Raw genomic sequence first — 56804 nt, forward strand, 5'->3', positions numbered from 1 at the left:
CTGCGGGTCTATCGCGACCAGTTGAAGGAAGTTGACCGCGACCTGGCGCGTGGCGTGATCGGGGCCGAGGATGCCGACCGCACCCGGGCCGAGATTTCGCGCCGCATCCTGGCTGCCGACGCGCAGCTGCAAAAGGGCGGCGAAACCGGCGGCCAGCCGCAGGGGCTGGGCCGGGTTCTGGGTGTGGCGGCGGTTCTGGGGCTCGTCGGCGGGTCGCTGTTGATCTATCTCGATCTGGGTGCGCCGGGCTATGGCGATCTGGGTCTGAAGACCCGCATCAAGATGGCCGAGAAGGCCCGCGAAACCCGCCCCAGCCAGGCGGAAGTGGAAAAGACCATCCCGCCGCGGGCGCCGATGAACGAACCGACGCCGCAATTCCTCGACCTGATGGAAAAGCTGCGCGCGGCGGTGAAAACCCGGCCCGACGACCTGCAGGGGCACAAGCTGCTGGCCCGCAACGAAGCCCTGCTGGGCAATTTCCGCGCCGCTTACGAGGCGCAGCAAGCCTATATCGATATCCTGGGCGACAAGGCCCAGGCTTCGGATTATGCCGACCTGGCCGACCTGATGGTGCTGGGCGCCGGCGGCTACGTGTCGCCCGAGGCCGAAATGGCATTGCGCCAGGTGCTTGAACGCGATCCGCGCAACGGCGTGGCGCTGTATTACATCGGGCTGATGTATGCCCAGGTGGGCCGCCCCGATGCCGGGTTCCAGATCTGGAACCGGCTGCTGCGCGAAGGCCCGGATGACGCGCCCTGGATCCCGCCGATCCGCGGCCAGATCACCGATCTGGCGATGCTGGCGGGCGTCGATTTCACCCTGCCCGCCGCCCCGGGCGCGGCGCCGCTGAAAGGCCCCACCGCCGAAGACATGCAGGCGGCCGGCGAAATGACCGCGGAAGACCGCCAGGACATGATCCGCAACATGGTCGCGGGCCTGGCCGAGCGTCTGGGCAGCGAAGGCGGATCGCCGGAAGAATGGGCGCGACTGCTTGGTGCCTATGGTGTGCTGGGCGAGACCGACAAGGCCAAGGAAATCTGGGCCGAGGCGCAACAGGTCTTTGCCGACAACCCGCAGGCGCTGGCGACGGTGCGCGCGGGCGCCCAACGCGCAGGCATCGAGCAATGATCTGCGACGAGGTCGAAGACCTGGCCGGAGCCCTGCCCGCCCATGCGCCGCTGATCGGGCTCGACCTGGGCGACAAGACGATCGGGGTTGCGATCTCGGACGTGATGCAGAGCGTGGCGAGTCCGGTGGAAACCATCCGGCGCAAGAAATTCGGCGTCGATGCCGAGCGTCTGCTGCAGATCGTGGCGGATCGTCAGGCGGGCGGCATCATCCTGGGCCTGCCACGCAACATGGACGGGTCCGAGGGCCCGCGCTGCCAGAAGACCCGCGCCTTTGCCCGCAACCTGTCGCGGCTGACCGAGCTGCCGATCGGGTTCTGGGACGAACGGCTGTCCACCGTCGCCGCCGAACGGGCGCTGATCGAGGCCGATACCTCGCGCGCCAAGCGGGCCGAGAAGATCGACAACGTGGCGGCCTCCTTCATTCTGCAGGGGTTTCTCGACCGGCTGCGCAATTTGCGGGCCGGGGCATGAGCAAAGAGGTGTGGAAACGCGACGAGGTGCAAAGCCCCTGCGTCAATATCTGCGTCATCCACCCCGACGCGCGGCTTTGCACCGGCTGCTATCGCAGTATCGAGGAAATCACCGCCTGGTCGAAAATGACGCCGCAGGAACGGCGCGACGTCATGGACGCCCTGCCCGACCGCGCCTCGCAGCTGAAGAAACGCCGCGGCGGCCGCGCCGCGAAGATCGGGCGCGGCAGCTGAGGATCAGGCCGGGGCGTCGACCTCGATGACCGACACATCCGCCAGCGACACCACACCGGCGCCGTTGGTCACCCGCGCCACCGCCGATCCGTCGAACAGCACGGTCACGTCGTCGCCATCGGTTTCCAGCTCCACCTCGCCCGCGCCGGTATAATTGTCGAACTGGGTCACCACGATCTGATCGCCGGCTTCGAAATCTGCGATTTCCACCGCGTGATCGGGATCGACCCAGGTGCCGGTGACAAACCCGTCGGTGCCGTCGCCGCCTTCCAGCGTGTCGCCGCTGCCACCCATCAGGATGTCGATGCCATCGCCGCCGCGCACCAGATCAGGGTCGTAGCTGTCCTGCAGGTCGTAACCGCCGCTGGCCGCCGAGGGCGACCAATAGGAAAACAGCACGTCGTCACCGGCGCCGCCATCCATCGTGTCGGCGCCCGATCCGCCTTCCATGTAATCGGAATCCGCACCGCCATCCATCAGGTCGTCGCCCGCGCCGCCGAACATGATGTCGATCCCGTCGCCGCCGCGCAGATCGTCATCGCCTGCCCCCGCGTCCATCACATCGTCGCCATCGCCGCCCTTCAGCAGGTCATCGCCGCCATAGCCCAGCAGGCTGTCGGCGCCGCCCCGGCCCAGCAGCACGTCTTCGCCAGCGCCGCCGATCAGGCTGTCGGCGCCTGCGCTGCCCTCGATTTCGTCATCGGCGCCCTTGTCTTCGCCAGAGTCGGCCGAAACGACCTCATCCTCGTCCAGATCAATCGCCGAAACCAATCCCACAAGTCCCAAAAGGGCGAGTAATGCAATCATGAGTAACCTCTGAATTCATCCTGCAAATTATGAATTTTACAATTGATATCAGGAATATGGATTATTTTAGACAATTCTACGTAATGTTATGGGCGGCGCAATGCAATACAATTCATGATTGGGTTTCTGCCCTCCCCCTGGACAGGGACGGATCACAGCGCGACAAGGCCGATATCGGCCTCCTGCAGCACGCCATGGGCGTTCTGCACCACCGCGACGGCCTGGCCGTCCAGTTCGATCACCGCGTCATCGGGATTGTCCTGCGATTGCGCGACATCGACCGTCGGCGTGCTGTCGCTGGCATAGCCCAGCACGATCACGTCCTCGCCGGGGCTGAAATCGGTGATCACCGCCGTATCCCCGGCCCCAGACCAATGCAGATCGAACTGGTCCGCGCCGTCGCCGCCGCTGGCGGTATCGCCCGCCGCGATGGTGAGCACGTCATCGCCCGCCCCACCATCCAGCGTGTCCGCTCCGTCACCGCCCTCCAGCCGGTCATCGCCCGCCGCGCCGCGCAGGTCGTCGGCACCATCGCCGCCAGACAGATCGTCATCCCCCGCGCCGCCCTGCAACAGGTCGTCACCGCCCCGGCCCAGCACCACGTCGTCGCCCGCGCCTGCATCGACGCTGTCGTTGCCCGCCAGTGCCTCGGCAAAGTCGTCTCCACCCAGAAGCGCCAGATCGTCGTCGCCCTCGCTGCCGGTCACATGATCGTCGCCCGCCGTGCCTGCAGGCGCGTCGTCGGGCATCGGATCGGTCCCGGTCAGCCCAAAGGCCGACCCGACCGCCGCCAGTCCGAATATGACCAGAAGCTCCAGCATCCCGTTCCCCCATTGCGATCGGACAGGGATAGCAGCGCCGGGATTGATCCGGCAAATTTTCGATGAATTCGCGGGTCATTCACCGCGGCAGCGGCGACAATCACGGCCAAGCACGGCGATTACCGGGTAAACGGAAAACAATGCCCGTCACAGCCCCAGCGATTTGCGCAGCATGTTCAGCGCCACCAGCGTCAGGAACACCGCGAAGACCCGCTTCAGCGGCTTGGGGTCCATCGCATGGGCCAGCTTCACGCCCAGGGGCGCGGTCAGCAGCGTCATCGCGATCACCACGCCGAAGGCCGGCAGGTTCACCGCGCCGATGGTCAGCGGCGGGCGATGGGCCGGGTCGATCGGCAGGAACAGGAACCCGATCACGGAAGGCACCGCGATGATCACGCCGAAGCCCGCAGCGGTGGCGACCGCGCGGTGGATGGGGGTGTTGAACAGGCTCATCAAGGGCACGCCGAAGCTGCCGCCGCCGATCCCCATCAGCACCGACAGGAAGCCCACGAAGGGCGAGGTGATGATGCGGCCCAGACCTTTCGGCATCGCCTGGCCCAGCCGCCATTCCGACCGGCCAAAGCCCATATAGGCGCCGATCACCAGCGCCAGCACGCCGAAGATGCCCTGCAAGGTGGCCGAGCGCAGCGACGACACCGTCAGCATACCGATCACCGCCCCGATGGCGATGCCGGGCGCCCAGCCCTTCAGGATATCCCAGTCGACCGCTCCCTTGCGATTATGGCTCAGCACCGAGCGGACCGAAGTGACGATGATCGTCGCCAGCGAGGTCGCAAGGCACATCTGCATCAGCTGCGGCCCGTCATAGCCCAGCGTCTGGAACGCATAGAAGAACGCCGGCACCAGAACGATGCCGCCCCCGACCCCAAGCAAACCGGCCAGCACACCGGCCAGGGCGCCGATCACCATCAGCAGCGCGAGCATCATCAACAACAGCGACATGTCAGGCATGGTTTACCTCTCCCCTTGCGTCGCGGCCCTTAGACACCTCTTTCGCCGCCGCCTCAACGGAAAATATGGCGGGTCAGGCCGCCTGACGGATATGCGACAGCGCTTCCAGCACCAGATCGGGGCCCGCCCCGTCCTTATGCCCGCCTTCCGACAGGATGCGCCGCCATTGCCGCGCACCGGGACGGCCCGCGAACAGGCCCAGCATGTGCCGCGTCACCTGCGCCAGCTTGCCGCCCGCTTCCAGATGCGCCTCGATATAGGGCAACATCTGATGCACAGCCTGCACCGGATCGCTGACCTGGCCGGTGCCGTAGATCTCGGGATCGGCGGCGCAGAGGATGTCGGCGGGCTGGTGATAGGCCGCGCGCCCGATCATCACCCCGTCCAGTCCCGCCTGCAGAAACTCCTTCGCCTGCGCCAGCGAGGTGACACCGCCATTGACCGACAGGTGCAGTTGCGGGAAGGCCTGTTTCATCCGCAGCACCAGATCGTAATCGAGCGGCGGCACATCGCGGTTTTCCTTCGGGCTCAGCCCCTGCAGCCAGGCCTTGCGGGCATGGATGGTGAAGCGTTCGCAGCCCGCTGCGGATACTTTTTCAAGGAAATCCGGCAGCACGGTTTCGGGGTCCTGATCGTCCACCCCGATGCGGCATTTGACCGTGACCTCGACCGATACCGCGTCCTGCATCGCCTTCACGCAGTCAGCGACCAGACCCGGGGATTTCATCAACACCGCGCCGAAAGTGCCCGATTGCACCCGGTCCGAGGGGCAGCCGACATTCAGATTGATCTCGTCATAGCCCGCGTCCTGCCCCAGCTTGGCCGCCTGCGCCAGCTCCGCCGGGTCCGACCCGCCCAGTTGCAGCGCCACCGGGTGTTCGGCGGGGCTGAAATCCAGCAGGTGCAAAGCGCCGCCGCGCACCAGCGCGGGCGAGGTCACCATTTCGGTATAAAGCAGCGTCTCGCCACTCAGCAGCCGGTGCAGGTAACGGCAATGCCGGTCGGTCCAGTCCATCATCGGGGCGACGGACAGGCGGGCGGCTTGGCGGATCTGGTCTCGGGTCGGCTGGGTCATCGGATCACTACGGGTTGCAGGCCCGGGCTTATGCCCGTTTCACCGCCCGATGGCAACGGGTCAGAGTGCTCTGCCCCGGTTTGCAGACCTACCAATGTATGCAACCACCCTCGATCGAAGGGGCTTCCCCTATCGGTGAGTACAGCCTTCCCAAACCTTATTGACCAACGCCACATCGGCTTTTTTGATATTATCGTTAGACACAGGTTTTTCCCGCAAAGGCCGCCCCTGTAACCGATCCCGTTATCCAGTCCCACGCAAATCTGCGAAGGAACCCGTTATGTACATGTTCGGAGGTTTGAACCGAACCCAAAATCAGGCGGAGCAATACACACGGGATATCTTGAGCACGGAACAGGTGATCGCCGATCTGACGAACCCGCGAAAGATTGCCGATTTCCAGGTCACCGATAATGTCTTTGCCGATTACAACGAGGTCGTGCGCGTTCTCAGCGCGATGAACTGGGAAGAGCTGCCGCTGTCGGGAAAGCGCTTCCTGCTGCACCGGCTGGTGCTGAAAACCAAGGGGTTGGCCGATCTGAACGAAGGCACCCAGCACACCGTTGCTTCGCACAAGATCACCATCCGTCGCAGCCAACAGGACGACGATTACAAGGAAATCCGCCGGCGTATGCGGTTCAGCATCTACAGCCGGTTCTGGAATCCCAGCACCAATATCTGCGTGACCTTCTGGATCGACGACCTGAAACTGTCCTGACCGGCGCGCACCGCCCCGGCGCGGGGGCGGCGGTTACTCCGCCGCCGCCTTTTTGAAATCCGCCGGGTTGTAGTTCAGCACCGGGCCAAGCCAGCGTTCGGCCTCGGCCAGCTCCATCCCCTTGCGGGTGGCGTAATCCTCGACCTGGTCGCGTTCGACCTTGGCGACACCGAAATAATAGGCCTCCGGGTGCGCGATATAGAGCCCCGAAACGGACGCGCCGGGCCACATCGCGAAACTGCCGGTCAGCTCGACCCCAGTGGCAGCTTCGGCATCCAACAGGTTGAACAGCGTGGATTTTTCCGTGTGATCGGGCTGTGCCGGGTAACCGGGCGCGGGGCGGATACCGTCATAGCCTTCGCGGATCAGCTCGGCATTCGACAGCGCCTCGTCCGGAGCATAGGCCCAGAGTTCCTTGCGCACATATTCGTGCAGACGCTCGGCGAAGGCTTCGGCGAAACGGTCGGCCAGCGCCTTGACCATGATGGCGCTGTAATCGTCGTTCTTGTCCTCGAAGGCCTTGGCGATCTTGTCCTCTTCGGCGCCGGTGGTCACCACGAAGCCGCCGACGTGATCGGCCACGCCTTCGGGGCCGACGAAATCGGACAGCGCCACGTTCGGCCGCCCGGCCCGCTTCGCCGATTGCTGGCGCAGCGTGTGCAAGGTCGCCAGCTCCGCGCCCCGACCCTCGTCGGTGAACAGGCGGATATCGTCGCCCACCGCGTTGGCGGGCCAGAAGCCCACCACGGCGCGCGGGTGGAACCAGTTTTCCTCGATGATCCGCTGCAACATGTCCTGCGCGTCGGCAAACAGCTGCCGCGCCGCTTCGCCCTGTTTCTCATCGTCGAGGATTTTCGGGTAAATCCCCTTCATTTCCCAGCTCTGGAAGAACGGGGTCCAGTCGATGTATTTCGCCAGATCGGCAAGGTCCCAGCCGTCGAACACCTTGGTGCCCAGGAACGTGGGCGCGACGGGCTGATAAGCGTCCCAATCCAGCTGCAGCGCGTTGGCGCGCGCCTCGGCCACCGAAATGCGCTTCTTGGCCAGCTCCGCGCGGGCGTGCTTTTCCGCCACTTTCGCGTATTCCTCGCGGATGTCGGCGATGTATCCGGGTTTCTGTTCTTCCGACAGCAGCGACGACACCACGCCCACCGCGCGCGACGCGTCGGTGACATAGATCGCCTGCCCGTGGTGGTAATTGGGGTGGATTTTCACCGCCGTGTGCACCTTGGACGTGGTCGCGCCGCCGATCAGCAGCGGCAGGTTCATGTCCAGCCGTTCCATTTCGCTGGCGACATGGACCATTTCGTCCAAAGACGGCGTGATCAGGCCGGACAGGCCGATCACGTCGACGCCTTGTTCCTTGGCGGTGGCGAGGATTTTCTCAGCCGGAACCATCACGCCCAGGTCGATGATTTCGTAATTGTTGCAGGCCAGAACGACGCCGACGATATTCTTGCCGATATCGTGAACATCGCCCTTCACCGTCGCCATCAGCACCTTACCCGCGCTGCGCGCAGCGCCGTCCTTTTCGGCCTCAAGATAGGGCAGCAGAACCGCAACCGCCTGTTTCATGACGCGCGCCGATTTCACCACCTGCGGCAGGAACATCTTGCCCGCGCCGAACAGGTCGCCCACCACGTTCATCCCCGCCATCAGCGGGCCCTCGATCACGTGCAGCGGTTTGTCGGCCGACAGGCGCGCTTCCTCGGTGTCTTCTTCGATGAATTCGGTGATGCCGTTGACCAGCGCGTGTTCCAGCCGCTTTTCGACCGGCCATTCACGCCAGCTCATGTCCTTTTCGACACCCTTCACCCCGCCCTGGCCGCGGTATTTCTCGGCGATTTCCAGCATCCGCTCGGTCGCGTCGGGGCGGCGGTTCAGCACCACGTCTTCGCAGGCCTCGCGCAGCTCCGGGTCGATCTGATCGTAAACCGCCAGCTGACCGGCATTGACGATGCCCATATCCATCCCGACCTGGATGGCGTGATACAGGAACACCGCGTGCATCGCTTCGCGCACCGGTTCGTTGCCGCGGAACGAGAACGACAGGTTCGACACGCCACCCGACACATGCACATGCGGCAGGTCGGTGGTGATGCGGCGGGTGGCCTCGATGAAATCGACGCCGTAATTGTCGTGTTCCTCGATCCCGGTGGCGACGGCAAAGACGTTGGGGTCGAAGATGATATCCTCGGGCGGGAACCCCACCTCTTCGGTCAGCAGCTTGTAGGCGCGGGTGCAAATCTCGACCTTGCGGTCCTCGGTATCGGCCTGGCCGACCTCGTCGAAGGCCATGACGACCACCGCCGCGCCATAGGCCCGGCACAGACGCGCCTGTTTCAGGAAGCTTTCCTCGCCTTCCTTCATCGAGATCGAGTTGACCACCGATTTGCCCTGCACGCATTGCAGGCCGGCCTCGATCACCTCCCATTTGGAGCTGTCGATCATCAGCGGCACCCGCGCGATATCGGGTTCCGAGGCGATCAGGTTCAGGAACTCGATCATCGCCTGTTTGGAATCGATCAGCCCCTCGTCCATGTTCACGTCGATGATCTGGGCGCCGTTTTCCACCTGGTTGCGGGCGACGTCCAAAGCGGCGGCGTAATCGCCGTTGGTGATCAGCTTGCGGAACCGGGCCGACCCGGTGACGTTGGTCCGTTCGCCCACGTTGACGAAGGGAATGTCGTCGGTCAGCGTGAAGGGTTCCAGCCCCGACAGCCGCATCTGCGGCGCGATTTCGGGCAGCTTGCGCGGCGCGATCCCCTTCACCGCCTCGGCGATGGCGCGGATATGGTCATAGGTCGACCCGCAGCAGCCGCCGACGATATTGACCAGCCCCTCGCGGGCGAATCCCGCGACCTGCTGCGCCATGTATTCCGGGGTTTCGTCATATTCGCCCATCTCGTTGGGCAGGCCAGCATTGGGATAGGCGCAGATCATCGTGTCTGCCACGCCCGACAGTTCCGCCAGGTGCGGCCGCATCGCGTCGGCGCCAAGCGCACAGTTCAGACCGACGGTCAGCGGCTGCGCATGGCGCACCGAATGCCAGAAGGCGGTCGGCGTCTGGCCCGACAGCGTCCGGCCCGACAGGTCGGTGATCGTGCCCGAAATCATCACCGGCAGCCGTTCGCCGTTTTCAACGAAGACCTCTTCGCAGGCGAAGATCGCCGCCTTGGCGTTCAGCGTGTCGAAGATGGTTTCGATCAGCAGGATGTCGGCCCCGCCCCGGATCAGCGCGCGGGCCTGCTGCGCGTAAGCCGCGCGCAGGTCGTCGAAGGTCACCGCGCGGTAGCCGGGATTGTTCACGTCCGGGCTGATCGACGCGGTCCGGTTGGTCGGCCCCATCGCACCGGCGACGAAGCGCTTGCGCCCGTCCACCGCCTCGGCCCGGTCCATCGCCTTGCGCGCCAGCTGCGCGCCGAAGAAGTTCAGGTCGTCCACCTTGTCTTCCAGGCTGTAATCGGCCTGCGCGATGGTGGTCGAGGAAAACGTGTTGGTTTCGGCGAAATCCGCACCGGCCATCGCGTATTGGAAATGGATTTCCTCGATGATATCCGGCCGGGTCAGGTTCAGAAGGTCGTTATTGCCCTTCTGCGGCTGATCCGAATGGATATGGGCATGGCAGGAACAGCCCGACTTTCCGCAGCCGCTGAAATCGCCCTCGACCAGGCCGAGTTTCTGGATCTGCGTGCCCATCGCCCCGTCGAGCATCAGGATACGGTCACGGGCGGCAGCATGGATAAGGTCGAAAACCGGCGAGCGGCGGAGTTGGGAAGACATGTCAGGATCGCGTTTCTTTGGCCAAGAGTGTTGAAGGGTATCTATGTCAGGGCGTCCCTCAAAACAAACTCATAATCATCATCATTTACATGAGCCGATTTCATTTTCTTTGTGATTGAGAATGGTTCTCATTTTCATTATCAATTAAACCAAGCACAGGACCAAAGGACCGACGCAATGCCCCCTTTCACCCAACGAAGCCTCGCCACCGCTTTCTGCGCGCTGCTGGCCGCCCCCGCCCTGGCGGACCAGATGAAGGTGGTGACCACCTTCACGGTGCTGGCCGACATGGCGCAGAACGTGGCGGGCGACGCGGCCGAGGTCGTGTCGGTCACCAAGCCGGGAGCGGAAATTCACGGCTACCAACCCACCCCGCGCGACATCGTACGCGCCCATGACGCCGACCTGATCCTGTGGAACGGGCTGAACCTGGAACTGTGGTTCGAACAGTTCCTCGGCAATCTGGGCGACATCCCCTCGGCCACGCTGAGCGACGGGATCGACCCGATTTCAATCGCCAAGGGCGAATACGAAGGCAAACCGAACCCGCATGCCTGGATGGGGCTGGAAAACGCGATCGTCTACATCGACAATATCGCAGCCGCCTTTGCGGAACACGACCCCGACAACGCCGACACCTACCGGGCCAATGCCGAAGGCTACAAGGCGCAGCTGCGCGAAACGCTGGAACCGCTGCGCGAGCAAATCAAGGCGATCCCCGAGGAAAAGCGTTGGCTGGTGACATGCGAAGGCGCCTTCAGCTATCTCGCCCGCGATTTCGGCATGCAGGAGCTTTACCTCTGGCCGATGAACGCAGACCAGACCGGCACGCCGCAGCAGGTGCGCGCGGTGATCGACGGGGTGCGCGCGCATGAGGTCCCAGCGGTGTTCTGCGAAAGCACGGTCAACACCTCCCCCGCCAAGCAGGTCGCGCGCGAAACCGGGGCGGCCTATGGCGGCGTTTTGTATGTCGACAGCCTGTCAGACCCGGACGGCCCGGTGCCGACCTATCTGGACCTGCTGCGGGTGACCTCGGAAACCATCGTTTCCGGCCTGACCGGCGCCAAGAAATAGGGCCTGAACAGATGCGGGACGCCATGACTTTCGACAGCCACCCGATTTCGGATCATATCGCAGAAGACGGCCCCGGCGGCGGGATTTACGCATCCGGGGTCACGGTAACCTATCGCAACGGCCATACCGCCCTGCGCGACGCCAGTTTCGAAATCCCGCGCGGCACGGTCACCGCTTTGGTCGGCGTCAACGGCGCGGGCAAATCCACCCTGTTCAAGGCGATCATGGGCTTCGTGCCGGTGGCCAAGGGCGACATCCGCCTGCTGGGCCGCAGCGTGAAACAGGCGCAAAAGGAAAACCTGGTCGCCTATGTGCCGCAATCGGAAGAGGTCGACTGGTCCTTCCCGGTGCTGGTCGAAGACGTGGTGATGATGGGCCGCTATGGCCATATGGGCTTCCTGCGCCGCCCCAAACAGCGCGACCGCGACGCGGTCGATCAGGCGCTGGAACGGGTCAACATGACCGATTTCCGCCACCGCCAGATCGGAGAACTGTCGGGCGGCCAGCGCAAGCGCGTCTTCCTCGCCCGCGCACTGGCGCAGGAAGGAAGGGTGATCCTGCTGGACGAACCCTTCACCGGGGTCGATGTGAAGACCGAGGAACAGATCATCGCCCTGCTGCGCGAGCTGCGCACCGAAGGCCGGGTGATGCTGGTGTCGACCCACAATCTGGGCTCGGTGCCGGAATTCTGCGACCGCACGGTTCTGGTCAAGCAGACCGTGCTGGCCTTCGGGCCGACCGAAACCACCTTCACACCCACCAACCTTAAGGACGCCTTCGGCGGCGTGCTGCGCCAGTTCACCCTGGGCGGGCACGAATTGCATGACGACGACGATCCGCGCCAGGTCCGCATCCTGACCGATGACGAACGGCCCTTCGTGCAATACGGCCCCGGAAAGGCAGACAAATGAGCCTGCTGCTGGAACCGTTCAGCTATGGCTACATGACCAACGCGATGTGGGTGTCGGCGCTGGTGGGCGGGGTCTGTGCCTTCCTGTCCTCCTACCTGATGCTGAAGGGCTGGTCGCTGATCGGCGACGCGCTGTCCCATTCGGTGGTGCCCGGCGTGGTCGGCGCCTACGCGCTTGGCCTGCCCTTCGCTTTGGGCGCCTTCATCGCCGGCGGGCTGGCGGCCGGCGCGATGCTGTTCCTGTCGGACCGATCGGGGCTGAAGATCGACGTGATCATCGGGCTGATCTTCACCTCGTTCTTCGGGCTGGGGCTGTTCCTGGTGTCGATCAACCCGACCTCGATCAGCGTTCAGACCATCACCATGGGCAATATCCTGGCGATCACGCCCGAAGACACGTTGCAGCTGGCGCTGATCGGGTTTGTTTCACTGGCGGTGCTGACGCTGAAATGGAAGGACCTGATGGTTACCTTCTTCGACGAAAACCATGCCCGCTCGATCGGGCTGAAGACCGGGCTTTTGAAAGTCGTCTTCTTCACCCTGCTGGCCGCCTGCGTGGTGGCGGCGATGCAGACCGTCGGGGCCTTTCTGGTCATCGCGATGGTGGTGACGCCGGGCGCCACCGCCTATCTGCTCTGCGACCGGTTTCCGCGACTGATCCTGACCTCGGTCGCCATCGGCGTGCTGAGCGGTTTCTTCGGCGCCTATATCAGTTACTTCCTCGACGGGGCCACGGGCGGCGTGATCGTCACGCTGCAGACGCTGGTGTTCCTCGCCGCCTTCGTCTTCGCGCCGAAACACGGGGCGCTGGCCGCCCGCGCCAAGGCGCGCGCCGCGCTGCAGGGGGAACGGGCATGATCGACACGCTGCTTATGCCGCTGCAATTTCCCTTCATGCAGAACGCCTTCCTGGTCGCCGCAATGGTGGCGGTGCCCACAGCGCTGCTGTCGTGCTTCCTGGTGCTCAAGGGCTGGGCGCTGATGGGCGACGCGATCAGCCACGCGGTGCTGCCCGGCATCATCCTGGCCTATATCGCCGGTATCCCGCTGATCATCGGCGCTTTTGCTGCCGGCATGGTCTGCGCGGTATCCACCGGATACCTGTCGGAAAACAGCCGGGTGAAGCAGGACACGGTGATGGGCGTGGTGTTTTCCGGCATGTTCGGCCTCGGCATCATCCTTTACACCTCGATCGACACCAACGCGCATCTCGATCACATCCTGTTCGGCAACATGCTGGGCGTCGGCACGCAGGACCTGTGGACCGCCGGGATCATTTCGCTGGTCGTGTCGGTTCTGTTGCTGGTGAACTGGAAGGCGCTGATGCTGCATGCTTTCGATCCGGCCCAGGCGCAGGTGTCGGGGCTGCGGGTGGGGCTGCTGCATTACGGCCTGCTGACGGTTCTGTCGCTGACCATCGTGGCGACGCTGACCGCGACCGGGCTGATCCTGGCCATCGGGCTGCTGATCGCGCCGGGCGCCATCGCGTTTCTGACCGTGCGCCGGTTCGGCGCGATGATGTTTGTCGCGGTCGTCGCTTGCATGGTCGCGATGCTGGGCGGCACCTATCTGAGCTTCTTCCTCGACAGCGCCCCGGCGCCCACGATCATCCTGATCCTGACAGGGTTCTTCCTCCTCGCCTTTATCCGGCGCAGCGTGCTGAACCGCCGGGTGAAGACCATCGCCTGATCAGGGCGGCGTTCCGGCCCCGCTCTCCCTTGCCGGAAATAAAAAAACGGCGACACGACCATTAGGCGAGTTCCCATAAGCCTTTTTTGTTGCTACACAAAGTTGTGGCGCGGCAATCGAATAAAATTTTCAGCATCGCCACGACCGCATAGGGAGAGCCCGCAACACCCGCGTGCTTCCCCTGCCCCGCGGCTTTGCGCGCCTTTGTGAAAAGGACAGATACGGAGACGATTGGAGACACACTTCCTTTTCCCGTTCATTCAACGACTGGAGTCAGGGACGCCGTGCAGAAGAAGGACATATTCCCCAGCGTCGGCAGCGCGGAAGACCGGCCGCTGATCCGGGCCATGCTGCAGGAACCCCGCGCGGTGCTGGTCCAGAACAGCCTGCAGGCCAGGTTCGGAACGGTTCTTCTGCTGCTTTTCGCCTTCGCCGCCGCGCTCAGCATCGTGTCCGCCCGTCCCCCCGCCCCGATCAGCCTGACCGAAACCAGCTTCGTCGCGCTGGCCCCGCATCCGGCAACGGTACTGTTGCTGCTGGGTTTCGCGCTGTTTCCCATCGACCGGCGGCTGCTGATCTTCGCCGCCGGTTTCACCCTGTTGTTCCTGCTGTCCGGCATCTGGTCGGTGGCCAGCGGCAACCTTGCCCAGCCGCCGGATCTGAACATGAGCGCGCTGGTGCTGCTGGCCACCGGGGGCAACGCGGCCGCCGGGGTTCTGCTGGGGCTGGGCGCGCGCGCCCTGGCGCCCCGGATCGCGCGGGCGTTTCCCTCGATCACCCTCGACGTGGCGCTGGCCGGGACCACTTTGGGCCTGACCCTGCTGCCGGGCATGGCGGTGGCGCTGGCCGCCGCCGCTTTCGCTGCGCACGGCCTGGGACTGGGCCAGTTCGACACCATGGCGCCGATGGTGATCAACCAGGTGATGAAGGGCGCCGCGGTGGCAAGTTCGCTGCTGATCATCACGCTTTACCCGCCGAACCTGCGCCGCCTGCCCGGACGGCTGCCGCTGCTTTTGCTGTTCATCGCCGCCATCGTGATCGACCGTTCTCTCGGCTGGCAAAGCGAACATGTGATCACCGTGATCCTGGCGCTGGCGCTGCGACTGGCGCTGCCGGTCACCGCGGCGGTGCCTCTCACCCTGGCGGGGATCGTGCTGCAAAGCCTGATCTTCGCCCCCGACCCGCAGGGCGGCGTTCAGGGTTACCTGGTGTCGGCCGTGCTGTTCCTGCTGCTGGCGATCTGCGACCTGATGCTGCTGAACAAGCACGCGCTGGAACGGCAGAACGAACGGGTCCAGGACCTGCTGCGCTCGACCCTGAGCACGGCGCAATTCGGTTATTTCCTTTACAGCAGCAAGCTGAACCGGATCTGGATCGACGAAAACCTGCGCCTCGGGCCGTCCCGCCCGCTCAGCGGATCGGGAACCGAACTGCTGCTGCGGATGCACCCGGACGATGCCGGCAAGGTTCAGGAGTTCTGGAACAGCTATTCCCCCGAACCGCGCCAGTTCATCCTGCGAATTTCCGACACCGCCCCCTACGACAAGGACAACCAGATCCGCGTCTACCGCGTCAATTTCCTGTCGCGGAAATCCTGGCAGCACGGGCTGCTGACGCTGGGCACAATCACCGACGTGACCGAGCTGCACCAGACCTCCAGCACGCTGATGAACACCCTGCGCCGGATCGAAAGCAGCAAGGAACAGCAGCACCGCCTGTTCGCCATGGTCTCGCATGAAATCCGCACCCCGGCGGCGATCCTGAAAATGCTGTCGGACCAGATGGACGAAACCGGCGACTGGGCCGAACTGGGGCCGCGCTTCGGCCTGATCCTGGACCAGTTGATGACGCTGATGGACGATCTGGGCAGCGCGGTGCGCGAGCAGGACATGCTGGTGTCGAACAGCGCCAGCTTCCAGCCCTATGAGTTGCTGCACCACCTGGCCGATGTGTACCGGGTGATGGCGCAGCAGGCCGGGATCGGCATCGAAGTGCAGGTGCCGCGGGTGTACGACCAGCCGCGCATCACCGATGTCGGACGGCTGCATCAGATCCTCGGCAACCTGGTGCGCAACGCCATCCTGCATTCCGGCGGCCGGCACCTGACGATCGGCTACCAGGAACGGTTCGACGGCAAGACGCTGCAGGGGGTCTGGACCATCGAGGACGACGGCGACGGCATCCCCAACCCGCTGATCCCCGGCCTGTTCGATCCGTTCAACCGGCTGAGCAGCGGCGTTTATTCCAAATCCGACGGGATGGGCATGGGCATGTATATCGTCAAGCTGTTCGCGGAAAACCTGGACGGATCGGTCGATTATGACCGTGGCGGGCTGGGCGGCGCGCGCTTCACCCTGACCCTGCCGCTGCGCGCAGGCGCTCCGCAGCGGCCCGCGCCGGAACCCGCGGCGGATTATTCCCCCCTCACCGCCGCCCTGGTCGAGGACAATCAGATGGTGGGCGAAATCACCCAACGGCTGCTGCTCAAAGTGTTCGGCGGCGTCGATCACCTGACCAGCGCCGAAACCCTGCTGGACCGCTGGCAGGACCTGGCGCCGGACGTGGTGATCACCGATATTCAGCTGGCGGAAATGGATGGCCGCGAATTGATCCGGACCCTGCGGCGGCAGGGGTTCGAAGGCCCGGTCTTCGTGCTCAGCGGCACCCCGCTGTCGGATCAGGAAAGGGCCGCGATCGGCGCCGACGCGGTGCTGTCCAAGCCGCTCAATCTCGACGAGTTGAAGATGCGGCTCGGTGACGCCCGCGAGCGTGCCGACACCGCCGCGCTGTAAGCGCCGTTACTGCGCCTGGCGGATACGCTGGGTGAACTGCGGCAGTCGCGTCAGGAAGCTGCGCGCTTCGTTCCGGAACCGGGCGTCTTCGGTCAAGCTGCGGGTATTGGCGCGCAGCGCCTGTTCCAGCGACGCTGCCGCCCAGGCCAGGTCACGCATGCCAAGCTGACCGGCCTCGGACACCACGCTGTGGGCCAGGACGATCTGTTCCGACTTGTCGCCGACGCCGTCGAAATAGCGTTCCAGCCGGTCCGACAGGCGTTCGACATATCTCAGGGCCCAGTCCGCCCCCATCAGCTTCACCAGTTCGTCGATTTCGCCCGGTGTTTCTGCAACGGTCATTCTAGTCGTCTCTTCCTGTGCGGCGGCCTCGGCATGGCTGGTCACCACCGCCGCAATCGCACTGATCACATCGCCGGATTTGAACGGCTTGGCCAGGAAGGCGTTCGCCCCGGCCATCAGCATGTCTTCGATATCGGATTTCATCGTCGTCGCCGAAAAGGCGATGATCGGGGTGTCGCCATAGGGTTTGGGCAGCGCACGGATGCAGCGGATCAATTCGTCACCGCCGACAGCGGGCATCTGCATGTCGCACAGGATGACGTCCGGCGCCTGTTCGATCACCTGTTCCAGCGATTTCACCGGGTCCTGCATCGCGCAGAATTCCACCCCTTCGCGCTGCATCATCCGGCCCAGCAGATCGGCGGTGTCTTCGCTGTCGTCGATCAGCATCACCCGGCCGGTGACATCCTTCAGCGGCGGCTCAACCTCGTCCTCGGCCGGTTCATCCGGCGCGGCGAACCCTTCGGCCTCCACCACCGGCAACAACACGTGGAACCAGAAGATCGTGCCCTCGCCCTGGCGGCTGAACACGTTGATCCGGCCGCCCATCTGTTCGATCAGCCCCTGCGAAATCGACAGGCCCAGCCCGCTGCCGCCCTGGTATTCGCTGGCGCCGTTTTCCATCTGCGAAAAGCGCTGGAACAACCGGTCTTGGTCGGCGACCGAAATGCCGATGCCGCTGTCCTGCACCTCGACGCGCAGCTGGGCGATGTGGCTGTCGGTCATCCGCGCGGTCATCCGCAGGGTCACGAAGCCCTCGGGGGTGAACTTGACGGCGTTGTTCAGCAGGTTCAGCAGCACCTGCGACAGGCGCAGGGAATCCCCGCGCAGCGTCTTCGGCACGTCGCGGGCGATTTCGGAGCTCATCGCCAGCCCCTTGGCGCAGGCATCGACCGACACCAGATCGACCGCTTCCTTGACCAGTTCGCGCGGACAGAAGACATCGTCGCGCAGCGCCATCGCGCCGGCCTCGATCCGCGACAGGTCGAGAACGTCATCGACGATACGGCTCAGCGTCTGGCCGGCCACGCTCAGCCGGGACACCTGTTTCTTCTGATCCTGAGCCAGAGGTTCGCCGTTCAGCAATTCGGAATAGCCCAGGATCGCGTTCAGCGGCGTGCGCAATTCGTGCGTCACGGTGGCGAGGAATTGCGACTTGGCCAGGCTGGCCTCGTTCGCCTTGCGCACCTGGGCGCGCAATTCCCGTTCGACCTGTTCCCGGCGTTCCATGTCCTTGAAGCCGGTGACCAGGACCAAGGCCAGCAAAAACACCGTCAACGCCAGCACCAGGACAATGGCGAAGACGGTGAACCGGGTCTGGGTGACCAGCCCGGACAGGCCGGACTGCGCGATCTGTTTCTGTTCCGAACGGGCTTCTTGCAGCGCCGCCCGATAGGCCGCCCGCTGCGGCGCCACCGCCTCGAACAGCGCCCCGTCGGGGCGCGCCTCGGCCAGGTCGCGGACGTCGTTCAGCAGCCTCAGCGTCATGCCCTGCAACGCGGCCAGCGCGGTGGTGCCGTCCTGCGGCCCCAGCCCGCGCAACGCCTCGAACTGCGCCTGGACCTGCTGTTCGGCCGCGGCGGGGGACGGGGCCGACGCATCCGCCTGCCCCTGCGGAGCCAGCACCGCCGCTACCGTATTGTCGATCTCCTGCAGCAGATCCAGCGACTGCGTCGCTTTGGAAATATCCTGCGACCCGTTGGCAACGTATTGAACGATATGGAAAATCAGGAACAGGGCGGCAGCGGCAAGAACCCCGGCGGCGCTCAGCTTGATCAGGGCGCTACGCAAACGCCCGTTCAGCCGACTGCCCTGAACCGGTTCGAATTCTCCTGCCATGATATCCTTGTCATAAGACATTCGGGGATACCTCTGCGTTACAGCAACCGGGCCCCGACAGCGACCGCGGAGGTCCGGTTAGAGACGCCCAGTTTCGCAAACAGGGCGGTGATATGCACTTTCACAGTGCCGACCCCCAGGTCGAGTTCCCGGGCGATTTCCTTGTTCGACATGCCCTGAACCAGCAGCTCCAGCACCTTGCGCTGACGCGGCGACAATTCGGGGATCGCATCCAGGTCGATATCCTCGGGCGCGTGTTCGGGCACATAGCGGGACGCCTCGGCCACCTGTTCGGGATTACGCGGCTTTTCGATCCGGCTGCTGCCGTCGACGGCGAACAGGATCGGTTGCTCGGGGCTTTCGGGCGGTTCATGCAGCAGCGCCGGCGCATAGACCCGGCCCTTCATGATCTGGGTCAGCGCGTATTTCAGTTCGCTGACGCCTTCCGATTTCTCGACATAGCCATAGGTGCCCGAGGCCAGCGCCTCCAACACGTCGTTGCGGTTGCGCGACGCCGACACCACGGCCATCTTGCGCACCTGCGGATGTTCCAGCCGCAGCCCCTGCAGCGACGAGGCGCCGAACATGCCCGGCATCGACAGGTCGAACAGCGCCAGGTCGATCTGCTTATAGACGTCCATCAACTGCTTGGCCTGATCCAGGTTGCTGGCCTCGAGCACGTCGTTGAAGCCGAATTCGTCTTGCAGGATGGTCACCACCGCCATGCGGAAATATTCGTCGTCATCGGCCACCAGCGCGACCGTATCGGTCAGCGAAATCAGCGGCTGATCGCTGTCGTCGGTCTGGTCGCTTTCGCCCAGCAGCTGGTTGGCCAACGCGCTGTCGAGAAACACCTTGCCCTCCGCGACCAGGTGCAGCGGCGTGTCCATCGCGCCGTGCTTGCCGCCGGTCTGGAAAATGCCGGTCACCCCCGCCCGCAGAGCGTTGCGCGCCAGCACCACATCGACGGTGGCGCCGAACAGGGCGACGTGCAATTCGGGATTTGCCTTGCGGATCAGCGCGAATTTCTCGCTGTCGAAATCCATCGCGCGCGGCCCCGCCTCGATCGCCAGCAGGTCATAGTCGCGTTGCTGCAGCGCCATCGGCAATGCTTCCCACGCTTCTACGAAATGCAGCGACACCTGACCGTCCGGGTCGACTGTCATGGTCGTTTCGTGTGGTTGCGACAGGACCAGCACCCGCAGTTCCCGGTCATCCTGCGGCAGCGCCGCGCCACGGATGTTCGCATCGGTCGAATTTGAAACAAGGGTGCTGTCACTCATGGTTACAATCCATCTACTTTACTTTCGGGACCGCGGCCTGCCAGACACCCTGTCCAGCCTGTTCCGACCCTTTTCGGACCTGCGCGATTCCTAAATCTCATCCTAGCGTCAAAGGGGGGACAACTTGGCCGCGCATAAAGCTAAAGGCCGGGTTCAAAAGTCGTCAGCCTACATACTTTCTGAGGGTTTCCCAGACGAACTTGCCCCCTAAAACTAGGCCACACGGCTGAATTGCTGGCGAGGTCATAGCCCGGAATACTGAGCTTAGGTCGCGCTGTGCGTGTGCGCGCCCGATAGCCTGTATATCGTCAAATGTTTCAGAGGCAGCCCCATGTTCGGCAAGAGAACCGGTCCTATCAATACAGCCCCCAAGGTCGCCAAACTGGCCACGGTCGTGACCGAGGCCCCGAAGGAAGAGCCTGTCGATAAGACCCCCGCGCCGGTCCGCAAGGCGGCCAAGAAACCGCCCGCACAACCTAAACCCGCCGCCAAGCCCGACATGATCGCCCCCGCTCTGAAACACGACAGCGCCGGCGACACCGCCTATTACGATCTGAAGCGCTCGATCATGGAAACGCTGATGTCGATGCTCGACATCAGCCAGTTGGCCAAGATGGACGCCATCGCCGAACGCACCGAGATCGCCAATTACGTCACCGACATCCTGGCGGTGAAGAAGGAAGTGATTTCGGAAGAGGAACAGCAGCTGCTGATTTCCGACATCACCAACGACATCCTGGGCTACGGCCCGCTGGAACCGCTGCTGGCGCGCGACGACATCGCCGATATCATGGTCAACGGCACCGACCCGATCTTCATCGAGGTCGGCGGCAAGATGCAGCGCACCAATATCCGCTTCAACGACGCCCAGCAGCTGCTGAACGTCTGCCAGCGGATCGTCAGCCAGGTCGGCCGCCGGGTCGACGAATCCAGCCCGATCTGCGACGCGCGCCTGCCCGACGGGTCGCGCGTCAACGTCATCGCGCCGCCGCTCGCGGTCGATGGCACATCGCTGACCATCCGGAAATTCCGCAAGGATTCCTTGACCTTGCAGAACCTTGTTGAATTCGGATCGATCACCCCCGAAGGCGCGGAGATCCTCAAGATCATCGGCCGGGTTCGCTGCAACATCCTGGTCTCGGGCGGCACCGGGTCCGGCAAGACGACGCTGCTGAACTGTCTCGCCGGCTTTATCGAAACCTCCGAGCGGATCGTGACCTGCGAAGACGCCGCCGAACTGCAGCTGCAGCAGCCGCATGTGGTCCGGCTGGAAACCCGCCCGCCCAGCCTGGAAGGCACCGGCGAGATCACCATGCGCGACCTGGTCAAGAACTGCCTGCGGATGCGCCCCGAACGCATTATCGTGGGCGAGGTCCGCGGCCCCGAATCCTTCGACCTTTTGCAGGCGATGAACACCGGCCATGACGGGTCGATGGGCACGGTGCACGCCAACAGCCCGCGCGATGCGATGTCGCGCCTTGAGGCGATGATCACCATGGGCGGCGCCGCGCTGCCGCCGCGCACGATCCGCGAAATCATCGCCAGCTCGGTCGATATCATCGTGCAGGCGCAACGCCTGCGCGACGGGTCGCGCCGGATCACCCACATCACCGAGGTGCTGGGCATGGAAGGCGACGTTCTGACCACCCAGGACCTGCTGGTCTACGAAATCCAGGGCGAAGACGAGGACGGCAACCTGATCGGGCGGCACAAATCCACCGGCATCAGCCGCCCGAAAGTGTGGGAACGCGCCAAGTACTACAATGTCGGTGACCAATTGACCGAGGCGCTGCGCGCCGCGGAAGTAGACGAGTGGGCCGCCGAATGAGTGAACTTCTGCAAAACCTGCATATCGGTCCGATCGATATCGCCATTTTCGTCACCGTCAGCATCCTGACCGGCGGGCTGCTGTTCCAGAGCAATTCCGAAAAGGGTCGCGGATCACTGCTGCGCCGCCGACTGAACCGGGTCACCGGCAAGGAAACCGGGCGGATGGCCTCGGCCAACGATCCGATCGACGCCGAACTGCGCCGCCGGCAGATCCGTTCGGCGATGAAGAACGGCGAAAAGGATAGCGGCCCCTCGATCACCGCCAAGCTGCGCCAGGCCGGGCTGAACTGGAGCAAGCCGAAATACGTGCTGGTGACCATCATGACGATCATGGTTGTCTGGTGCGCCCTGGTGCTGGGCGTCGCAAAGAAGCCGCTGCTGATGCTGGTCGTCGCCGTCCCGCTGGGTGGCGCCCTGCCCTATTTCTACGTGCTGCGCACGATCAAGAAGCGGCTGAAGCAATTCGCCAACGAATTCCCCTCGGCGATCGACATCATCGTGCGCGGGGTCAGCGCCGGTCTGCCGCTCAGCGAATGTCTGAAAACCATCGCCAACGAGGCGCGCGAACCGGTGCGGTCGGAATTCAATCAGCTGATCAACGACCAGTCGGTCGGCATCCCGCTGGAAAAGGCATGCCACCGTCTGGCGGTGCGGGTGCCACTGCCGGAAACGTCGTTCTTCGCCATCGTGCTGGCGGTGCAGTCGCGCAGCGGCGGGTCGCTGTCGGAAATCCTGACCAACCTGTCCACGGTGGTGCGCGGCCGCAAGATGCTGGACGCGCAAATCCAGACGATGAGCGCCGAGGCGAAAATGTCCGGTCGCATCATCGGCGCGATGCCGCTCCTGGTGGCCGCGTCGCTGTTCTATCTCAGCCCTGACTACATCACCATCCTGACCACGACGACAGTCGGCAACCTGATCCTTGCAGGCTGCCTGTTCTGGATGTTCACCGGCGTGATGGTGATGAAAAAAATGATCAATTTCAAAGTGTAAGGTGCCGGTCGTGTCGTTTTTCCAATATGTTTCCCCTGTCATCCTGGCCACCGCGCTGATGTCGCTTGCGGGCTTTCTTCTGGTGCTCGGGCTGACCCTGCCGAAACTGCAGAAGGAAAACCTGCAGCGCCGCCTGGCCAAGGTGGCGATCGAACATGGCGGCATGCGGACGATGACGCACAAGAAATCGCGTTTCGCGGCGATGCTGTCGGCTCAGAACGGTAAAAGCAGCTCCTCACTGATCAAGCGGCTGCTGCCCAAGGCCCTGATGGAAAAAACCTCGGGCGATACCGCGCAGCTGTCCAAGCGGCTGAAAATGGCCGGGATCCGCAGTTCCTCGGCGGTCCAGACCTATATCGCGATCCGGGTGTTGGGGCCCGTCGTGCTGGCCGGTCTGGCGGTGTTCTACGGCACGCTCATTCTGGGCAAGGAACCGACTTTTCTGAACTTTCTCTTTCTGGGGGGCGGGGGTGGCGTGGCTGGTGTCTTGCTGCCCCCGCTAATTATCACCAACCGCATCCAGAAACGTCAGCTGTCGATCCAATCGGCCTGGCCGGATGCCTTGGACTTGCTGCTGATCTGCATTGAATCGGGCTACGGCATCGATGCCGCGCTGATCCGGCTGTCGGAAGAAATCGGCATGCAGTCGCCCGAGCTGGCCGAGGAAATTTCGCTGACCGCGCTGGAACTGTCCTACCTGCAGGACCGGTCCCAGGCGCTGGAAAACCTGGTCGAACGGACCGGGCTGGAACAGGTCCGCCACGTGGTGGGGTCGCTGAAACAGACCGAAAAATACGGCACCGATCTGGGCCGGGCGCTGCGGGTGCATTCCAAGGAAAGCCGCGACCTGCGGCTGGAACGGGCGAAACAGAAAGCCGCCGCGCTGCCGCCGAAACTGACCGTGCCGATGATCCTGTTCTTCCTGCCGATCCTCTTCGTCATCATCATCGCCCCGGCGATCATCCAAATCATCTACGAATGAAACAGAAAGGGTGCGCTATGCCTAAACGACTGTCTTTGCCAAAGCGCCTTTCCCAGTTCGCCCGTGAAGACACGGGCTCTGTTCTTGTTATGACTGCGCTTTTGTCCCCGCTCGTGATGGGCGGGCTTGGCCTTGGTGTGGAAACCGGCCACTGGTATCAGAAGCAACGCCAGCTTCAGCACATCGCCGACCTGACCTCGCACGCGGCGGCCTCGCGGCTGCGGGCGGGCGACGATGGATCCTCGATGTATGTCGATGCCCTGAGCATCGCGAAAGGGTCCGGATTTTCTTACGACATCGGCGAAATCACGATGTATTCGCCGCCCAGATCCGGCCCCAATGCCGGCAATGCCGACGCGGTCGAGGTGATCCTGTCCGAAACCCGCCCGCGCTGGTTCACCGCCTTTTTCATGGACGGCGATGTCGAACTGACCGCCCGCTCGGTCAGCCTGATCGAGGGCGGCAGCCCCGCCTGCATCCTGGCGCTGTCGGAAACCGCCTCGGGGGCGGTCACCGTCACCGGGTCGACCGATGTCGGGCTGACCAATTGCGTGGTGTCGTCCAACTCGGCCGCACAGGATGCATTTTCGATGGAAAGCGGCGCCTCCTACATGACGACCGATTGCGTCCACACGGTGGGCGGTGCGACCTATACCGCCAATCTCACCCTGAACGATTGCACCGAACCCAAGACCCTGCAGCCCAAAACCCGCGATCCCTACGCCGACCGCACCGAACCGACGGTCTGGGGGACGTGCAGCAATGGCAGGGTCGGGCATCCGCAAAGCAGCACGACCGTTTCGGCCACCGACAACCATCCCAACGGGATGAGCAGTAAAAGGTTCTGCAACGGCTTGTCGCTCCAGGGCGATGTCACCTTTGAGCCGGGGCTCTATATCATTGACGGCGGTACGTTCAGCATCAATGCGCAGGCCAATATCACCGGTTTGGACGGCGTGACCTTCTTCCTGACCAACGGGGCGGAAGTGCAGTATAACGGCGGCGCCACGGTCAATCTGGCGGCACCGACCAGCGGCCCGACCTCGGGTATGTTGTTCTGGGAATCGCGCGATTCCACCAGCAGCTACAGCGGCTGCGGCCACAGCGGTGGGTCGATTTCGCACAAGTTCAACGGCGGTTCCAGCATGTCGCTGCAGGGCGCGCTTTACATGCCGGTCTCAGACGTCACCTTCAACGGCGGCTCGGATGCGCAAAACGGCTGCACCCAGATCGTTGGCAACACGGTCCGACTGAGCGGCAGCTCGAACCTGGCGGTGTCTTGCGAGAACAAGGGCACCGACGAAATCCTGTCCAGCGAAGTGGTCGCGGTGGTCGAATAACGATTCGTCCTTTAGCGACTGTTTTCAAACGATTAACCTTGCTTCATCTGCATTCGCGCCCGGCTTCGGCCGGGCGTTTTCCTGTCCCCGGGAAGTCCCCACCTTCGACTGTAGGCCCCTACCCCCAAGCGCCCGCCGCAATGCTTTGGTATGTAGGCCACCCCCTTGAAACCAGCTCTTTGTCCTAGGGCATCCGGACGAATTTGTGGAGGCGGGAAAAAGAGTCATCCTCCTTTCATGGGCCGATCATCCGTTGCTGCGCGACCGGCCCCTTCGCTAGGCGCAAGCCTCCACGGTGGCAACACCGGCAAACCTGAAAGGAAAGTCCCATGAAAAAGTTCCTGACCAAATTCACCAAAGAAGAATCCGGCGCGACCGCGATCGAATATGCTCTGATCGCCGGCCTGATCTCCGTCGTCGTCATCACCGCCCTGACCACCCTCGGTGGCTCGTTGGAAACAACCTTCACGACAATCTCGAACACGTTGAGCTAAGTCTGACCTCAGCGTGACCAGCTTCGTTTGAATTCCGGGCGCGAAAGGATCACTTCGATATGCTAGCCTCTGCTCTGTCGCTGCTATCGATCACCGGCTTCTCCGCCGCTGCGCTCCTGGCCGCGATTTCGGATTTCAAACGCAAGACGATCCCAAATGGTTTGGTCCTGACCCTGCTTGCCGGCTTCCTGCTGCTGGCGCCGGGGTCAGGATGGACACAGTCCGAAATCACGGGAAGTCTGTTGGCTGGTTCGATTGTCGTGTTCGTCGGCTTGACGATCCACGCACTGGGCTGGGCGGGTGCCGGAGACGGTAAATACGCCGCAGTCTGCACGCTCTGGATCGGTGCGAACCAAGCGCTTGATTTCCTGTTCCTCACGACGGTTTTCGGGGCGCTTTTCACCATGACACTGCTGGGGGCCAACCGGCTCGGCTGGTCCCCCCTGTCGCCGGGAGGCCCCGATACCGGAACCCGGCAGATCACGATCCCCTACGGGTTCGCTCTCTCTGCTGCCGCCCTGTTCGTGCTTCCTCAGTCACCCTGGATGTGACCGCCGCGGCGGCCGTTCAGTCTTGTTGTTTTTCTTCACCCAGGTTGGGGGTGCCCGATGCTCAGATCCTTGATACTCGTGATTGCTCTTGTCTGCGGCGGTTCTGCCGCTGTTCTTGTCAAAACGATCGCGCCCGCCGGTCTTTCGACCGCGAAAAGCGACGGCGCCGACCAGCTGGTCGAGGTTCTCGTCGCCGCCAGCGAATTGACCGAGGGCACTGAAACCGGCACGGCCAGCCTGACCTGGATCAAGTGGCCCAAGGAAGCGCTGTCCGATTCCTACCTGGTGCGATCCGGCGCCAAGGACGAGATGGCCCAATATGCCGGCATGATCCTGCGCCATACCTATGGCGCCGGCCAGCCGATCCGCAAAGAAAGCCTGTCCGACAGCCGCGAAGGTTACCTGTCGGCGCTGCTGACCACCGGGATGCGCGCCGTCGCGATCGAGGTCTCGGCCGCGCAGACCGCGGGCGGTTTCATCCTGCCCAACAACCGGGTCGATATCCTGCTGACCACCGAATGTAACTTCGGCATCGCCTGTAAACACTCGATGACAACGGAAACCATCCTGCAGAACGTGCGCGTTCTGGCGATCGATCAGTCCGGGTCGCAGCCCAATGCCGACAGCACCGTGATCATCGGCAAGACCGCGACGCTGGAACTGACCCCCGACGACGCCGAAACCATCGTTGCCGCCGAAGCCAGCGGGTCGATTTCGCTGCTGCTGCGGTCGGTGGACGATAACGAAGTCAAGGAAGTCGCCCAGGCCGAACCGGTTTACGAGCCGACCGTCGAAATGGTCGAAGAACAGCCGCGCACCGTCAAGGTGAACCGCGGCGGCATCAGCGAAATCGTTGTCCTGAACTGAAAAAGGGGCGGAGCGGAACCATGAAATTTTTCTCGAAATTCACAGCAGATCTTGACGCTGAAAACGGGGTTGGCGCGCATGGTATGCGCCCGGCAATGGGACGACTGCCTTCGATGTCTTGCGACGTTTTCGTCGCAACCCGTCCCACTCGGGCCGCCGTTGAACAGATGCAGGCTTCGCGGCACATGTCGCGGGTGCGCTGCCAGATGTTCAACGGCGGGATCGACGCCGCCCTGGACACCTATGAGGACACCGACAGCCCCGACCTGCTGATCATCGAGGTGGGCGAAGACGCCTCCACCCTGTTCGGCAGCCTTGGCGCGCTGGCCGAACTGTGCCGGGTCGAAACCGAACTGGTGCTGATCGGGCCGTCCAACGACATCACGCTCTACCGGGCGCTGACCCGCCAGGGGGTTGCCGATTACCTGCAGACCCCGGTCACCGCGCCCTTGCTGATCACCGCGCTGTTCGAACTGTTCCGCGATCCCGACAAGGTCAATCTGGGCCGGGTCTTCGCCTTCATCGGCGCCCGCGGCGGCGCCGGGTCGTCCAGCGTGGCGCATAACGTCGCCTGGATGATGGGCGAACAGACCCGCGGCAACGCCATCCTGGCCGATCTCGATTTCGAATACGGCACCGCCGGGCTGTGCCTGAACCGGACCCCGGAACAGGATATCATCAGCACCATCGCCAATACCGAAAAGCTGGACGACCAGAAACTGGAACGTCTGCTGATCCCCTATGACGACAATCTGAAACTGCTGGCGGGGGTCAATTTGCCCAAGCACAAGCAGAACCTGGAACCCGAATCCCTGGGCCATGCCATCGACCTGCTGCGGATGCTGTCGCCCTTCGTGATCCTGGACCTGCCGCCGACCCTGTGCCCGCTGACCCGCAAGGCGATGCACCTGGCCGACGAAGTCATCGTCACCGCCACCCCCGACCTGGCCTGCCTGCGCAACGTGCGCAGCATCATGGACATGCTGTCGACGATGCGGATCGGCGATACCAAGCCGCATCTGGTGCTGAACCAGATCAACCAGCCCAAGCGCCCCGAAATCAAGCCCGCCGATTTCACCAAGGCGCTGCATATCGACGAACCGGTCCTGCTCAACTTCGACGCGGCGAAATTCGGTGCGGCGGACAATAACGGCACCCTGGTCGCCCAGCACCGCCGCAACCGGGTGCAGCGCAACACGTTCGAAAAACTGGCCTATACCCTGACCGGCAACCCGCCGTCCAAGCAGGGCAAAGCGACCTTCAAGCCTGGAAAATGGCTGAAGGGGAAGAAGGCGGGCTGAGCCATGCGCGCCGCCGCACCATACCGGGACCTATGCGCGCGCGGCGCGGCGTTCCTGCGCCGCTTCGCCCGCGACAGCGACGGCAGTTCGGTGGTGGAATTCGCGCTGCTGGCACCGATCATGCTGATGATCACCCTGGCCACTTTCGACCTAGGCAATTCGGTGTCCGACCGGATGGCGATGGACGCGGCGCTGCGCAACGGGCTGCAGGTCGCGATGTCGACCGGATCGGTCGATGCGACGCTGAGCATGATGCAAACCACCGCCGAGGCCGAGCTTGGCGCCGATCAGGCCAGTTTCCAGGTCTCCCGCATCTGCACCTGCGGCACCGTTTACGACAGCCAGGTCGCCTGCGACACGATCTGCACCGGCAGCAGCCCGTCCACCAGCGTGTTCATGGAACTGGCCGGCAGCTACGACCATAGCGGCTGGATCCTGCCCGACATCACGCTCAACCCGACCGTTTTCCTGCGCCAGCGATGAAACTGATCCGGTTCATACGCCGCTTTGCGCGGGGCGAAGACGGTGTCGCGGCGCTGGAATTCGCCATCGTGGGCAGTTTCTACATGCTGATGCTGGTGACGTTGCTGGACGTGGCGCGCGGCTTCTACCTGCATAACAAGCTGGAATTCGCGGCCGACAAGATCACCCGGCAAATGCTGATGGATCCCAACGCAACGATCGGCACGATCAATATGCCGCCCTCGCTCGACGGGTTCGACCCCAATCTTCTGGTGGTGGAAACCGAAGTGGTCAGCATCGCCGGAGCGGCCTTCCAGAACCTGTCTCTCTATTACCCGATGTCGATGCTGACGCCGCTGCTGAACATCGATCTGGTCGATCTGAAAATTCAGCGGCTGGTCCCGATTCCCAACTGACCCCTTCCCTTCGGCGCGCTATGATGGCAGCAAACGGGCGATGCCCCCCGATGCAGGAACCGTCATGACACGCAAGCTTACCCTTCCCGACACGCATTCTCTGGCCGAACGGTCCGAGGACGGGCGGCTTTACGCGCCCTCGGCGGCGCGCAACATGGGTTACATCTGCGATCTGGTCGCCGAACACGCGCCCGAAACCGGCACCGCGCTGGAAATCGCCTCGGGCAGCGGCGAACATGTCTGCGCCCTGGCCCACCGCCTGCCCGGGCTGCACTGGCAACCCAGCGATCCCGATCCCGAACGGCGCCGGTCGATCGACATGCACGCCCATGCCGCGGGGCTGAGCAACATCGCGCCCGCGATCGACCTGAACGCCGCCCTGCCCGGCTGGTCGCAGACCCATGGCGGCCAGGACCTGATCTTGCTGGTCAACCTGCTGCACCTGATCCCGGAACCCGACGTCAAGGCGGTGATCGCCGAAGCGGCGCAGGCGCTTAGCAAAGGCGGGATCTTCGTCATCTACGGCCCCTTCCTGCGCGACGGCGAAACCACCTCGGAGGGCGACGCCAAGTTCGACGCCAGCCTGCGCGCGCAGGACCCCGCTATCGGCTACAAGGACGATTGGGACGTGATCGACTGGTTGCAGTCGAACTGGCTCGACCTGGTGCAGGTGGTGGAAATGCCCGCCAACAACCTGGCCTTCGTCGCCCGCCGCCCCTGAGCCCGGGACGACCCGACGTAAATATGATCTTGATCAAGGCGCGCCGCACTGCGGCGTGGTTTTGCTGCGCCGAACACATATTCAAGGAGCAGAAACCATGGCCTGGACCGAAACCCTGACCGAGACCCGCAACCGCCTGCGGACCCTGTACAAGACCATCCCGCACGTGACCAAGGAATTCGGCGCCATGTCCAAGGCGGTGAAGGAACAGGGCGTGCTGGATTTCAAGACCAAGGAATTCGTGGCCCTCGGCATCGCCGTGGCGATCCGCTGCGAAGCCTGTATCGCGCTGCATGTCGAGGCGCTGGTCAAGGCGGGCGCAACCCGCGACGAAATCGCCGACGTGCTGGGCATGACGCTGCAGATGGGCGGCGGGCCTGCCACGATGTATGCCGGCAAGGCGCTGGAATGCTACGACGAATTGACGGCAGAGGCCTGAATTCGAAAAATATCAGACTTTCGGCGACGGAGCCTGGCGGCTCCGTCGTTCATTATTTTCCGACCGCAAAATGTAACGAGGAACAAGGCAATGAAGCCCCAAATTTTCGCAGCCCTCGCGCTGTCGCTGACATCGACCCTGGCGTTTGCGCAGCAAGGCAATCCCGGCGCACATTTCATCGAGAACTGGGACCTGAACGGCGACGGCAAGGTCACGCTTGAGGAAGCGACCGAACGGCGCGGCGACGTGTTCACCAGTTTCGACGCCGACGAAGATGGCGCCCTGAACGACGAAGAATACGCAGTGTTCGACCAAGCGCGCGCCAACGACATGCAGCAAATCCGCCAGGGTCAGGGCATGGGCCAAGGTCAGGGCATGGGTCAGGGCATGGGCGGAATGCGCAACGCCGTAGACGGAATGATGTTCAAGAACAACGACATGAACGGCGATGGCAAGGTGACCCGCGAGGAATTCGTCGGCCGCACCGGGTGGTGGATCGAACAAATGGACCGCAACGGCGACGGCGTGGTCACCACCGACGATTTCGGCCGCAACTGATACGGAATGGCCCCGGCGCTGCCGGGGCCATTTCGCTTGTCTCACCCATCCTTGCGGATGGTTTCGTTCTTGGGATCATAGGGGCTGTCGCAGGTCACCGTCGCATCCCAAAGCGCATCGAACATCCTGACCTTCAGCCTCGTACCCTCGACCGCCAGGTCGGGCCGCACGTAACCCATGCCGATGGATTTCCCGAACGCCACCGAATAGCCGCCCGAGGTCAGGCGGCCCACCCGGGTTCCATCCTCCAGATAAAGCGCCTCGCGCCCCCAGGGATCGGCATCGTCCGGCCCGTCGATCAGCAGCGTGCAGCATTTGGAACGCACGCCCTTCCCCTCCATCGCCGCCTTGCCGTGGAACTCCTTGGACAGGTCCACGAAACGCGGCAGGTCGGCCTCCAGCGGGGTCGCGTCGCGGCCCAGCTCGTTGCCGAAGGCCCGGTAGCTCTTTTCCTGCCGCAGCCAGTTCTGCGCCCGCGCGCCCACCAGCTTCATCCCGTGCTTTTCACCCGCCGCTTCCAGCAGGTCGAACAGGTAATTCTGCATCTCGATCGGATGGTGCAGTTCCCAGCCCAACTCGCCGGTATAGGCGACGCGGATCGCGTTGACCGGGCACATGCCCAGTTCGATCTGCCGCGCCGACAGCCACGGGAACCGCTTGTTCGACAGCGCCGTATCCGGGTCGGCGTCCCGGATCACCTCTTTCAGCACATCGCGCGCTTTCGGCCCGGCGATGGCGAAGACGCCCCATTGGGTGGTGACGTCCTGCACCTCGATATAGCCGAATTCGGGGGCTTTATCGGCAGCCGCCTTCTTCAGGTAATCGGAGTCATAGGCAGCCCAGGCCCCGGCGGAGACGAGGTAATATTCATCCTCGCCCAACCGTACGATGGTGTATTCGGTCCGCGTGGTGCCCACATCGGTCAGCGCATAGGTCAGGTTGATCCGCCCCACCTTGGGCAGCTTGTTGCAGGTGAACCAGTCGAGGAACTGCGTCGCGCCCGGCCCCTTGATCACGTGCTTGGTGAAGGCGGTGGCGTCGATCAGGCCGACGGTTTCGCGGATCGCCTTGGCTTCCTCCACCGCGTATTGCCACCATCCCCCACGGCGAAAACTGCGCGAGCTGTGATCGTCAAACCCTTGGGGTGCATAATAATTCGGACGTTCCCATCCGTTCACTGCACCGAATTGCGCGCCGCGTTCCTTCTGCCGGTCATAGGCGGGCGAGGTGCGCAGCGGACGGGCCGCTTCGCGTTCCTCGTCCGGGTGGTGCAGGATGAAGACGTGCTCATAGGCTTCTTCATTCTTGCGGCAGGCATATTCGGTGGTCATCCACGGGCCGTAGCGCTTGGGATCGAGGCTCGCCATGTCGATCTCGGCCTCGCCCTCCACCATCATCTGCGCCAGGTAATAGCCGGTGCCGCCCGCCGCGGTGATGCCGAAGCTGAAGCCTTCGGCCAGCCACATGTTGCGCAGCCCCGGCGCGGGGCCGACCAGCGGATTGCCGTCGGGGGTGTAGCAAATCGGGCCGTTGAAATCGTCCTTCAACCCCACCTCTTCGGTCGACGGTATCCGGTGGATCATCGACATGTATTCCTCTTCGATCCGCTCCAGGTCCAGCGGGAACAGATCGGCGCGGAAACTGTCGGGCACGCCATAGGCGAACCGCGCCGGGGCATTGCGTTCATAGGGGCCCAGGATCCAGCCGCCGCGTTCTTCGCGCACGTACCACTTGGCATCGGCATCGCGCAGCACCGGGTGTTCGGCCCCGCCCTGCTTGCGATACTCGACCAGCGCCGGATCGGGTTCGGTGACGATGAACTGGTGCTCCACCGGGATCGCCGGAATCTTGATGCCCAGCAGGCGCGCGGTGCGCTGCGCGTGGTTGCCGGTGGCGGTCACCACGTGTTCGGCGGTGATCACCACCTGTTCCTCGCTCGGCACCAGGTTGCCGCCCTTTTCCACCATCTTGGTGCAGGTGACCTTCCATTCGGCCCCGGTCCATTCGTACCCGTCGACCTGCCATTTGCGCTCGATGATCACGCCGCGCTGGCGCGCACCCTTGGCCATCGCCATGGTCACGTCGGCCGGGTTGATATAGCCGTCGGTCGGGTGAAAGATCGCGCCCTTCAGGTCCTCGGTCCGCACCAGCGGCCAACGCTCCTTGATCTGTGCCGGGCTCAGCCACTCATAAGGCACATCGCAGGTTTCTGCGGTGGACGCATAGAGCATGTATTCGTCCATCCGGTCCTGCGTCTGCGCCATGCGCAGGTTGCCGACCACCGAAAATCCGGCGTTCAGCCCGGTTTCCTCCTCCAGCGTCTTGTAGAAATCGACCGAGTATTTGTGAATGTGGGTGGTCGCGTAGCTCATGTTGAACAAGGGCAGCAGACCGGCCGCGTGCCAGGTCGACCCCGAGGTCAGCTCGTCGCGTTCCAGCAGCATCACGTCGGACCATCCGGCCCGGGCCAGGTGATAGGCGATCGAGGCGCCGACGGCCCCGCCGCCGACGACCAGAGCTTTGACATGGGTTTTCATTGCGCAGGCGACTCCGTTGAACTGCATTTGCCCAAGTCTTAACGATTGCCGCCCGCCGCGCCGAACCCAGCCGACATTTAAGCGCGTGAAACCGACACATAAGTAGAAATACGAAATCTTCCGAGCGGGCTTGCCGCCCCGCGATGCGCACCGTAGAACTACGGTATTCGAGGAGGGAGTCACGCGAATGGAAATCTGCCGCAGCATCGAGGAATGCCGCGCCGCCATCGCCGCGCTGCGCGGGGACGGCAAGCGGATCGGCTTCGTCCCCACCATGGGCGCGCTGCATGACGGGCATATGTCGCTGGTGAAACGGGCGCAGGACAATGCCGGGGCCGTCGCGGTGTCGATCTTCGTCAACCCGACGCAATTCGGCGACGCCGCCGACCTGGACCAATACCCGCGCGACGAAGACCGCGACCTGGCGCTGCTGGATCAGGTGGGCGTCGATGTGGTGTTCCTGCCCGATGTAGACACGATGTACCCGCCGGGCGATGAAACCATCGTCGAAACTACCCGGCTGGCCAACATGCTGCACGGCAAGGTGCGGCCGGGGCATTTCCGCGGCGTGACCTCGGTGGTCAACCGGCTGTTCAACATCGTGCAGCCCGACACCGCCGTGTTCGGCGAAAAGGATTACCAGCAATTCGTGATCATCAAGAAGATGGTGCGCGACCTGCATATGCCGGTGCAGATCCTCGGCGGCCCGACCCTGCGCGAAGCCGACGGGCTGGCCATGTCGTCGCGCAACCGGCGCCTGACGCCGGAAGACCGCGCCGCCGCCGTGGTGCTGAACCGGGCGCTCGACGCCGCCGAGGCGCGCGCAGGTGAACCGGGCGCCACCGTCGAGGATATCCGCAAGGTGATCGCCGACACCATCGCTTCTGAGCCGAGGGCCGACCTGCGCGGCCTCGACACCGTCGCCGCCGAGACTCTGGACGATCTGCACGGGGTTCTCAAGGAACCTCTGGCGATCATGATCTCGGTCCAGTTTTCCGACATTCTTCTGATTGATCAAAGGGTTATTCAGCCATGAGCGTACAAAGCAAGATCCGCCGCAACACCGTTCCCCAGATCGCCGCGCGCAAGGGGGGCGAGCCGATCGTGTCGCTGACCTCGTACCACGCGCACACGGCGGCGATCGTCGACAAATACGCCGATTTCATCCTGGTGGGTGACAGCCTCGGCATGGTGATGCACGGGATGGAAAGCACCGTCGGCGTGCCGCTGGAGCTGATGATCATGCATGGCAAGGCGGTGGTGCGCGGCACCCAGAAGGCGCTGATCGTGGTCGACATGCCGTTCGGCACCTACGAGGAAAGCCCCTCTGTGGCCTTCCGCAACGCCGCCAAGATCATGAAGGAAACCGGCTGCGGCGCGGTGAAGCTCGAGGGCGGCGCGCGGATGGCCGAAACCATCCGGTTCCTGACCGAACGCGGCATCCCGGTGATGGCCCATATCGGCCTGACCCCGCAATCGAGCCACGTGATGGGCGGGTTCAAGACCCAGGGCCGCGACGAAGACAGCTGGCCGCTGCACGAGGCCGACGCCAAGGCCGTGGCCGAGGCCGGCGCTTTCGCGGTGGTGCTGGAAGGCATGGTCGAACCGCTGGCCGCCAAGATCACCAAGCAGATCGACATCCCCACCATCGGCATCGGCGCTTCGGCCGACTGCGACGGTCAGATCCTGGTGCTGGAGGACATGCTGGGGCTGAACGAATGGACGCCGAAATTCGTCAAGGTCTATGGCAACCTCGGGCCCGCCATCGAACAGGCGGTGTCGGATTATGCCGACGAGGTGAAGAACCGTACCTTCCCCGGCCCCGAGCAGGTTTACAGGTAAGCCTGAGCCAAATGGTGCGCCCTTGCAGGGCGCGCCGGTTTCGCTTCGCCTTTCAGGCGAAGCGAGTTGGGGGCGCTGCCCCCAAACCCCCGAGGTATTTTTACCAAGATGAAATAGCGGGACTGATTTCTTCTTGGTGCAAATACTCCCGCGCGGAGCGCAATCCCGAAGGAAAAGGCTGCAGGCCTTTTACTGAGACATCATGTGCGCGCATCAGCGCGCTCAATTTTAAAGCTCTGCGCGCAGCCGCACATCTGACGTTCGGGGGTTGGGAATTTGTTTTTCCCGATCCGTGCTCCACATTATCCCCAAGCCATGAGGAAGGAGTCCGAGAGATGACATTCAGACCTGTCGCCGCCACCAGCCAAGCCCAGCCCACGATGGAAGGGGCCGGGGTGCATCTGCACCGCGTGTTCGGCTTCGACGATCCCAGCCTGACCGATCCCTTCCTGATGATGGACGATTTCCGCAACGACGATCCGCGGCTGTATTCCCGGGGCTTCCCCTGGCACCCGCATCGCGGCATCGAAACCATCACCTATGTTCTGGAAGGCACGGTGGAACATGCCGACAGCCTGGGCAACAAGGGCGTGCTGGGGCCGGGCAGCGTGCAATGGATGACCGCCGGGTCGGGCATCGTGCACCAGGAAATGCCCAGCGGCGACGCGCAGGGGCGGATGCACGGGTTTCAGCTTTGGGCCAACCTGCCCTCCAGCCTGAAAATGACCGACCCGCGCTACCAGGACATCGGCGGCAGCGACATCCCGGTGGAAATCGACGATGACGGCACCGTCGCCAAGGTGATCATCGGGTCGTTCTGGGGCAAGAAGGGGCCGGTCGACGGCATCGCCGCCGAGCCGATGCTGCTCGACATCTCGGTCCCCGCCGGCAAGCGCAAGGTGCTGAAGGTCGATACGCGGGCGAATGCCCTGGCCTATGTCTTTGCCGGGTCGGGCACCTTCCGCGATGCCAGCGATCCGGTCGGCATCCAGGTGGAAAAGGAATTCGCGGGTCAGGAGCTGAACATCCGCGACATGACCGGCAACCGCACGCTGGTGCGCTTCGGATCGGGTGACGAGATTACCGTTCAGGCGGGCGACGAAGGCATCCGGTTCCTGCTGATGACCGGGCGGCCGATCCGCGAACCGGTGGCCTGGCACGGGCCGATCGTGATGAACACGCGGGCCGAGCTGGCAAAGGCGTTCCAGGAGCTGAACAACGGCAGCTTCATCAAGCACAAGGCCGCGCTCTAACGGCCGATCGCAATCCCTTCGCGGCGGGGGTCGGCCCCGCCGCGCAAGCCCTCGCCGATGGCGATGGCGTGCAGGCCGGAATTCAGCGCCCGCGCTTTGACCTCGTAGCCCATCGCTTCCAGCGGCGCGGCCAGGGTCGCGGCGGGGCTGCCCTCCTCGACATCGTAGGTGCCGAAACGGTTCACCAGGTGGCCCATGGCGACCGCCTGCTGCACATCCATGCCCCAATCGATATGCGCGATGATCGCCTCCGCCACGTAACCGATGATCCGGCTGCCGCCGGGCGATCCGATCACCAGCACCGGCTTGCCGTCCTTCAAGACAATGGTCGGCGCCATCGACGACCGGGGCCGCTTGCCCGGCGCCACCGCGTTGGCGATGGGGCGACCGTCGCGATGAGTGCGGAAGGAAAAATCGGTCAGTTCGTTGTTCAGCAGGAAACCCCGCACCATCAGCCGCGAGCCGAAAGCGTTTTCGATCGTGGTCGTCATCGACATCGCGTTGCCATAGCCATCGACGATGGAGATATGCGAGGTGGAGGGGAATTCGATCGCCTCGTCATCGGCCCAGTTCAGCGCGTGATCGAAGGTCGGATCGCCAGGCGCGACCTCGGGCAGCGCATCATCTCCGCCCAACAACTTACTGCGATTGTTCAGATATTCCGAATCCACCATGCCCTCAATCGGGACCGGAAGGAAGTCACTGTCGGCGACGTAGCGGCCCCGGTCGGCGAAGGCCAGGCGGCTGGCATCGCCGATCAGCCGCCAACTTTCCGAGTTCTCCGGCCCCAATGCGGCAAGGTCGTAAGGGCGCAACAGCCCGAGGATTTGCCCGACGGCAAGCCCACCCGAAGACGGCGGGCCCATGCCGCAGACGTCGTAGCCGCGATAGTCGACGCAGACCGGGTCCCGTTCGATCACCCGGTAGATCGCCAGGTCGAGCGGCGACAGCTGGCCGGGATTGCCCGGGGCCGTCTGCACCACCTGGGTGACGTCACGAGCGACTTCACCTGAATAAAATACCGCAACACCTTGATCAGAAATGGATTTCAGAACCTCCGCATAGGCGGGATTGCGCAGTATTTGCCCCGCTTCGACCGGCGCGCCGCCGGGCAGGAAATAGCCCGCCGTCGCGTCGAACCGCGCCAGCCTGTCGCGGTCGCCCGCCACCAGCGCAGCAAGGCGCGGGGAAACTTTGAACCCGCTCTCGGCCAGCCGGATCGCATCCGTAAACAGGCCCGGCCAGGGGCGGTTGCCCCATCGCCCCTGCGCCTCGGCCAGAAGCGCGGGCGTGCCCGGCGTGCCGACAGACAAGCCGCCCACTACCGCGTCGAAGAATTTCAGCGGCTCGCCCGCGTCGTCCTGGAACAATTGCGGCGTCACCGACAGCGGCGCGGTTTCGCGCCCGTCGAGCGTCGTCACCTGCCCGGTTGCGGCATCGTACCAGATCAGGAAGGCACCGCCGCCCAGCCCCGAGGATTGCGGCTCCACCAGCCCCAGAACCGCCTGCACGGCAACCATGGCATCGGCGGCGGTGCCGCCCTGTTCAAGCACCTTCGCCCCCGCTTCGACCGCCAGCGGATTGGCGGCGGCGATCATCCAGTCCTGCGCCTCGACCGGGCGGCCAGCGGCCTTCGCCCGTAGCGCGGTGCGCGCGGCATCGGACAGGCCCGGCCAGATCGCATCCTGTCCGGTGGCGGCTTCGGGGGCGACGGCATCGGCGGCCTGCTGGGCCAGCGGCAGGCCGGGCAGAACCGCCAGCGCCGCAATCGCGAAAACCCGGTTCAGCCCCTGCATCGCACCTCTCCTGAGAAAATCAGTCCAGCGTCTGCAGCACCAGATCGGGCGGCCGGTGACCATCGGCGAAGGTCTTGATGTTAATGATCACCTTCTCGCCCATCTCGATCCGCCCCTCGACCGTGGCCGACCCCATATGCGGCAGCATCACCACATTGGTCATCGCGCGCAGGTCCGGATTGGCCTGCGACCCGTGTTCATAGACGTCGAGCCCCGCGCCCGCCAGTTCGCCCGCCTTCAGCATCCGCGTCAGGGCGTTTTCGTCGATCACCTCGCCGCGCGAGGTGTTCACGATCACCGCCGAGGGCTTCATCAGCTTCAGCCGCCGCGCATTCATCAAATGGAAAGTCGAGGGCGTATGCGGGCAGTTGATCGACAACACGTCCATCCGCGCCACCATCTGGTCGAGGCTTTCCCAATAGGTCGCCTGCAGCGCATCCTCGGTTTCCTCGCGCAGTCGGCGGCGGTTGTGGTAATGCACCTGCATGCCGAAGGCGTTGGCACGCCGCGCCACCGCCTGACCGATCCGGCCCATGCCGAGGATACCCAGCCGACGGCCGCTGACCCGCCCGCCCAGGAAGGCGGTGGGCGACCAGCCGTGCCATTCGCCCGACTGCATCGCCGCCAATCCTTCGGGAATGCGGCGGGTGACGGCCAGAATCAGCGCCATGGTCATGTCCGCGGTGTCTTCGGTCAGAACCCCGGGCGTGTTGGTGACCTGGATGCCGCGCCGGCGAGCGGTGGCGACATCGATATGGTCCACCCCTGCCCCGTAATTGGCGATCAGCCGCAGATTCGGCCCGGCCTGTCCGATCAGCCCGGAATCGATGTGATCGTTCAGCGTCGGCACCAGAACATCGGCCTCGCGCAGCGCCGCGGCCAGCTCGTCGCGGGTCATCGGCGTGTCGTCGTCGCGCAGCCGTACGTCGAACAATTCCTTCAGCCGTGTTTCGACCACGTCGGGCAAGCGTCGCGTAACGACAACACTCAGACGTCCAGATGGCATCTTGGGCCTCCCCCTTCTTTTAAACCGCACGCGTTGGTGTCAGAGTGGAGCAAGTCAATCCGGGGCACAAGAACCCACGCAACAAAATTTCACGAGCAGCGAGCAGGTCTATGAACAGGACCCTACGTATTGTCGCGGCCGCCCTGTGCGGTCTCTTCCTGACCCAGGGCGCCACGGCGCAGGACCGCGGCCCGGTGACCAACCTGCCGCTGCCGCGCTTCGTGTCGGTCAAGGCGGCCGAGGCCAATGTGCGCCGCGGTCCGGGGCTGACGCACCGGATCGACTGGGTATTCAAGCGCCGCAACATGCCGGTGGAAATCACCGCCGAATACGGCCATTGGCGCCGGATCCGCGACCGCGACGGCGCCGGCGGCTGGATTCACTATTCGCTGCTGTCGGGCGTGCGCCACGTGATCGTCGACAAGGATATGCTGGCCATGCATGTGCGCCCCGAAGCCGACACCGCGATCACCGCGCGGCTGGAACTGGGGGTGATCGCCAAGCTGGAAAACTGCACCCCCGACTGGTGCCGGCTGCGCGCCGGCGGCTATCGCGGCTGGGTGCCCAAGGACACGCTGTGGGGCGTGAAACCCGACGAAATCCGCGACTGAGCGGCCCCCGGGCCAATGAAATCTGGCCCCGGGAAGGGCCTGGCGAACGGCGCGGGAAATTAGTGAAAAAATTCTCATTTCTGCTCTTGCGCCCGCCGACACCGTTTCGTAAACAGCGCCTCACCGATGGGGTGTAGCCAAGTGGTAAGGCAACGGTTTTTGGTACCGCGTACCGTAGGTTCGAATCCTACCACCCCAGCCACTTCTTCCTGAAGATTGAATAGATAGCGCCGCAGGGCTGTACAGGGTCGGAAATGCCCCTCGGAATGCCCCCGTTTATGCCCTAGCCGACTGTCTGTTTGTCGCGCCAGCCAATCCGGCTGCAGCAGACCCCTCAGGTCCCCCAAAACTCTCTCCCCTTCCTGGATGATCCTTCCTAAGGGATAGGATTCCTGTGAGGCGGATATCGGTCATTCACTGCAGCCCGTACTTGCAGCAGCCAATTGGATTCTGGTGGCGTTGATTCAAATCATGGGAGGGCGGAGAACCGGCTCGTATCCTTGAAAATGCGAGGGGGATGCGTTCTGCAAGGAGGAGGTGAAGTCGATGCCCACAGAAACAACCGATGCGCCGAGCGGGATTTCTACGCCCTATTCAATGGATGTCGGCGATGTATTTTTCGGAGAGATTAGCTTCGTTGGCGATACCGACTGGATCGCCGTCGATTTCATCGCTGGCAGAACCTACATCATCGACATACTGGGGCAAACCTCGGATGGTGACGGCGACTTCGATGTCACTGACGATCGTCTCTATGACACGTGGCTGACCCTCTATGACGCTAGCGGAACTGTCCTCGCATCCGACGATGATAGTGGCGAGGGGGTACTCGACGCTCAGATTTCTTTCACGCCAACCTATACCGGCACCTACTACATTTCCGCCGAATCCTACCCGGATCCCAACGCATTTGTCAGCACGGGCACTTACATTGTCGAATTGGCTAGTCCGGCGCCACCGACATCACCGGTCGGCACGCTGGACGAATTGGCGGATTACCTGACCGAAGGGTACTGGAACGATCAGGGAAATCCTCCGCGGCAATGGTTCGACCTGGCAGGTACGACGGATATCACTGTGGATCTGACCGGCCTCGGCGCCGATTCTGTGCAACTCGCGCGTTGGGCCCTCGAAGCTTGGGAAATGGTTGCTGACATCGATTTTGAAGTGGTGGAATCTGGGGCGGACATCACCTTCACTGAAATCAACGACAACAGTGTTCCTAATAGCCAAGACCTACCTCATACAACAGTCAGTTATGATACTTTTTTTGAAACCTGGGCTGTCCTTACATCGGCCACAGTGAATATCCCATCGGACCTGCTGGACGATCGGGGGACAACGATCGAAAGCTATTCCTTCTCGACCTATGTGCATGAGATTGGCCATGCGCTTGGTCTGGGTCACCCGGGTGACTACAATGATGTTGTCGAATACGGGTGGGATGAAACATTCGCCAATGACAGCTACCAGGTCTCGGTCATGTCCTATTTCAGTCAGACCGACAACACTTGGCTGAACGCCAGCTATGGCGAACCCGTCTCACCCATGCTGGCCGATGTCGTCGCCATCCAGGACCTTTATAATGCACCGGACAGCAGCAGTGCGACCGCCGGCAATACGGTATGGGGCGCGAATTCCAATCTTGGAAATTACCTCGATGATCTTTTCGCGGCGGCGCTGTACGGAAACACGGTCGCGGGCGTCTACGACGGTGGCAACTTCGCCTTCACGATCTATGACCGTGATGGGGTCGACCGGATCGACCTGTCACCGCTCTCCGAGGACAACCGCGTGGACCTGCGCGATGGCGAGGTGTCGGATATCGCCGGGCTGATCGGCAATGTCGGCATCGCGCGTGACACGATCATCGAGGGGCTGATTTCCGGTTCGGGCCATGACACGATCACCGGAAACGACGCCAATAACTGGATCGAAGGTCAGGCCGGTAACGACTACATCAACGGCGGCATCGGGGTCGATACTCTGATCGGTGGCGACGGGGAAGACGTGATCGATGGCGGGCTTTCCCCGACGGATCTGCGCGACGTGATCTATTGCGGGACAGGCAACGATTCTGCCGATGGCGGCTCTGGCAATGATGAGCTGCGGGGGGATGACGGCAACGACACCCTGACCGGCGGCGACGGCGCTGACACGGTTCTGGGCGGACGTGACGATGACCTTCTGACCGGCCAGGCCTGGGGCGATTTGCTGTTCGGCGGCGATGGAAACGACTTCATCAATGGCGGCTATGGATACGACCGTGTGAACGGCGGCGACGGTGCAGATCGTTTTTTCCACCTCGGGGTTAGTGGTCACGGGTCGGACTGGATTCAGGATTACGATGCGACCGAGGGCGACGTTCTGGTCTTCGGAGGTTCGGGCAGCGCAGATCAGTTCCAGGTGAATTACGCCAACACACTTCTGGCTGGCGACATGTGGACAGAAGAAGCTTTCGTGATCTATCGCCCGACCGGGCAAATCCTGTGGGCGCTGGTGGATGGCGCCGCGCAGGACAGTATCACCCTGATGATCGCAGGCAGCGAATATGATCTGCTGGCCTGATGCTGCTGCGACCGCGACGGGTTGGGTGTTGCATCGTCCCGCGAAGTGGGCTCGGTGGTCGGGGAGAAATCCCGTACATCGGTACCGCAGTCATTGTCGAAGCTGCTGCGCTAGTGGCGAATAGATACAACTCCTTCAACCAACTCAAATCCCCCCACGGTCACTGCCCCCGGTTTATGCCCCTTCCGAGTATGGTCAGGACCGGAATGCCCTGACTTGCGAAGTGCATGGATTCTGCGCCCTGATCCACCCCTCACAACCAAGCCAACGCGACAGCCGCCACAACAAGATAGCGCGCCGCCTTGGCTATGGTGACGATAATCACGAAACTGATCAGCGGCTCGCGCATCAACCCTGCGACGACTGTCAGCGGATCGCCGATGATGGGCACCCAACTGGCCAGCAGGCTCCACCGCCCGTAACGGTGATAATGCGCTTCCGCCCGGGCCAGCTTCTGTGGGGACACGGGGAACCAACGCCTGTCCTTGAAGCGACGGAAGAAACGGCCGCAGACCCAATTCACGACAGACCCCAGGACATTCCCAAATGTCGCGACGCCTAGGAGAACCGCCAGCGACAAGGCCGGGTCGGTCAGGTAATAGGCCAGCAGAGCCTCGGACTGCATCGGCAGGATCGTGGCCGCGAAAAAAGCGGCAGAGAACAGGCTGAGATAAGAAAACATTGGTTAAAGCTGAATCCGCTACCTTTTGACCGCAGGCTGCACCGTCCCTATCGAAAACTTCGACCGATTCAAACCGGTCTTGGTCAAGGCTTCCTTTTCTGGCACACCGCTGCAACCAAGGACGCTGCGCTCCTCCGAGCGAAACCCGACTGCCCGCTGCCGTTCTCGACGCTACCGTCTTATCTTGGCCATGAGCCACGATCCTGCTGTCCCCGCGATTTCATCGACTCAGTATATCGTCACAATATACCCCCAGCTTCTTCTCAACCGTCGCATCGCTCTGACTGAGGGCGAGCTGGAGCGCGGTGCACGACGTCACACGGTTCAATTCGATATTCTGTTTGATCGACTTCGTGCCGCCGGCGATGAGGAAAATGCCTACAACCAGCAGAACCACGCCTGCCCCCACGATACCTGACTTTGTCATGGTTTCTCCCGATATAGATATTCAACACAAGAACATGGCCGACTTGCGCCGGCCATAGATGGTGTTCTTGTCGCTCTGCGGGCAGGTATAAGAAGCCAAACTGACAGGAACCTGAACCTGGGCTCCCAACTCGTTGAATTTCAGCGCAGCATCAGGCTTGGCAGCCACAGCGCGATCTGCGCCCCCCGCTTTCCGCCTTCTCAGTTCGATCCCGAGTCGAACAACAGCTTCGCCAAGGCGGCCTCCAGCGCCGGAACGAGGTCCGTGCCGTCATCGACCACGCCGACATCCGTATTGATCTGGAATGCGATGGTCAGACCACGATCGGCGTAGTGTCTGAGGCTGGACACGTAGCCGGGTATCCAGCCGCCATGCCCGTAGACCGGTCCCAGTGGGGTGTCTTCGTAGATCGCTACACCGCTTCCATAGAGAACGCCGGGCGCATCGGGATCGACCGGAACCGCATCCAGAAGACGTTCAAGATAATCCGCGTCCATCGCGGCGCCGGTGAATAACGCATGTCCCCACATGGCGAGGTTCGCCGAGGTCGACGCAAACCCTCCGCCGGTCCATTCCACGGCGGGGGTCCAGGTCAGGCTGCCGCTTTCATCCATCGTGCGCGCAGCAAGACCGAAAGGATTATCGTCGAGCGTGTAGCCGACGGCGAGGCCCTCGATCACCGGTGACCGCGACGGGACGGTGTCGGTCAGCCCCAACGGTTGCAGGAACCGTTCCCGAGCAAGATCGAAGACGTCCCGGCCCGAGGCAGCCTCGATGACCAGACCGAGCAGGATGTAACCGGTGTCACTGTAAGCCCAGCCCGAACCGGCCTCGAACAGCGGCGGTTGGTCCAACACGAAGGAAAGGACATCCGACGGTTCGAACGGCTGCGCGGTTCCAAGTTCGATCAGTGCCTGCACGACGCCGTCCATATGCACGTGATCCGGAAGGCCCGCGCTGTGCGTGAGAAGCTGGCCGATCGTCATGGTTTCGGCGTTGGGTATCCGCGCGAACCATGAAAACCCGCCAAGATAATCCGAGACGAGATCGGAGCGACGAAGCGCGCCTTCCGTCTCCAGCGAGAGGACCAATGCGCCCCACAGCGTCTTTCCGATGCTTGCCGCCAACATGCGACTGCGAGGCGTCATCGCGATGCCTGCTTCGACATTCGCAAAGCCCACCGCCACGGTCCCGATGGTTCCGTCCGGCAGAGCATAGGCAGCCGTCGCGCCGGGAAAACCGTAAGCGTCGCGAAACGTCTCGAGCAGGGCTTCGACCGCCGCGGGCGGATCGGACTGTTGCGCGCGTGACGGCTGGGACAGCGTAGCGGCAAGACCGAGCGATAGGGCGATGGCGAGAAGAAGACGTTTCATTACCCGGCCGTCCCTCCGCCCGGAATGACCTCGGTGACAGCGCCATCGCGATGAAGCATGCTTGCACGGTTCCACCAGACGACCACGGCGGCCACACCCACCAGGATCCATGTGTCGTAGGGCTGCGCATCGGGCCAGAACGGGTTGATCAGTTGCCAATGGAACAGCATGGGCCAGAGCAGGCTGCCGCGCGCCGCGTTGAAGATCGGCGTCACGAGGACGGCAAGCGTGATGTTCCCCAGAAGGAACGGGAAGAAATTCCAGTCGGCGAAGACCGTGCTTGCGAGGAAGAACGCAGGAATGTGCCATACGCCCCAGACTGTTCCGATGATCACCCCGGCCCAGAACGGTGCGACGTGACGTTGCAGGATGGGTTGCGCGACACCGCGCCATCCGAATTCTTCAAAGGGTCCCAGAAACAGCATGACAAAAAGGACGGCGACGGCCGCACCCGCCCCCTCGGGCGGCAGGGGGGCAACAAGCGGACCGCCCTTCATCAGCGAACCGATCATGTAGACGAAAGGAATGCCGATCAGGATAAAGGCCGCCCAGATTGCCGATCCCCGCCATATCGACAGCCGCGACAGGAACGCCTTAAGGCCCGCAAGACCGCCGTAAAACAGCACGAGCGTAAAGGCCGAAATCGCAGGCGCCCAGGTAGCGAGGAAGAAGAACGGGTGTGTGCCGCTGATCGCGCCGAAGCTGGAGGTCGCCCATTCGGGCGCGATGATGTAGATGCCGATTGCCGTCCATGAAATGACGAAGGTCAGGACGAAGAAGCCGACCAGGGCATGGGAAGGCACCTGACGCGAGCGGATCGGGGCCGCGATATCTGCCATGGGACCATCCTCCGAATCTTGGGTTAAAACAAGGCACAGCACGGCCGAGACAGCCTCTGATCTGCACGGGTGAACCGCCGTCCGAACGCCCTCGGCAAACCGTCCGGGCCGTGCGGCCTTCGCGGATCGCATCCTCGCGCATCGCGGCTTGACCGGCAAGCGCCTCAACCTGCCGTAACTTCGTAACAATCTTGTACGGCTGGCGCCGTTTTGCCGGCATTCCCGCCCGCCCCTTGCCCAAACCTGACAGCGGCTCAAGACGTCACCCGGGCCCATCACCTCGGCCCTTCAAACACAAGACTGCACAAGACACCTTTCGAATTACGCTATTGCCCCAACCGGCAAACCATGATTGTCTCACATTTGAGACAACGCCACCTGCATGGCACATCTCTGTGCAACGCGCGACATCAAACCAAAAGTACACACCGTGACCGACACCAACCCCAACTTCAAAGATATCGGCGCACGCCTGAAAGCTCACCGGCTCGGGCGGAACCTTTCTCCCGAGGACCTCGCCGCCAGGCTGAAGATTTCCCGCGCGGCCCTGTACCGTGCGGAAAAGGGAGAGATCGCAAAGATCGAAATGCTGTCGGCCATCGCGAATGAGCTGCAGGTATCCCTGCCCAGCCTGCTGGGCGTCGGGATCGAATATGTCGACAACGCGGTGAGCTTTTTCGAGCGCATGCGCCAGATCGAGGAAGATTGCGACCAGATCATCGGCCTGTTCAGCCCGATCTCCTACCTGGTCACGACCGACCGCTACGACGCGGTGCTTAAAGACGTGCTGAGCGAATCCGTACAGCCATCGGAACAGCAGGATGTCTCCAGAATACTGGAAATACTCAAGAAACGAAAAGATCGCTTCGCCCAGCGGCGCCCCCTTCTTGCGTCGATCATCTCCGACGCGGATATCCGGAAATTTCTCCGCGAAGGGCTTGAAGGCAATCCCGAGCTTGCCCCCGAAATCCGTGAGGAACGCCGCAGAATGGCGCTGTTCGAAGTGCGGCACATCGTCGAGATGCTGCGTTCCCCCGACATCGGCGTGCAGATCGGCGTCGCCCGCGAACCGATCCCCTCGACCTCGTTCCAGATCATGCGGCAGGCCGGGCGATCGATTCTGACCATCAGCCCTTTCCGCCTTGGCCACAATCCGAACATCCGCATCGGCGTCGGCCTCATCACATCTGCGCCGGAAGCGCTGAAACTGCATGAAGACATCGCCGAACGGCTTTGGGAAACCTCGCTCAAAGGGCGTGAGGCCGCCGATCACGTGGAAGAACTCATCGCGCGCGAGGGGCTCGCCAGCTGAACGCGGCGCCCAAATTTTCAGCACAAAATTAAATCATTTGGTCAAAATCGGGTTTCGTCTCATTTTTTAGACTTTGCTATTGACCACCCCGCGTTTTCGGGAGTCTATGCTTATCATAAAGTAACCTGACAACCGGGAGCGCCTCATGTCTCAATCGAAATCCCTTCTTTCCGCCGTGCTTCTTGCCGGGCTGGCCTTCGCCACCCCGACATTCGCCCAGGAATACGTGGCTCGAATCGGCCACCTCGAAAGCACCCAGCAAAGCCGCCATATCCACCTTGAAAAAGTCGCCGCGCTGGTATCCGAACGCACCGGCGGCGAAGTCGAATTCCAGATCTTCCCGCAGGGCCAGCTCGGCAATCAGCGCCAGATGAACGAAGGCGTTCAGCTCGGCACTCTCGAAGCGACCGTCGCCCCGGCCGCATTCCTCGGCGGCTTCAACCCGCTGGTGTCCATCCTCGACATCCCTTACCTGATCCCCGAAGACGCCGAAGCCGCCGCCGCACTGCGCGACGGTCCCTTCGGCCAGGCGCTGCTGGACAGCTTCGCCGACAAGGGCATGGTCGCCATCGACCTGTGGCCCAACGGCAAGAAGGAATTCACCTCGAACAAGCCGCTCGACTCGATCGAGGATTTCACCGGCCAGAAATTCCGCGTCATGGACAGCGCGATCCTGATCGAACAGTTCAACGCGCTCGGCGCCTCGGCCATCGCGCTGCCCTTCGGCGAACTCTACACCTCGCTGCAAACCGGCGTCGTGGACGGTGAGGAAAACCCGCTCGATACCATCAAGGCGATGAAGTTCTACGAGGTGCAGAAGAACCTGGTGGTTTCCGATCACGGCGCGATGGAAGACGTGATCCTGTTCAACCCGATGTTCTGGGACAGCCTGCCGGAAAACTACCAGGCCATCATCAAGGATGCTTTCGCCGAAATCATCCCGGAACTGACCGCGCATAAGGCCGCCGCCGTCGCCGCCGCTCTGGAAACCATCAAGGAAGCGGGCACCAATGTGCGCGTCGCCGACGAAGCAGAGCGCGCCAAACTGCGCGAAGTGATGTTCGGCCCGGCCTCCGAAGCCTATCTCGGCAACACCGGCGACGCCGGTCAGAAGCTGCTGGAGATCTACACCGAAGCCTACGGCGCTCTCTGATCGCTCAAGACCCGGCGGACCCGGTCCCCGGGTCCGTCCCCGCTGCGCGCCGTCTGGCCCCGCCGCCGCGCGCTGCAACCTTTCCCACAGGTGACCACAAGAAAGCCCGCCCGATGAAATTGCTCAACGCGCTCCGAACGGTCGAACGCACCGTGCTTGTCGCCCTCTTCCTGATCATGGTGTTTCTCTACACCGGGTCGGTCGTGACCCGTGAAATCGGCGGCACCTTCGCCAGCCGCTTCGCCTGGATCGAAGAAGCGGTGCGGATCATGAACCTGTTTCTGGTGTTCCTGGCGCTCGGGCTGGCGCTGGAGCGGGGCAAACATGTGGGCATCACCAATCTGCGTGAACATATCCCCGCCCCCTTGCGCGCGCTGCTGCTGAAAATCATCGACCTGGTCGGCCTGTGCATGAGCCTTTACGTCGCCTGGCTGGCGCTGGATCTGGTGCAATTCGTGCTCAAGTCGGGGCAGAAATCCCCGACGCTGAAGATCCCGATGGGCTTCATCTACTTCGCCCCCGTCATCGGTTTTCTGCTGCTGGGCCTGCGCTACGGGCTGAGCCTGTTCGGCGCCATCGACCGCTACCAGACCGAAGAGGCCGCCGAATGATCCTCGCACTCATCATCCTTCTGGCCATCGTCCTGCTGGCGGCCGGCTTCGAAATGCTGCTGGTGCTGGGCCTTCCGGCGCTCGCCTACAAGGAAGCCTTCTATCCCCGCCTGCCCGACGCCGCCGTGGTGCAGAAGATCGTCGGCGGCATCGACCATTCGACGCTTCTGGCGATCCCGTTTTTCATCTTCGCCGCCAACCTGATGGGATCGGGTCAGATCGCCCGGCAACTGATCGGCGTGGTCAAGGCGCTGGTCGGCCACACCAGGGGCGGCATGGGCCATGTCGTCGTCGGCGGCAGCATGGCCTTCGGCGCGGTTTCCGGTTCCGCCCCGGCCACCGTGGCCGCGATGGGGCGCATGGTCTATCCCGAGCTGCGCAAGGCGGGTTATTCCGACAAGTTCAGCCTTGGCCTGCTGGTGTCGTCGGCGGAAACCGCGCTGCTGATCCCTCCCTCGATCACGCTGATCGTCTATGGCTGGATCACCGGCACCTCGATTTCGAAACTCTTCGCGGGCGGTCTTGCCGTCGGGCTGGTGCTGGGGCTGGCCTTTGCGATCTATGTCCGGCTGCAGGCGGGCCGCGACGGGGTCACCCCCGGCCCGCGCCTGCCCTGGGCGGCCCGGTTCAGCGCGATCTGGGAAGCCAAATGGGCCCTCGGCATGCCGGTGATCATCCTCGGCGGCATCTATTCGGGCATCATCACGCCCACCGAGGCGGCGGCGGTCAGCGTGCTTTACGCCATCCTGGTCGAGATGTTCGTGTTCCGCGCGCTTGATTTCAAGGGCCTGGCCAAGATCACCGAGGACAGCGCGATCAACACCTCGATCATCTTCGTGCTGCTGGCGATGGGCGGGCTGATTTCCTTCTTCGTCACGCTGGCGCAGGTGCCGAACGAAATCATCGGCTTCCTGGACGCCAGCGGCGCGGGCAAGATCACCTTCCTGATCGTGGTGAACGTGCTGTTCTTCATCGCCGGCATGTTCATCGATCCGAATTCGACCCTGCTGGTGCTGGTGCCGCCGCTTTATCCGGTGGCGCTGAGCTTCGGCATCGACCCGGTCCATTTCGGCATGCTGGTGACGCTCAATGTCAGCCTCGGGATGATCACGCCGCCCTTCGGGCTCGATATCTTCGTCGCCTCCTCGACGTTGAACAAACCGGTGGCGGATATCATCCGCGGTGTGTGGCCCTTCGTGCTGGTGAACCTGATCGTGCTCTTGCTCATCACCTATGTGCCGCAAATCTCCCTCTTCATTCCCAAGCTGATCTACGGCTGACCGAAGGCAGACAAATGACCCACCTTCCGACCATTGTGCCCGTCCCTGTTCTGCAGGGGCTGCGGCCCCGCTGTTCCGAAGCCAACTGTAAAGTGGTGTCGAACACGCCGGTGAACGGCGAATACCGGCTGCTGGTGCTGGAGGCGCCCGAGGCCATTCTCGATTGCCAGCCGGGCCAGTTCTTCCAACTGCTGTGCCCCGCCCCCGAGGGCGAACACCCGTTCCTGCGCCGCCCGATGAGCATCTATGGCTATGACAAGGCGGCGGGACGGCTGGAATTCCTCTACAAGGTCACCGGCGCGGGCACGCGCGGCCTTGCCACGCTCGCACCGGGCGACGGGTTCAATGTGCTGGGTCCGTTGGGTCAGGGGTTTTCGATGCAGGACGACTGGCAGAACCTGATGCTGGTCGCTCGTGGCGTCGGGCTTGCCACCCTCGCGCCGCTGGCACGGATGGCGCAGGAAAAGGGGCGCAAGCTGACCGCGATCTGTTCGGCGCGCCGTCCCGATCTGGCGATGTCGGTCGATCTGTTCGAAAGCTACGGCGCCGAGGTCATCATCGTCCATGACGAGGATGGCAGCTCCGCCCCCGAAGCGCTGCGCCCGCTGATCGAGGCGCGCATTGCCGAAACCGGCGTCGATGCCTTCTATACCTGCGGCTCCTCCCGCCTTCTGCGGCTGTTGCAGGATATCGGCGCCCGCCACGGCATCCCCGGCGAAATCGCAATGGAACAGCAAATGGCCTGTGGCCTGGGCATGTGCCAGGCCTGCGTGCGCAATTTCCGCGTCGGCGACCGGATCATCCAGCGCCGCGTCTGCCGCGAAGGCCCGGTGTTCCCCATTTCGGAGGCCATCTGATGAAAGACATGCACCCCGTCGACCTGAGCGCCCGGATCGGCGCGCTGACGCTTAAGAACCCGATCATGCCCGCCTCGGGGACCTTTTCCGAAGACCTTGCCGATGTGTTCGACCTCGACGTGCTGGGCGCGCATGTGCTCAAGACCATCATGCACGGCACCCGCAGCGGCAATCCGACGCCACGGGTCTGCGACATGCAGGCGGGGATGATGAACGCCATCGGCATCCCCTCGAAGGGTATCGAGTATTTCCGCGACCAGACGCTGCCCTATTGGGCCGATTATCGCGCGCCTTTGGTGGTGTCGATCTCGGCGCATTCCGTCGACGAATTCGCGCGGCTTTGTGGCGAGGTCAGCCTGCCCGGCGTCACCGCGATCGAGGCCAATATTTCCTGCCCGAATATCGAGGCCGACGGCAATGCCTTCGCCATGCGCCCCGACACCACCCATGAGGTCGTGACGCGGCTGCGCGCGGAAACAGATCTGCCGCTCTGGGCCAAGCTCACCCCCAATACCGGCGAACCGGTCGAGGTGGCCCGCGCCGCCGAAGCGGCCGGTGCCGATGCTCTGATCGTCGCCAACACCCTGCTTGGCATGTCCATCGACATCGCCACCCGCCGCCCGCGCCTGGGCAATGTCATGGGCGGCATGTCGGGCCCGGCGATCAAGCCCATCGCGCTACGCATGACCTATCAATGCGCCCGGGCCTGCGACATCCCGGTGATCGGTTGCGGCGGGATTGCGACGCTCGACGACGTGATCGAATTCCTCATCGCGGGAGCAAGCGCCGTTCAGGTCGGCACCGCGACCTTCCAGTCCCCCACCGTGATGGCGCGGCTGATCGCCGAGCTGGCCGACTGGATGGCGGCGCAGGGCATCGGATCGCTTGAGGAAATCATCGGCACGATCGAAGCCCCCGAGGCCGGGACATGCATATGAAACACCACCGCACAGAGGACCTCGCCACCCTGGCGGCGCGGATGTTCGAAGACATCCGCGCCCTGTCCGCCGATGCCGCCGGGGTCAGCCGCCCGGCCTTTTCCGACAAGGAAAGCGAAACGCTGGCCTATCTGGCGGAACGCGCCCGCGCCGAAGGCCTGTCCGTCAGCGAAGACGCGGGGCGCAACCTGCTGTTTTCCCTGCCGGAACACGAAAGCGCCGACAGGTTTACCGTGATCGGCAGCCATGTGGACAGCGTGCCGATGGGGGGGAATTACGACGGGCTGGCCGGGGTGATCGCCGGGCTGATCGTGCTGATCTCCGCCCGGCGCGGCCTGCGCGCCCTGCCCCGCCCGGTCAAGGCCCTGGCCATGCGCGGCGAGGAAAGCGCGTGGTTCGGCGCCTGCTATATCGGATCGAAACTGCTGACCGGCAGCCTGCCCGAGGGCGAATTCAACGCCGCGCATAAAGGCGACGCGCGGCCGCTGAGCGCGCATCTGGAAACGCTTGGCATCGACACCGCAGCGGTCAAGGCCCGCCAGCCCCTGTGCGATCTGGACCGGATCGAGGCCTATCTCGAACTGCATATCGAACAGGGCCCGCTGCTGGTCGAACGCAACATCCCCGCCGCCGTCGTTACCGGCATTCGCGGCAATTTCCGTTACCGCGACATCCATTGCATCGGTCAGGCCGGGCATTCCGGCGCCGTGCCCCGCGCCTATCGCCACGACCCGGTGCTGGCCTTTGCCGAACTGATGCACCGGCTTGACGGCACGTGGCAGCACCTGCTGCACACCGGCAAGGATCTTGTGCTGACCTCCGGCGTTGTCGGCACCGATCCGGCGCGCCACGCGATTGCCCGCATCCCCGACGAGATCGCCTTTTCCCTCGACATTCGGTCACAGGATGCCGCCACGCTCGACCAGATGCAGGCCTATCTAAGGGACGAGATGACCGATATCGGCCGCAGCCGCGGCGTGCGGTTCGATCCCGGCCCGGCGGTGGCCGTCGCGCCCGCGCTGATGGACCCGGACCTGGTCGGCGGCCTGGAACGGGCCATGGCGGCGGTCACCGGCGATGCCTTTTCCATGGCCTCGGGCGGTGGCCATGACGCGGCGGTGTTCGCCCAGGCGGGCGTGCCCTCCGGCATGGTCTTCGTGCGCAACCGCAACGGGTCGCACAACCCCGACGAGGCGATGGAAATCGCCGATTTCATGGTGGGCGTGGATATCCTTTCCACATATATGGAGGCCAGACCATGAAGGAGCCTCTTGCCATGCCGCTCAGCGCGCAGACCCGCGCCGATTTCGCCCGCCGCACCGCGCTTGCCCTGCTCGACATTCACGCGGTGGAGGTCGCCGGAGAGCGGCCCTTCATCCTGTCCTCCGGCGTGGCGAGCCCGGTTTACATCAATGTGCGCAAGGTCATTTCCTTTCCGGCCATCCGCGAGGAACTCATGGGCTTTGCCTCCCGGGTGATCGAGGCCGAAATCGGGCATGACCGGATCGATGCGATCGCAGGGGCCGAAACCGCCGGCATCCCCTTTGCCGCCTGGATCGCCGCCAGCACCGGCCTGCCGCTGCAATATGTCCGCAAACGGGCGCAGGGGTTCGGCCCCGAAGCCCATATCGAAGGGGTCTGGGAACCCGGCCAGCGCGTTCTGCTGGTCGAGGACCTGACCACCGACGGCGCTTCGAAACTGCGGTTCTGCGAGGCGCTGCGCGCGGCGGGGCTGGTGGTGAACGACGTCTTCATGCTGTTCCAGTACGACATCTTCCCGCAGACCCGCGCGGCGATGCAGCGCTCGGACATTCGGCTGCATGCGCTGGCCACCTGGAAGGACATTCTCGATGTCGCTCAGGCGCATGACCGTTTCACCCCCGAAAACCGCGCCACCATCGCCGCGTTTTTACACGATCCACTGGCCTGGTCGGCCGCCCATGGCGGCGCGCGAAGCCTCGCTTTCTAACTTCAAGGAGACGTCCATGTTTACCTTCCTTATCGATCTGATCACCGAAAAAGGCCGTGGCATCCACGCCTATGCCGCCGTTTCCAAGGCCGCGTTCGAACATGTCCTGCTGGAACCGGATCACGCGGCGGCCTTCTATTTCCTCGCCACGAGTGCGGAAAACTTCGTCGATCAGCATGAACGCCAGCCGCTTTCGAGCGAGGAGCTGGAACAAAACTTCAAGGTCTTCCAGGCTGAAATTCAGGCATTGGAAGACGCCGCCCAGGACACACCGGCCAATCGTCTGGCAATGCTGAACAAACTCGTGGAAACGCGGATCAAGCAGTCCCGCTGAGAAAAGTCCCTGGTTGCGCCCCCGGGCCCCGGTCGATGGCGGGGCGCAGCACAGCATCGCCCCGATGATCGGATAGAGCGAACACGATCTGCCGGCCCGATGCCCGCAAAGGCGGCGGGCGTGTCACTCCGACGTCGTCATGCCAAGCCGGGCAAGGACGCGCCGTTCCACGACAACCACGATCTGGAAGAACACGACCGACAGGATCACCGAAACGGCGGCGACCGACCAGATCATGCCGTAATCCAGATAACCGCGCGACTGGTTGAGCAGGTTGCCGATGCCGCGCCCGGTCGCCAGCCATTCGGCGATCATCACGCCCAGAAGCGCGCGCGGCACGGTCAGCCGGGTCGCGGCGAACAGGTAGGGCAAAGAGGCCGGGATGGTGACCAGCCGCAGCTCCTGCCAGCGGCTGCCGCCATAGACGCGCGGCAGTTCCTCGGCGCTGCGCGGCACCAGCGAAATCCCCTGCGCGAGCGTGACGAAGGCCGGGAAGAAGGTCACCGAGATCGTGATCCACAGCGTCAGCGACGTGCCGCGCCCGAGGATCAGCACCAGAAGCGGCGTCAGCGCCACCAGCGGCATGGTCTGGGTGACAAGAGCGATGGGCATGAAGGCCTGCGTCGCCCTTGGGCTCAGCTTGGTCCCGATCGCCAGCAGAAAGGCAAAGCCGAGCCCCGCCGCCATCCCGGCAAAGGTGATCGGCAGGGTCTGTCCGAGCGCGGCAAGCAGCTTGGCCTGCGCGGTGGACGAGGCGGGGGACAGGAACAGATAGGTGAACACGTCAACGGGCGTCTTGGCGATCATGGCGGGGGCGCCGCTCAGCCGGATCAGCGCCCACCAGATCGTGAAAGGCAGGGTGATGGCCACCAGGGCGACCGCGATCCGTTCCGCGACATGTCCCGGCCGGGGTTGCCCGGCGGGTACGGCGGTGTTCAGGGTAACGGCCTTGGTCGCGCCCAGCATCCGGTGCGACAGCACAGCGAAACCCGCATAGCTCAGCCCGGCAATGACCGTCGCGACCAGCCCGATCCCCCAAAGCCGGTCCGGTTCCGCCCGGCCCAGCGAGCCCAGCAGATAGGTGCCCAGCCCCCAGCGGCCGCCGCCGCCGAATTCGGCCAGGATCGCCCCGAGCACCGCATTGGGGGCGGCCACCCGCAGACCGGCCAGGATCGACGGCACCGCGCTGCGCAATTGCACCAGGCGCAGTACCTTCCAGCGCGTGCCGCCATAGGCGCGGATCACGTCCTGCGCCCGGCTGTCGGCCTGCGAAATCCCGATCACCGTCGCCGTCATGGTGACGAAATAGACCCCGAGCGCCGCCAGCGTGATCCGCGGCGCCATGCCCGACAGGGTCAGCGCCAGAATGGGGGCGATGGCAATGGGCGGCAGGGCGAAAGCCGCGATGTTGATGCCGCGAAACAGCCGCAGCATCAGCGGAGACATGGCAAACAGGATGCCGCCCGCAATCGCCACGACATTGCCGATCACGAACCCCAAGGCCGAGGCCCAAAGCGTCGCGCCGATATGGCGGGGATAATCCGCGCGATCCTGCCACAGCCGGATCAGGATGTCGCTGGGCGGCGGCAAGGCCCCACCAGCGACAATCCCAAGCTGCCCGACCAGTTCCCAGACCAGCAGCAGGATGACGGCGTTGCGCAATCCGGCGTGGCGCCCAGCCCCTTCACCCGCCATGCAAGACCTCGGCGATATTGTCGCACACCTCATGGAACACCAGATCCGAAAACAGCGACGGATCGCGCGGACGGTCGAAGGGCACGTCGACGATATCCACGATGCGCCCCGGGTCGGCATGCATCACCACCACGCGGTCGGACAGGAAAACGGCCTCGTCGATGCCGTGGGTGACCAGCAGCGCGGTCGATCCGGTGTCGGCCCAGATCCGCTGCAGTTCCACATTCATCTGGCGGCGCAGGATCTGGTCCAGCGCGCCGAAGGGTTCATCCATGAACAGGACCTGCGGATGGGTCACCAGCGCCCGCGCGATGGCCACGCGTTGCCGCATGCCGCCGGACAATTCGCCCGGCAGGGAATTTTCGTACCCGCTCAGCCCGACCAGCTCGATCATCGCCTGCACCTGATCCCGTTCGCGGGCCGGTTTGCGCCCCAGCACCTCGAGCGGCACCTCGACATTGCGCTTCACGCTGCGCCAGGGCAGCAGGGCCGCGTCCTGGAACGCGACCCCGGTAACACCGTCCTTGGCGGCATCAAGCGGCGCCTCGCCCGCGATGCGCACCGCGCCCGAATTGGCCGTTTCCAGCCCCAGGGCGATGCGCATCACGGTCGATTTCCCGCATCCCGACGGCCCGATGATCGAGGTGAAGGACCCCGCCGGGCAGGACAGCGTCACATCGCGCAACGCCTCCACCACCTTGCCCCGCCCGGTGAATGTCTTGCTGACCCCGGAAAGGGTGATCCCGTCTGGCTGTGTCATCAAATCTCCGCAAGAAGTGACGTGTCGAACATATCGGCGCTGCCGACGATCCCCACCTCGCCAAGCGCG

At 63.5% G+C, this 56804-nt stretch carries 54 protein-coding genes and 1 tRNA gene (2 of these 55 cut by a window edge); 38 read left to right on the plus strand and 17 right to left on the minus strand.

Translation table 11 applies throughout. From position 1 onward, the window contains the following. The 3 genes in view from ccmI to GR167_RS02875 are tightly spaced (each overlapping or abutting the next) and all read left to right on the plus strand, a layout consistent with a single transcriptional unit that may run on beyond the window. Positions 1-1128 carry the 3' portion of a c-type cytochrome biogenesis protein CcmI gene (gene ccmI, locus GR167_RS02865; protein ID WP_160971943.1) on the plus strand. Its footprint begins 108 nt before the window's first position, so the window shows 1128 of its 1236 coding nt (coding positions 109-1236); the start codon falls outside the window, past its left edge; the stop codon is at positions 1126-1128. Next, the gene (ruvX, locus tag GR167_RS02870; protein ID WP_160971944.1) at positions 1125-1601 is read left to right on the plus strand and encodes a Holliday junction resolvase RuvX; all 477 of its coding nucleotides are present in this window, start codon (positions 1125-1127) and stop codon (positions 1599-1601) included. The genes ccmI and ruvX overlap by 4 nt, the downstream gene beginning before the upstream one ends. Next, positions 1598-1834: a DUF1289 domain-containing protein gene (locus GR167_RS02875; protein WP_160971945.1), complete on the plus strand. Its 237-nt coding sequence runs from the start codon at positions 1598-1600 to the stop codon at positions 1832-1834. The genes ruvX and GR167_RS02875 overlap by 4 nt, the downstream gene beginning before the upstream one ends. 3 nt (positions 1835-1837) lie before the next feature. Here GR167_RS02875 and GR167_RS02880 read toward each other — a convergent pair whose 3' ends face one another. The 4 genes from GR167_RS02880 to dusA all read right to left on the minus strand — a co-directional run bounded on the left by GR167_RS02880 (position 1838) and on the right by dusA (position 5509). Further along, positions 1838-2641 carry a calcium-binding protein gene (locus GR167_RS02880; RefSeq protein WP_160971946.1) on the minus strand — a complete coding sequence of 268 codons (804 nt, stop codon included), beginning with the start codon at positions 2639-2641 and terminating at the stop codon, positions 1838-1840. Between the two features lie 152 nt (positions 2642-2793). Next, positions 2794-3462 carry a calcium-binding protein gene (locus GR167_RS02885; protein WP_160971947.1) on the minus strand — a complete coding sequence of 223 codons (669 nt, stop codon included), beginning with the start codon at positions 3460-3462 and terminating at the stop codon, positions 2794-2796. A 147-nt stretch (positions 3463-3609) separates the two neighbouring features. Further along, a complete protein-coding gene (locus GR167_RS02890; RefSeq protein WP_160971948.1) occupies positions 3610-4434 on the minus strand; it encodes a sulfite exporter TauE/SafE family protein in 825 nt (274 codons plus the stop codon). Between the two features lie 73 nt (positions 4435-4507). Continuing rightward, positions 4508-5509 carry a tRNA dihydrouridine(20/20a) synthase DusA gene (dusA, locus tag GR167_RS02895; RefSeq protein WP_160971949.1) on the minus strand — a complete coding sequence of 334 codons (1002 nt, stop codon included), beginning with the start codon at positions 5507-5509 and terminating at the stop codon, positions 4508-4510. Positions 5510-5852: 343 nt separating this feature from the next. On the opposite strand from dusA, the gene GR167_RS02900 reads away from it, so the two are divergent. Then, positions 5853-6227 (plus strand): hypothetical protein, encoded by a 375-nt coding sequence (locus GR167_RS02900; protein WP_160971950.1) that lies wholly within the window; start codon positions 5853-5855, stop codon positions 6225-6227. Positions 6228-6260: 33 nt separating this feature from the next. On the opposite strand, the gene metH is transcribed toward GR167_RS02900, so the two are convergent. After that, positions 6261-10010, minus strand: a complete 3750-nt coding sequence (gene metH, locus GR167_RS02905; protein WP_160971951.1) for a methionine synthase — start codon at positions 10008-10010, stop codon at positions 6261-6263. A 177-nt stretch (positions 10011-10187) separates the two neighbouring features. Between metH and GR167_RS02910 the strand changes: the two genes are divergently transcribed. From GR167_RS02910 to GR167_RS20395, 5 genes are all read left to right on the plus strand, one after another. After that, entirely contained in the window at positions 10188-11084 is an 897-nt protein-coding gene (locus tag GR167_RS02910; protein WP_160971952.1) for a metal ABC transporter substrate-binding protein, read from the plus strand. A 23-nt stretch (positions 11085-11107) separates the two neighbouring features. Then, positions 11108-11995 (plus strand): manganese/iron ABC transporter ATP-binding protein, encoded by an 888-nt coding sequence (locus GR167_RS02915; protein ID WP_370741259.1) that lies wholly within the window; start codon positions 11108-11110, stop codon positions 11993-11995. Then, positions 11992-12852: a metal ABC transporter permease gene (locus tag GR167_RS02920; RefSeq protein WP_160971954.1), complete on the plus strand. Its 861-nt coding sequence runs from the start codon at positions 11992-11994 to the stop codon at positions 12850-12852. The genes GR167_RS02915 and GR167_RS02920 overlap by 4 nt, the downstream gene beginning before the upstream one ends. Beyond that, entirely contained in the window at positions 12849-13682 is an 834-nt protein-coding gene (locus GR167_RS02925) for a metal ABC transporter permease (RefSeq protein ID WP_160971955.1), read from the plus strand. Before GR167_RS02920 ends, GR167_RS02925 begins: the two co-directional genes overlap by 4 nt. Positions 13683-13966: 284 nt before the next feature. After that, a complete protein-coding gene (locus tag GR167_RS20395) occupies positions 13967-16474 on the plus strand; it encodes an ATP-binding response regulator (RefSeq protein ID WP_160971956.1) in 2508 nt (835 codons plus the stop codon). A 6-nt stretch (positions 16475-16480) separates the two neighbouring features. Here GR167_RS20395 and GR167_RS02935 read toward each other — a convergent pair whose 3' ends face one another. Beyond that, positions 16481-18676, minus strand: coding sequence for an ATP-binding response regulator (locus GR167_RS02935; RefSeq protein WP_160971957.1), 2196 nt, complete (start codon positions 18674-18676; stop codon positions 16481-16483). Between the two features lie 17 nt (positions 18677-18693). Further along, positions 18694-19938, minus strand: coding sequence for a LuxR C-terminal-related transcriptional regulator (locus tag GR167_RS02940; RefSeq protein ID WP_212769814.1), 1245 nt, complete (start codon positions 19936-19938; stop codon positions 18694-18696). Between the two features lie 331 nt (positions 19939-20269). On the opposite strand from GR167_RS02940, the gene GR167_RS02945 reads away from it, so the two are divergent. The 13 genes from GR167_RS02945 to GR167_RS03005 all read left to right on the plus strand — a co-directional run bounded on the left by GR167_RS02945 (position 20270) and on the right by GR167_RS03005 (position 30892). Then, positions 20270-21766 (plus strand): ATPase, T2SS/T4P/T4SS family, encoded by a 1497-nt coding sequence (locus tag GR167_RS02945; RefSeq protein ID WP_160971958.1) that lies wholly within the window; start codon positions 20270-20272, stop codon positions 21764-21766. After that, a complete protein-coding gene (locus GR167_RS02950; RefSeq protein WP_160971959.1) occupies positions 21763-22761 on the plus strand; it encodes a type II secretion system F family protein in 999 nt (332 codons plus the stop codon). The genes GR167_RS02945 and GR167_RS02950 overlap by 4 nt, the downstream gene beginning before the upstream one ends. Before the next feature lie 10 nt (positions 22762-22771). Next, positions 22772-23743: a type II secretion system F family protein gene (locus GR167_RS02955; RefSeq protein ID WP_160971960.1), complete on the plus strand. Its 972-nt coding sequence runs from the start codon at positions 22772-22774 to the stop codon at positions 23741-23743. Between the two features lie 17 nt (positions 23744-23760). Next, the gene (locus GR167_RS02960) at positions 23761-25083 is read left to right on the plus strand and encodes a pilus assembly protein TadG-related protein (RefSeq protein WP_268894210.1); all 1323 of its coding nucleotides are present in this window, start codon (positions 23761-23763) and stop codon (positions 25081-25083) included. 329 nt (positions 25084-25412) lie between these two features. After that, positions 25413-25577, plus strand: a complete 165-nt coding sequence (locus GR167_RS02965) for a Flp family type IVb pilin (RefSeq protein WP_160971962.1) — start codon at positions 25413-25415, stop codon at positions 25575-25577. 59 nt (positions 25578-25636) lie between these two features. Further along, positions 25637-26128: an A24 family peptidase gene (locus GR167_RS02970; protein ID WP_160971963.1), complete on the plus strand. Its 492-nt coding sequence runs from the start codon at positions 25637-25639 to the stop codon at positions 26126-26128. Between the two features lie 57 nt (positions 26129-26185). Beyond that, positions 26186-26995 carry a Flp pilus assembly protein CpaB gene (gene cpaB, locus GR167_RS02975; protein ID WP_160971964.1) on the plus strand — a complete coding sequence of 270 codons (810 nt, stop codon included), beginning with the start codon at positions 26186-26188 and terminating at the stop codon, positions 26993-26995. Between the two features lie 167 nt (positions 26996-27162). Continuing rightward, a complete protein-coding gene (locus GR167_RS02980; RefSeq protein ID WP_160971965.1) occupies positions 27163-28296 on the plus strand; it encodes a CpaE/TadZ family protein in 1134 nt (377 codons plus the stop codon). A gap of 3 nt (positions 28297-28299) precedes the next feature. Beyond that, positions 28300-28779, plus strand: a complete 480-nt coding sequence (locus GR167_RS02985) for a TadE/TadG family type IV pilus assembly protein (protein ID WP_160971966.1) — start codon at positions 28300-28302, stop codon at positions 28777-28779. Continuing rightward, complete coding sequence (locus tag GR167_RS02990) at positions 28776-29174, plus strand: TadE/TadG family type IV pilus assembly protein (RefSeq protein ID WP_160971967.1); 399 nt, start codon at positions 28776-28778, stop codon at positions 29172-29174. Before GR167_RS02985 ends, GR167_RS02990 begins: the two co-directional genes overlap by 4 nt. 64 nt (positions 29175-29238) lie before the next feature. Beyond that, positions 29239-29895, plus strand: coding sequence for a DUF938 domain-containing protein (locus GR167_RS02995; RefSeq protein ID WP_160971968.1), 657 nt, complete (start codon positions 29239-29241; stop codon positions 29893-29895). 97 nt (positions 29896-29992) lie between these two features. Then, entirely contained in the window at positions 29993-30334 is a 342-nt protein-coding gene (locus GR167_RS03000; protein ID WP_160971969.1) for a carboxymuconolactone decarboxylase family protein, read from the plus strand. Between the two features lie 90 nt (positions 30335-30424). Continuing rightward, positions 30425-30892: an EF-hand domain-containing protein gene (locus GR167_RS03005; protein ID WP_160971970.1), complete on the plus strand. Its 468-nt coding sequence runs from the start codon at positions 30425-30427 to the stop codon at positions 30890-30892. A gap of 41 nt (positions 30893-30933) precedes the next feature. On the opposite strand, the gene GR167_RS03010 is transcribed toward GR167_RS03005, so the two are convergent. Beyond that, complete coding sequence (locus GR167_RS03010) at positions 30934-33429, minus strand: GcvT family protein (protein WP_160971971.1); 2496 nt, start codon at positions 33427-33429, stop codon at positions 30934-30936. A gap of 187 nt (positions 33430-33616) precedes the next feature. On the opposite strand from GR167_RS03010, the gene panC reads away from it, so the two are divergent. The 3 genes from panC (at position 33617) to GR167_RS03025 (ending at position 36524) form a co-directional block, all read left to right on the plus strand. After that, positions 33617-34465, plus strand: a complete 849-nt coding sequence (gene panC, locus GR167_RS03015) for a pantoate--beta-alanine ligase (protein WP_160971972.1) — start codon at positions 33617-33619, stop codon at positions 34463-34465. Then, complete coding sequence (gene panB / locus GR167_RS03020) at positions 34462-35271, plus strand: 3-methyl-2-oxobutanoate hydroxymethyltransferase (RefSeq protein ID WP_160971973.1); 810 nt, start codon at positions 34462-34464, stop codon at positions 35269-35271. The genes panC and panB overlap by 4 nt, the downstream gene beginning before the upstream one ends. Positions 35272-35606: 335 nt before the next feature. Then, positions 35607-36524, plus strand: coding sequence for a pirin family protein (locus tag GR167_RS03025; protein ID WP_160971974.1), 918 nt, complete (start codon positions 35607-35609; stop codon positions 36522-36524). On the opposite strand, the gene ggt is transcribed toward GR167_RS03025, so the two are convergent. Both ggt and GR167_RS03035 read right to left on the minus strand, forming a co-directional pair. Next, positions 36521-38320: a gamma-glutamyltransferase gene (gene ggt, locus GR167_RS03030; protein ID WP_160971975.1), complete on the minus strand. Its 1800-nt coding sequence runs from the start codon at positions 38318-38320 to the stop codon at positions 36521-36523. The genes GR167_RS03025 and ggt overlap by 4 nt on opposite strands. A gap of 19 nt (positions 38321-38339) precedes the next feature. Further along, positions 38340-39326, minus strand: a complete 987-nt coding sequence (locus tag GR167_RS03035; protein WP_160971976.1) for a 2-hydroxyacid dehydrogenase — start codon at positions 39324-39326, stop codon at positions 38340-38342. Positions 39327-39436: 110 nt separating this feature from the next. On the opposite strand from GR167_RS03035, the gene GR167_RS03040 reads away from it, so the two are divergent. The 3 genes from GR167_RS03040 to GR167_RS03050 all read left to right on the plus strand — a co-directional run bounded on the left by GR167_RS03040 (position 39437) and on the right by GR167_RS03050 (position 42505). Continuing rightward, positions 39437-39937, plus strand: a complete 501-nt coding sequence (locus GR167_RS03040; RefSeq protein WP_160971977.1) for an SH3 domain-containing protein — start codon at positions 39437-39439, stop codon at positions 39935-39937. A gap of 127 nt (positions 39938-40064) precedes the next feature. Next, positions 40065-40139 (plus strand) — tRNA-Gln (locus GR167_RS03045). Between the two features lie 344 nt (positions 40140-40483). Further along, a complete protein-coding gene (locus GR167_RS03050; protein WP_160971978.1) occupies positions 40484-42505 on the plus strand; it encodes a M10 family metallopeptidase C-terminal domain-containing protein in 2022 nt (673 codons plus the stop codon). A 253-nt stretch (positions 42506-42758) separates the two neighbouring features. Here the strand turns inward: GR167_RS03050 and GR167_RS03055 are convergent, their stop codons facing one another. Beyond that, on the minus strand, positions 42759-43187 hold the full coding sequence (locus GR167_RS03055; RefSeq protein WP_160971979.1) for a YqaA family protein: 429 nt from the start codon (positions 43185-43187) through the stop codon (positions 42759-42761). Between the two features lie 25 nt (positions 43188-43212). Between GR167_RS03055 and GR167_RS03060 the strand changes: the two genes are divergently transcribed. Beyond that, positions 43213-43605, plus strand: a complete 393-nt coding sequence (locus GR167_RS03060; RefSeq protein WP_160971980.1) for a hypothetical protein — start codon at positions 43213-43215, stop codon at positions 43603-43605. 30 nt (positions 43606-43635) lie between these two features. Here the strand turns inward: GR167_RS03060 and GR167_RS03065 are convergent, their stop codons facing one another. Genes GR167_RS03065 through GR167_RS03075 form a run of 3 tightly spaced genes read right to left on the minus strand, consistent with a single transcriptional unit; the run spans position 43636 to position 45826 of the window. Continuing rightward, entirely contained in the window at positions 43636-43782 is a 147-nt protein-coding gene (locus GR167_RS03065; RefSeq protein ID WP_160971981.1) for a hypothetical protein, read from the minus strand. Between the two features lie 32 nt (positions 43783-43814). Beyond that, a complete protein-coding gene (locus tag GR167_RS03070) occupies positions 43815-44987 on the minus strand; it encodes a serine hydrolase domain-containing protein (protein WP_160971982.1) in 1173 nt (390 codons plus the stop codon). Beyond that, positions 44987-45826 (minus strand): CPBP family intramembrane glutamic endopeptidase, encoded by an 840-nt coding sequence (locus GR167_RS03075; protein WP_160971983.1) that lies wholly within the window; start codon positions 45824-45826, stop codon positions 44987-44989. Before GR167_RS03075 ends, GR167_RS03070 begins: the two co-directional genes overlap by 1 nt. Before the next feature lie 382 nt (positions 45827-46208). Here GR167_RS03075 and GR167_RS03080 point away from each other — a divergent pair, with 382 nt between their 5' ends. The 9 genes from GR167_RS03080 to GR167_RS03120 all read left to right on the plus strand — a co-directional run bounded on the left by GR167_RS03080 (position 46209) and on the right by GR167_RS03120 (position 54280). Further along, positions 46209-47138 carry a helix-turn-helix domain-containing protein gene (locus GR167_RS03080; RefSeq protein ID WP_160971984.1) on the plus strand — a complete coding sequence of 310 codons (930 nt, stop codon included), beginning with the start codon at positions 46209-46211 and terminating at the stop codon, positions 47136-47138. Positions 47139-47283: 145 nt separating this feature from the next. Then, a complete protein-coding gene (locus tag GR167_RS03085) occupies positions 47284-48291 on the plus strand; it encodes a TRAP transporter substrate-binding protein (protein WP_160971985.1) in 1008 nt (335 codons plus the stop codon). A 113-nt stretch (positions 48292-48404) separates the two neighbouring features. Continuing rightward, positions 48405-48902, plus strand: coding sequence for a TRAP transporter small permease (locus tag GR167_RS03090; protein WP_160971986.1), 498 nt, complete (start codon positions 48405-48407; stop codon positions 48900-48902). Then, a complete protein-coding gene (locus GR167_RS03095; RefSeq protein ID WP_160971987.1) occupies positions 48899-50182 on the plus strand; it encodes a TRAP transporter large permease in 1284 nt (427 codons plus the stop codon). Before GR167_RS03090 ends, GR167_RS03095 begins: the two co-directional genes overlap by 4 nt. A gap of 14 nt (positions 50183-50196) precedes the next feature. Continuing rightward, on the plus strand, positions 50197-51039 hold the full coding sequence (locus tag GR167_RS03100) for a dihydroorotate dehydrogenase electron transfer subunit (protein WP_160971988.1): 843 nt from the start codon (positions 50197-50199) through the stop codon (positions 51037-51039). Continuing rightward, positions 51039-51977: a dihydroorotate dehydrogenase gene (locus tag GR167_RS03105; protein WP_212769815.1), complete on the plus strand. Its 939-nt coding sequence runs from the start codon at positions 51039-51041 to the stop codon at positions 51975-51977. Before GR167_RS03100 ends, GR167_RS03105 begins: the two co-directional genes overlap by 1 nt. After that, positions 51968-53239 (plus strand): Zn-dependent hydrolase, encoded by a 1272-nt coding sequence (locus GR167_RS03110; RefSeq protein WP_160971989.1) that lies wholly within the window; start codon positions 51968-51970, stop codon positions 53237-53239. Before GR167_RS03105 ends, GR167_RS03110 begins: the two co-directional genes overlap by 10 nt. Continuing rightward, positions 53236-53946: an orotate phosphoribosyltransferase gene (locus GR167_RS03115; RefSeq protein ID WP_235915828.1), complete on the plus strand. Its 711-nt coding sequence runs from the start codon at positions 53236-53238 to the stop codon at positions 53944-53946. Before GR167_RS03110 ends, GR167_RS03115 begins: the two co-directional genes overlap by 4 nt. A 16-nt stretch (positions 53947-53962) precedes the next feature. After that, entirely contained in the window at positions 53963-54280 is a 318-nt protein-coding gene (locus GR167_RS03120) for a hypothetical protein (RefSeq protein ID WP_160971990.1), read from the plus strand. 123 nt (positions 54281-54403) lie between these two features. Here GR167_RS03120 and GR167_RS03125 read toward each other — a convergent pair whose 3' ends face one another. The 3 genes in view from GR167_RS03125 to GR167_RS03135 are tightly spaced (each overlapping or abutting the next) and all read right to left on the minus strand, a layout consistent with a single transcriptional unit that may run on beyond the window. After that, entirely contained in the window at positions 54404-55975 is a 1572-nt protein-coding gene (locus GR167_RS03125) for an ABC transporter permease (protein ID WP_160971991.1), read from the minus strand. Then, positions 55965-56735: an ABC transporter ATP-binding protein gene (locus GR167_RS03130; protein WP_160971992.1), complete on the minus strand. Its 771-nt coding sequence runs from the start codon at positions 56733-56735 to the stop codon at positions 55965-55967. The genes GR167_RS03125 and GR167_RS03130 overlap by 11 nt, the downstream gene beginning before the upstream one ends. Continuing rightward, positions 56735-56804, minus strand: partial view of an ABC transporter substrate-binding protein gene (locus GR167_RS03135; protein WP_160971993.1) — the final stretch only. It continues 905 nt past the right edge of the window; only the last 70 of its 975 coding nucleotides appear in the window; the start codon falls outside the window, past its right edge; the stop codon is at positions 56735-56737. The genes GR167_RS03130 and GR167_RS03135 overlap by 1 nt, the downstream gene beginning before the upstream one ends.

This window comes from Thalassovita mangrovi (assembly GCF_009857745.1).
In the GTDB taxonomy this organism is placed as follows: domain Bacteria; phylum Pseudomonadota; class Alphaproteobacteria; order Rhodobacterales; family Rhodobacteraceae; genus Thalassobius; species Thalassobius mangrovi.

Bases quoted from the DNA above. Each gene is read 5' to 3' on its own strand.
- ruvX (WP_160971944.1), top strand. From the start codon at position 1,125: ATGATCTGCGACGAGGTCGAAGACCTGGCCGGAGCCCTGCCCGCCCAT.
- GR167_RS02920 (WP_160971954.1), top strand. From the start codon at position 11,992: ATGAGCCTGCTGCTGGAACCGTTCAGCTATGGCTACATGACCAACGCG.
- dusA (WP_160971949.1), bottom strand. From the start codon at position 5,509: ATGACCCAGCCGACCCGAGACCAGATCCGCCAAGCCGCCCGCCTGTCC.
- ggt (WP_160971975.1), bottom strand. From the start codon at position 38,320: ATGCAGGGGCTGAACCGGGTTTTCGCGATTGCGGCGCTGGCGGTTCTG.
- GR167_RS02985 (WP_160971966.1), top strand. From the start codon at position 28,300: ATGCGCGCCGCCGCACCATACCGGGACCTATGCGCGCGCGGCGCGGCG.
- GR167_RS03055 (WP_160971979.1), bottom strand. From the start codon at position 43,187: ATGTTTTCTTATCTCAGCCTGTTCTCTGCCGCTTTTTTCGCGGCCACG.
- GR167_RS03000 (WP_160971969.1), top strand. From the start codon at position 29,993: ATGGCCTGGACCGAAACCCTGACCGAGACCCGCAACCGCCTGCGGACC.
- GR167_RS02925 (WP_160971955.1), top strand. From the start codon at position 12,849: ATGATCGACACGCTGCTTATGCCGCTGCAATTTCCCTTCATGCAGAAC.
- GR167_RS03080 (WP_160971984.1), top strand. From the start codon at position 46,209: ATGGCACATCTCTGTGCAACGCGCGACATCAAACCAAAAGTACACACC.
- GR167_RS03130 (WP_160971992.1), bottom strand. From the start codon at position 56,735: ATGACACAGCCAGACGGGATCACCCTTTCCGGGGTCAGCAAGACATTC.
- GR167_RS03105 (WP_212769815.1), top strand. From the start codon at position 51,039: ATGAAAGACATGCACCCCGTCGACCTGAGCGCCCGGATCGGCGCGCTG.
- GR167_RS02945 (WP_160971958.1), top strand. From the start codon at position 20,270: ATGTTCGGCAAGAGAACCGGTCCTATCAATACAGCCCCCAAGGTCGCC.
- GR167_RS03040 (WP_160971977.1), top strand. From the start codon at position 39,437: ATGAACAGGACCCTACGTATTGTCGCGGCCGCCCTGTGCGGTCTCTTC.
- metH (WP_160971951.1), bottom strand. From the start codon at position 10,010: ATGTCTTCCCAACTCCGCCGCTCGCCGGTTTTCGACCTTATCCATGCT.
- GR167_RS03025 (WP_160971974.1), top strand. From the start codon at position 35,607: ATGACATTCAGACCTGTCGCCGCCACCAGCCAAGCCCAGCCCACGATG.
- GR167_RS03010 (WP_160971971.1), bottom strand. From the start codon at position 33,429: ATGAAAACCCATGTCAAAGCTCTGGTCGTCGGCGGCGGGGCCGTCGGC.
- panB (WP_160971973.1), top strand. From the start codon at position 34,462: ATGAGCGTACAAAGCAAGATCCGCCGCAACACCGTTCCCCAGATCGCC.
- GR167_RS03085 (WP_160971985.1), top strand. From the start codon at position 47,284: ATGTCTCAATCGAAATCCCTTCTTTCCGCCGTGCTTCTTGCCGGGCTG.
- panC (WP_160971972.1), top strand. From the start codon at position 33,617: ATGGAAATCTGCCGCAGCATCGAGGAATGCCGCGCCGCCATCGCCGCG.
- GR167_RS03075 (WP_160971983.1), bottom strand. From the start codon at position 45,826: ATGGCAGATATCGCGGCCCCGATCCGCTCGCGTCAGGTGCCTTCCCAT.
- GR167_RS02885 (WP_160971947.1), bottom strand. From the start codon at position 3,462: ATGCTGGAGCTTCTGGTCATATTCGGACTGGCGGCGGTCGGGTCGGCC.
- GR167_RS03120 (WP_160971990.1), top strand. From the start codon at position 53,963: ATGTTTACCTTCCTTATCGATCTGATCACCGAAAAAGGCCGTGGCATC.
- GR167_RS02890 (WP_160971948.1), bottom strand. From the start codon at position 4,434: ATGCCTGACATGTCGCTGTTGTTGATGATGCTCGCGCTGCTGATGGTG.
- GR167_RS03115 (WP_235915828.1), top strand. From the start codon at position 53,236: ATGAAGGAGCCTCTTGCCATGCCGCTCAGCGCGCAGACCCGCGCCGAT.
- GR167_RS02880 (WP_160971946.1), bottom strand. From the start codon at position 2,641: ATGATTGCATTACTCGCCCTTTTGGGACTTGTGGGATTGGTTTCGGCG.
- GR167_RS02980 (WP_160971965.1), top strand. From the start codon at position 27,163: ATGCAGGCTTCGCGGCACATGTCGCGGGTGCGCTGCCAGATGTTCAAC.
- GR167_RS03090 (WP_160971986.1), top strand. From the start codon at position 48,405: ATGAAATTGCTCAACGCGCTCCGAACGGTCGAACGCACCGTGCTTGTC.
- GR167_RS03100 (WP_160971988.1), top strand. From the start codon at position 50,197: ATGACCCACCTTCCGACCATTGTGCCCGTCCCTGTTCTGCAGGGGCTG.
- GR167_RS02995 (WP_160971968.1), top strand. From the start codon at position 29,239: ATGACACGCAAGCTTACCCTTCCCGACACGCATTCTCTGGCCGAACGG.
- GR167_RS03125 (WP_160971991.1), bottom strand. From the start codon at position 55,975: ATGGCGGGTGAAGGGGCTGGGCGCCACGCCGGATTGCGCAACGCCGTC.
- GR167_RS02960 (WP_268894210.1), top strand. From the start codon at position 23,761: ATGCCTAAACGACTGTCTTTGCCAAAGCGCCTTTCCCAGTTCGCCCGT.
- cpaB (WP_160971964.1), top strand. From the start codon at position 26,186: ATGCTCAGATCCTTGATACTCGTGATTGCTCTTGTCTGCGGCGGTTCT.
- GR167_RS02935 (WP_160971957.1), bottom strand. From the start codon at position 18,676: ATGTCTTATGACAAGGATATCATGGCAGGAGAATTCGAACCGGTTCAG.
- GR167_RS03070 (WP_160971982.1), bottom strand. From the start codon at position 44,987: ATGAAACGTCTTCTTCTCGCCATCGCCCTATCGCTCGGTCTTGCCGCT.
- GR167_RS03005 (WP_160971970.1), top strand. From the start codon at position 30,425: ATGAAGCCCCAAATTTTCGCAGCCCTCGCGCTGTCGCTGACATCGACC.
- GR167_RS02990 (WP_160971967.1), top strand. From the start codon at position 28,776: ATGAAACTGATCCGGTTCATACGCCGCTTTGCGCGGGGCGAAGACGGT.
- GR167_RS02970 (WP_160971963.1), top strand. From the start codon at position 25,637: ATGCTAGCCTCTGCTCTGTCGCTGCTATCGATCACCGGCTTCTCCGCC.
- GR167_RS03095 (WP_160971987.1), top strand. From the start codon at position 48,899: ATGATCCTCGCACTCATCATCCTTCTGGCCATCGTCCTGCTGGCGGCC.
- GR167_RS02910 (WP_160971952.1), top strand. From the start codon at position 10,188: ATGCCCCCTTTCACCCAACGAAGCCTCGCCACCGCTTTCTGCGCGCTG.
- GR167_RS03110 (WP_160971989.1), top strand. From the start codon at position 51,968: ATGCATATGAAACACCACCGCACAGAGGACCTCGCCACCCTGGCGGCG.
- GR167_RS02915 (WP_370741259.1), top strand. From the start codon at position 11,108: ATGACTTTCGACAGCCACCCGATTTCGGATCATATCGCAGAAGACGGC.
- GR167_RS02965 (WP_160971962.1), top strand. From the start codon at position 25,413: ATGAAAAAGTTCCTGACCAAATTCACCAAAGAAGAATCCGGCGCGACC.
- GR167_RS02875 (WP_160971945.1), top strand. From the start codon at position 1,598: ATGAGCAAAGAGGTGTGGAAACGCGACGAGGTGCAAAGCCCCTGCGTC.
- GR167_RS02940 (WP_212769814.1), bottom strand. From the start codon at position 19,938: ATGAGTGACAGCACCCTTGTTTCAAATTCGACCGATGCGAACATCCGT.
- GR167_RS02950 (WP_160971959.1), top strand. From the start codon at position 21,763: ATGAGTGAACTTCTGCAAAACCTGCATATCGGTCCGATCGATATCGCC.
- GR167_RS03050 (WP_160971978.1), top strand. From the start codon at position 40,484: ATGCCCACAGAAACAACCGATGCGCCGAGCGGGATTTCTACGCCCTAT.
- GR167_RS03035 (WP_160971976.1), bottom strand. From the start codon at position 39,326: ATGCCATCTGGACGTCTGAGTGTTGTCGTTACGCGACGCTTGCCCGAC.